Annotated in this window: 60 protein-coding genes (2 of these 60 cut by a window edge); 21 read left to right on the top strand and 39 right to left on the bottom strand. The window is 60.7% G+C overall.

Annotated features, from left to right (window positions below; all coding sequences use genetic code 11):
* Positions 1–46, top strand: the end of a protein-coding gene (locus ACN5AZ_RS11765) for an H-NS family nucleoid-associated regulatory protein (RefSeq protein WP_419429077.1). The gene continues 260 nt to the left of window position 1, outside the view; only the last 46 of its 306 coding nucleotides appear in the window; its start codon lies beyond the left edge, outside the window; the stop codon is at positions 44–46.
* A 10-nt stretch (positions 47–56) separates the two neighbouring features.
* Positions 57–761 (top strand): purine-nucleoside phosphorylase, encoded by a 705-nt coding sequence (gene deoD / locus ACN5AZ_RS11760; RefSeq protein ID WP_419429076.1) that lies wholly within the window; start codon positions 57–59, stop codon positions 759–761.
* 13 nt (positions 762–774) lie between these two features.
* Here deoD and ACN5AZ_RS11755 read toward each other — a convergent pair whose 3' ends face one another.
* The 12 genes from ACN5AZ_RS11755 to ACN5AZ_RS11700 form a co-directional block, all read right to left on the bottom strand.
* Complete coding sequence (locus tag ACN5AZ_RS11755) at positions 775–1617, bottom strand: urea carboxylase-associated family protein (RefSeq protein ID WP_419429075.1); 843 nt, start codon at positions 1615–1617, stop codon at positions 775–777.
* Positions 1618–1918: 301 nt separating this feature from the next.
* Positions 1919–2050, bottom strand: a complete 132-nt coding sequence (locus tag ACN5AZ_RS11750; protein ID WP_419429074.1) for a hypothetical protein — start codon at positions 2048–2050, stop codon at positions 1919–1921.
* A gap of 167 nt (positions 2051–2217) precedes the next feature.
* Positions 2218–2997, bottom strand: coding sequence for a succinate dehydrogenase iron-sulfur subunit (locus tag ACN5AZ_RS11745; protein WP_419429073.1), 780 nt, complete (start codon positions 2995–2997; stop codon positions 2218–2220).
* 10 nt (positions 2998–3007) lie between these two features.
* Positions 3008–3322, bottom strand: a complete 315-nt coding sequence (locus ACN5AZ_RS11740; protein WP_419429072.1) for a hypothetical protein — start codon at positions 3320–3322, stop codon at positions 3008–3010.
* Entirely contained in the window at positions 3310–3612 is a 303-nt protein-coding gene (locus ACN5AZ_RS11735) for a hypothetical protein (RefSeq protein WP_419429071.1), read from the bottom strand. Before ACN5AZ_RS11735 ends, ACN5AZ_RS11740 begins: the two co-directional genes overlap by 13 nt.
* Complete coding sequence (gene sdhA / locus ACN5AZ_RS11730; protein ID WP_419429070.1) at positions 3612–5414, bottom strand: succinate dehydrogenase flavoprotein subunit; 1803 nt, start codon at positions 5412–5414, stop codon at positions 3612–3614. The genes ACN5AZ_RS11735 and sdhA overlap by 1 nt, the downstream gene beginning before the upstream one ends.
* 56 nt (positions 5415–5470) lie before the next feature.
* Positions 5471–5842: a succinate dehydrogenase, hydrophobic membrane anchor protein gene (gene sdhD, locus ACN5AZ_RS11725; protein ID WP_419429069.1), complete on the bottom strand. Its 372-nt coding sequence runs from the start codon at positions 5840–5842 to the stop codon at positions 5471–5473.
* Between the two features lie 10 nt (positions 5843–5852).
* Entirely contained in the window at positions 5853–6242 is a 390-nt protein-coding gene (sdhC, locus tag ACN5AZ_RS11720) for a succinate dehydrogenase, cytochrome b556 subunit (RefSeq protein ID WP_419429068.1), read from the bottom strand.
* 226 nt (positions 6243–6468) lie between these two features.
* Entirely contained in the window at positions 6469–7497 is a 1029-nt protein-coding gene (locus ACN5AZ_RS11715; RefSeq protein WP_419429067.1) for a MaoC family dehydratase, read from the bottom strand.
* Positions 7497–7700 carry a DUF1737 domain-containing protein gene (locus ACN5AZ_RS11710; protein WP_419429066.1) on the bottom strand — a complete coding sequence of 68 codons (204 nt, stop codon included), beginning with the start codon at positions 7698–7700 and terminating at the stop codon, positions 7497–7499. The genes ACN5AZ_RS11715 and ACN5AZ_RS11710 overlap by 1 nt, the downstream gene beginning before the upstream one ends.
* Before the next feature lie 4 nt (positions 7701–7704).
* On the bottom strand, positions 7705–8250 hold the full coding sequence (locus tag ACN5AZ_RS11705) for an NnrU family protein (protein ID WP_419429065.1): 546 nt from the start codon (positions 8248–8250) through the stop codon (positions 7705–7707).
* Positions 8251–8311: 61 nt separating this feature from the next.
* On the bottom strand, positions 8312–9160 hold the full coding sequence (locus tag ACN5AZ_RS11700; protein WP_419429064.1) for an HpcH/HpaI aldolase/citrate lyase family protein: 849 nt from the start codon (positions 9158–9160) through the stop codon (positions 8312–8314).
* Between the two features lie 318 nt (positions 9161–9478).
* On the opposite strand from ACN5AZ_RS11700, the gene ACN5AZ_RS11695 reads away from it, so the two are divergent.
* On the top strand, positions 9479–9796 hold the full coding sequence (locus ACN5AZ_RS11695) for a hypothetical protein (protein ID WP_419429063.1): 318 nt from the start codon (positions 9479–9481) through the stop codon (positions 9794–9796).
* A 44-nt stretch (positions 9797–9840) separates the two neighbouring features.
* On the opposite strand, the gene ACN5AZ_RS11690 is transcribed toward ACN5AZ_RS11695, so the two are convergent.
* Entirely contained in the window at positions 9841–10593 is a 753-nt protein-coding gene (locus ACN5AZ_RS11690; RefSeq protein ID WP_419429062.1) for a sulfite exporter TauE/SafE family protein, read from the bottom strand.
* Positions 10594–10753: 160 nt separating this feature from the next.
* Between ACN5AZ_RS11690 and mdh the strand changes: the two genes are divergently transcribed.
* The 9 genes from mdh (at position 10754) to lpdA (ending at position 21909) form a co-directional block, all read left to right on the top strand.
* Entirely contained in the window at positions 10754–11716 is a 963-nt protein-coding gene (gene mdh, locus ACN5AZ_RS11685; RefSeq protein ID WP_419429061.1) for a malate dehydrogenase, read from the top strand.
* A gap of 296 nt (positions 11717–12012) precedes the next feature.
* Positions 12013–13206, top strand: coding sequence for an ADP-forming succinate--CoA ligase subunit beta (gene sucC, locus ACN5AZ_RS11680; RefSeq protein ID WP_419429060.1), 1194 nt, complete (start codon positions 12013–12015; stop codon positions 13204–13206).
* Positions 13207–13348: 142 nt separating this feature from the next.
* Positions 13349–13699, top strand: coding sequence for a hypothetical protein (locus ACN5AZ_RS11675; protein ID WP_419429059.1), 351 nt, complete (start codon positions 13349–13351; stop codon positions 13697–13699).
* Positions 13700–13840: 141 nt separating this feature from the next.
* On the top strand, positions 13841–14728 hold the full coding sequence (gene sucD / locus ACN5AZ_RS11670) for a succinate--CoA ligase subunit alpha (protein WP_419429058.1): 888 nt from the start codon (positions 13841–13843) through the stop codon (positions 14726–14728).
* A gap of 187 nt (positions 14729–14915) precedes the next feature.
* On the top strand, positions 14916–17888 hold the full coding sequence (locus ACN5AZ_RS11665; protein WP_419429057.1) for a 2-oxoglutarate dehydrogenase E1 component: 2973 nt from the start codon (positions 14916–14918) through the stop codon (positions 17886–17888).
* Between the two features lie 4 nt (positions 17889–17892).
* Entirely contained in the window at positions 17893–19413 is a 1521-nt protein-coding gene (gene odhB / locus ACN5AZ_RS11660; RefSeq protein ID WP_419429056.1) for a 2-oxoglutarate dehydrogenase complex dihydrolipoyllysine-residue succinyltransferase, read from the top strand.
* Positions 19414–19503: 90 nt separating this feature from the next.
* Complete coding sequence (locus tag ACN5AZ_RS11655; protein ID WP_419429055.1) at positions 19504–20049, top strand: hypothetical protein; 546 nt, start codon at positions 19504–19506, stop codon at positions 20047–20049.
* Positions 20046–20435, top strand: a complete 390-nt coding sequence (locus ACN5AZ_RS11650) for an MAPEG family protein (protein ID WP_419429054.1) — start codon at positions 20046–20048, stop codon at positions 20433–20435. Before ACN5AZ_RS11655 ends, ACN5AZ_RS11650 begins: the two co-directional genes overlap by 4 nt.
* Positions 20436–20508: 73 nt before the next feature.
* Complete coding sequence (lpdA, locus tag ACN5AZ_RS11645; protein ID WP_419429053.1) at positions 20509–21909, top strand: dihydrolipoyl dehydrogenase; 1401 nt, start codon at positions 20509–20511, stop codon at positions 21907–21909.
* Positions 21910–21978: 69 nt separating this feature from the next.
* Here the strand turns inward: lpdA and ACN5AZ_RS11640 are convergent, their stop codons facing one another.
* The 3 genes from ACN5AZ_RS11640 to ACN5AZ_RS11630 are packed head-to-tail and all read right to left on the bottom strand — an operon-like array spanning position 21979 to position 24313.
* Positions 21979–22737, bottom strand: a complete 759-nt coding sequence (locus ACN5AZ_RS11640; protein WP_419429052.1) for a lysophospholipid acyltransferase family protein — start codon at positions 22735–22737, stop codon at positions 21979–21981.
* Positions 22734–23639 carry a cell division protein FtsX gene (locus tag ACN5AZ_RS11635; RefSeq protein WP_419429051.1) on the bottom strand — a complete coding sequence of 302 codons (906 nt, stop codon included), beginning with the start codon at positions 23637–23639 and terminating at the stop codon, positions 22734–22736. The genes ACN5AZ_RS11640 and ACN5AZ_RS11635 overlap by 4 nt, the downstream gene beginning before the upstream one ends.
* Positions 23636–24313, bottom strand: a complete 678-nt coding sequence (locus ACN5AZ_RS11630; protein ID WP_419429050.1) for a cell division ATP-binding protein FtsE — start codon at positions 24311–24313, stop codon at positions 23636–23638. Before ACN5AZ_RS11630 ends, ACN5AZ_RS11635 begins: the two co-directional genes overlap by 4 nt.
* Positions 24314–24478: 165 nt before the next feature.
* Between ACN5AZ_RS11630 and ACN5AZ_RS11625 the strand changes: the two genes are divergently transcribed.
* The 3 genes from ACN5AZ_RS11625 (at position 24479) to ACN5AZ_RS11615 (ending at position 27793) form a co-directional block, all read left to right on the top strand.
* Positions 24479–25438, top strand: coding sequence for a zinc-ribbon domain-containing protein (locus tag ACN5AZ_RS11625; RefSeq protein ID WP_419429049.1), 960 nt, complete (start codon positions 24479–24481; stop codon positions 25436–25438).
* A 171-nt stretch (positions 25439–25609) separates the two neighbouring features.
* On the top strand, positions 25610–27001 hold the full coding sequence (locus ACN5AZ_RS11620; protein WP_419429048.1) for an aspartate aminotransferase family protein: 1392 nt from the start codon (positions 25610–25612) through the stop codon (positions 26999–27001).
* A gap of 201 nt (positions 27002–27202) precedes the next feature.
* Entirely contained in the window at positions 27203–27793 is a 591-nt protein-coding gene (locus ACN5AZ_RS11615; RefSeq protein WP_419429047.1) for an ImmA/IrrE family metallo-endopeptidase, read from the top strand.
* A 92-nt stretch (positions 27794–27885) separates the two neighbouring features.
* On the opposite strand, the gene ACN5AZ_RS11610 is transcribed toward ACN5AZ_RS11615, so the two are convergent.
* The gene (locus ACN5AZ_RS11610) at positions 27886–28173 is read right to left on the bottom strand and encodes an HU family DNA-binding protein (protein WP_419429046.1); all 288 of its coding nucleotides are present in this window, start codon (positions 28171–28173) and stop codon (positions 27886–27888) included.
* A gap of 163 nt (positions 28174–28336) precedes the next feature.
* On the bottom strand, positions 28337–29821 hold the full coding sequence (locus ACN5AZ_RS11605) for an AMP nucleosidase (RefSeq protein WP_419429160.1): 1485 nt from the start codon (positions 29819–29821) through the stop codon (positions 28337–28339).
* Between the two features lie 164 nt (positions 29822–29985).
* Here ACN5AZ_RS11605 and ACN5AZ_RS11600 point away from each other — a divergent pair, with 164 nt between their 5' ends.
* Positions 29986–30741, top strand: coding sequence for a class II aldolase and adducin N-terminal domain-containing protein (locus tag ACN5AZ_RS11600; protein ID WP_419429045.1), 756 nt, complete (start codon positions 29986–29988; stop codon positions 30739–30741).
* An 18-nt stretch (positions 30742–30759) separates the two neighbouring features.
* Here the strand turns inward: ACN5AZ_RS11600 and ACN5AZ_RS11595 are convergent, their stop codons facing one another.
* A complete protein-coding gene (locus ACN5AZ_RS11595) occupies positions 30760–31233 on the bottom strand; it encodes a transglycosylase SLT domain-containing protein (protein WP_419429044.1) in 474 nt (157 codons plus the stop codon).
* 172 nt (positions 31234–31405) lie between these two features.
* Between ACN5AZ_RS11595 and ACN5AZ_RS11590 the strand changes: the two genes are divergently transcribed.
* Both ACN5AZ_RS11590 and ACN5AZ_RS11585 read left to right on the top strand, forming a co-directional pair.
* Complete coding sequence (locus ACN5AZ_RS11590; RefSeq protein ID WP_419429043.1) at positions 31406–32272, top strand: SDR family oxidoreductase; 867 nt, start codon at positions 31406–31408, stop codon at positions 32270–32272.
* Positions 32269–32883, top strand: coding sequence for an exopolysaccharide biosynthesis protein (locus ACN5AZ_RS11585; protein WP_419429042.1), 615 nt, complete (start codon positions 32269–32271; stop codon positions 32881–32883). Before ACN5AZ_RS11590 ends, ACN5AZ_RS11585 begins: the two co-directional genes overlap by 4 nt.
* Before the next feature lie 33 nt (positions 32884–32916).
* Here the strand turns inward: ACN5AZ_RS11585 and dxs are convergent, their stop codons facing one another.
* The 6 genes from dxs to ACN5AZ_RS11555 all read right to left on the bottom strand — a co-directional run bounded on the left by dxs (position 32917) and on the right by ACN5AZ_RS11555 (position 38245).
* Entirely contained in the window at positions 32917–34842 is a 1926-nt protein-coding gene (gene dxs / locus ACN5AZ_RS11580; RefSeq protein ID WP_419429041.1) for a 1-deoxy-D-xylulose-5-phosphate synthase, read from the bottom strand.
* 80 nt (positions 34843–34922) lie between these two features.
* A complete protein-coding gene (locus ACN5AZ_RS11575; protein ID WP_419429040.1) occupies positions 34923–35804 on the bottom strand; it encodes a polyprenyl synthetase family protein in 882 nt (293 codons plus the stop codon).
* A 3-nt stretch (positions 35805–35807) separates the two neighbouring features.
* Positions 35808–36056: an exodeoxyribonuclease VII small subunit gene (locus ACN5AZ_RS11570; RefSeq protein WP_419429039.1), complete on the bottom strand. Its 249-nt coding sequence runs from the start codon at positions 36054–36056 to the stop codon at positions 35808–35810.
* A complete protein-coding gene (locus ACN5AZ_RS11565; RefSeq protein ID WP_419429038.1) occupies positions 36053–36979 on the bottom strand; it encodes a histone deacetylase family protein in 927 nt (308 codons plus the stop codon). The genes ACN5AZ_RS11570 and ACN5AZ_RS11565 overlap by 4 nt, the downstream gene beginning before the upstream one ends.
* 64 nt (positions 36980–37043) lie before the next feature.
* Positions 37044–37745 carry a response regulator gene (locus ACN5AZ_RS11560; protein ID WP_419429037.1) on the bottom strand — a complete coding sequence of 234 codons (702 nt, stop codon included), beginning with the start codon at positions 37743–37745 and terminating at the stop codon, positions 37044–37046.
* On the bottom strand, positions 37742–38245 hold the full coding sequence (locus ACN5AZ_RS11555; RefSeq protein ID WP_419429159.1) for a MarR family winged helix-turn-helix transcriptional regulator: 504 nt from the start codon (positions 38243–38245) through the stop codon (positions 37742–37744). Before ACN5AZ_RS11555 ends, ACN5AZ_RS11560 begins: the two co-directional genes overlap by 4 nt.
* Positions 38246–38406: 161 nt before the next feature.
* Here ACN5AZ_RS11555 and ACN5AZ_RS11550 point away from each other — a divergent pair, with 161 nt between their 5' ends.
* Entirely contained in the window at positions 38407–39279 is an 873-nt protein-coding gene (locus ACN5AZ_RS11550; RefSeq protein ID WP_419429036.1) for a branched-chain amino acid aminotransferase, read from the top strand.
* Between the two features lie 58 nt (positions 39280–39337).
* Here the strand turns inward: ACN5AZ_RS11550 and ACN5AZ_RS11545 are convergent, their stop codons facing one another.
* The 10 genes from ACN5AZ_RS11545 to ribA all read right to left on the bottom strand — a co-directional run bounded on the left by ACN5AZ_RS11545 (position 39338) and on the right by ribA (position 50075).
* A complete protein-coding gene (locus ACN5AZ_RS11545) occupies positions 39338–40582 on the bottom strand; it encodes a PAS domain S-box protein (RefSeq protein WP_419429035.1) in 1245 nt (414 codons plus the stop codon).
* A 114-nt stretch (positions 40583–40696) separates the two neighbouring features.
* Positions 40697–41878 (bottom strand): ABC transporter permease, encoded by a 1182-nt coding sequence (locus ACN5AZ_RS11540; protein ID WP_419429034.1) that lies wholly within the window; start codon positions 41876–41878, stop codon positions 40697–40699.
* Between the two features lie 3 nt (positions 41879–41881).
* Positions 41882–43573 carry an ABC transporter permease gene (locus ACN5AZ_RS11535; RefSeq protein WP_419429033.1) on the bottom strand — a complete coding sequence of 564 codons (1692 nt, stop codon included), beginning with the start codon at positions 43571–43573 and terminating at the stop codon, positions 41882–41884.
* Positions 43570–43860 carry a DUF1330 domain-containing protein gene (locus ACN5AZ_RS11530; RefSeq protein WP_419429032.1) on the bottom strand — a complete coding sequence of 97 codons (291 nt, stop codon included), beginning with the start codon at positions 43858–43860 and terminating at the stop codon, positions 43570–43572. The genes ACN5AZ_RS11535 and ACN5AZ_RS11530 overlap by 4 nt, the downstream gene beginning before the upstream one ends.
* A gap of 118 nt (positions 43861–43978) precedes the next feature.
* Complete coding sequence (locus tag ACN5AZ_RS11525) at positions 43979–45100, bottom strand: extracellular solute-binding protein (RefSeq protein WP_419429031.1); 1122 nt, start codon at positions 45098–45100, stop codon at positions 43979–43981.
* Between the two features lie 274 nt (positions 45101–45374).
* Entirely contained in the window at positions 45375–46478 is a 1104-nt protein-coding gene (locus ACN5AZ_RS11520; RefSeq protein ID WP_419429030.1) for an ABC transporter ATP-binding protein, read from the bottom strand.
* A 334-nt stretch (positions 46479–46812) separates the two neighbouring features.
* The gene (locus ACN5AZ_RS11515) at positions 46813–47319 is read right to left on the bottom strand and encodes a L,D-transpeptidase family protein (RefSeq protein WP_419429158.1); all 507 of its coding nucleotides are present in this window, start codon (positions 47317–47319) and stop codon (positions 46813–46815) included.
* Between the two features lie 5 nt (positions 47320–47324).
* Positions 47325–48326 (bottom strand): LLM class flavin-dependent oxidoreductase, encoded by a 1002-nt coding sequence (locus ACN5AZ_RS11510; protein ID WP_419429029.1) that lies wholly within the window; start codon positions 48324–48326, stop codon positions 47325–47327.
* A 45-nt stretch (positions 48327–48371) separates the two neighbouring features.
* Complete coding sequence (locus ACN5AZ_RS11505) at positions 48372–48980, bottom strand: hypothetical protein (RefSeq protein ID WP_419429028.1); 609 nt, start codon at positions 48978–48980, stop codon at positions 48372–48374.
* A gap of 18 nt (positions 48981–48998) precedes the next feature.
* A complete protein-coding gene (gene ribA, locus ACN5AZ_RS11500; protein WP_419429027.1) occupies positions 48999–50075 on the bottom strand; it encodes a GTP cyclohydrolase II in 1077 nt (358 codons plus the stop codon).
* 146 nt (positions 50076–50221) lie between these two features.
* Here ribA and ACN5AZ_RS11495 point away from each other — a divergent pair, with 146 nt between their 5' ends.
* Positions 50222–50908 (top strand): response regulator transcription factor, encoded by a 687-nt coding sequence (locus ACN5AZ_RS11495; protein WP_419429026.1) that lies wholly within the window; start codon positions 50222–50224, stop codon positions 50906–50908.
* A gap of 271 nt (positions 50909–51179) precedes the next feature.
* Here the strand turns inward: ACN5AZ_RS11495 and ACN5AZ_RS11490 are convergent, their stop codons facing one another.
* Both ACN5AZ_RS11490 and pnp read right to left on the bottom strand, forming a co-directional pair.
* Positions 51180–51527 carry a YigZ family protein gene (locus ACN5AZ_RS11490; RefSeq protein WP_419429025.1) on the bottom strand — a complete coding sequence of 116 codons (348 nt, stop codon included), beginning with the start codon at positions 51525–51527 and terminating at the stop codon, positions 51180–51182.
* Positions 51528–51753: 226 nt separating this feature from the next.
* The gene (pnp, locus tag ACN5AZ_RS11485) at positions 51754–53889 is read right to left on the bottom strand and encodes a polyribonucleotide nucleotidyltransferase (RefSeq protein WP_419429024.1); all 2136 of its coding nucleotides are present in this window, start codon (positions 53887–53889) and stop codon (positions 51754–51756) included.
* A gap of 217 nt (positions 53890–54106) precedes the next feature.
* Between pnp and ACN5AZ_RS11480 the strand changes: the two genes are divergently transcribed.
* Positions 54107–54991 (top strand): hypothetical protein, encoded by an 885-nt coding sequence (locus tag ACN5AZ_RS11480; protein WP_419429023.1) that lies wholly within the window; start codon positions 54107–54109, stop codon positions 54989–54991.
* A gap of 90 nt (positions 54992–55081) precedes the next feature.
* On the opposite strand, the gene rpsO is transcribed toward ACN5AZ_RS11480, so the two are convergent.
* Entirely contained in the window at positions 55082–55351 is a 270-nt protein-coding gene (gene rpsO, locus ACN5AZ_RS11475) for a 30S ribosomal protein S15 (protein WP_419429022.1), read from the bottom strand.
* A gap of 148 nt (positions 55352–55499) precedes the next feature.
* Positions 55500–55529, bottom strand: the end of a protein-coding gene (locus tag ACN5AZ_RS11470; RefSeq protein WP_419429021.1) for a calcium-binding protein. Its footprint extends 1026 nt past the window's final position; 30 of the gene's 1056 nt are visible here — the last part of the coding sequence; its start codon lies beyond the right edge, outside the window; it ends in the stop codon at positions 55500–55502.

Below are 55529 nucleotides of genomic sequence, written 5' to 3'. Positions count from 1 at the left end.
CGAGGCTTTGGATCAGGGCAAATCGCTCGACGATATGGCACTGTAAGAGAGCCTCAATGACTATTCACATCGGTGCTGCCGCAGGTGACATTGCGGAAACCGTCTTGATGCCGGGCGATCCACTGCGCGCGGAATGGGCGGCCAAAACATTTCTTGACGATGCGACCTGCGTAAACCGCGTACGTGGCATGTTGGGGTATACCGGAACCTGGAAAGGCCACCGCGTGACCTTTCAGGGCTCCGGTATGGGAATGCCCAGCCTGTCCATTTACGCCAATGAACTGATCCGTGATTATGGTGCGCGCACGCTGATCCGGATTGGATCCTGCGGCGCGATGCAAAAGCACATCAAAATCCGCGATGTTGTCATTGCAATGACGGCGACCACACTATCCACGCCATCGTCGGGAATATTCCGCGAGATCAATTATGCCCCCTGTGCAGATTACCCGCTTTTGGAGGCCGCTGTCGCAAGCGCGCGCCAAAAAGACACTGGGGTGCATGTTGGTGGCATTTATTCGTCGGACGTTTTCTACGACGAGCGTCCCGATCTGAATGAACAGATGGTGCGTCACGGTATTCTCGGCGTCGAAATGGAGGCCGCCGAGCTTTATACCGTGGCCGCGCGTCACGGCGTGCGCGCCTTGGCTGTCATGACGGTTTCGGACCACTTGCTCACGCATGAGGCGCTGCCGGCAGAAGACCGCGAACGTTCATTTGGCGATATGGTGGAGATCGCTTTGGACGCGGCCTTTGCCTGATTAAGGCTAAACACTAACGCCCGTGGCGACGGTTGTACCCGTTCGCCGCGGGTGACTGCCAATCCCCCAAGGCGCCATCCGGCGGCGACAGAACTTCGACCACCAGCGGACCGCATTGGGCCACGTCAGAACTATGCTCGGACCCGCAATCCCCGCCCGGACAAGCGCTCAACGCCCCCAGCAAATTGATCTCTGCGAAACAGGTTAACGTGTCCCCTGCCCGCACGGGGCTGGCCTTCATGAAATACTGACCAGTGTCCTGCGTGAACCCTGTGCACATAAAGACGTTCAACACGTCGTGCACATGCGGTTCGGCCTCGGTCAAGGACAGCCCTTTCGCATCCGCCAAGGCACGCGTCAGATTCGAATGACAACAATGATGGTAGTCCCCGCCCGCCAGCAAATTATGGGTGTAGGGGTCGCATCTGGTGCCGATCACGTCATGCACGGAGCCACCAAAGCTGTCCCTGCCGTACCAATCCAAGCTGTCCTCGACCAAGGTGGCCATCGGACGCAGCGACGGAAAGCTCGACCAAAGGCGATCACCCGTGGTCACGTGACTGCCATGCAAAGCCCGCGTTTTGCCGGAGTAAAATCGTTCGGACAAATCATCCCGGTTCCACAGGTTCAGGTCACCCACCTGCGGTGTTTCGGAACACAGAATACGGAAAAACTGACCGGCCTCGACCTCGAAACTGCAGGCGTCACGCGGCGCGGCAATGTGACGAGAGACAACAACAGCCTCGGCCAGTGCCGCCTGATACAGCGGCAGATCGACCTGTGGCAGTGTTTCATTCGGATAACAGATGACCGGAGGAATGGCGCGGCGCGCCTCTGCATCGGGGGGAATGGACATCGGGCGGCCTTTCTAAATATCGCCACCGGAGATCAACACATTTCGCAGGCCAGCCCAAGGCCAGTGTCCCTATTTACTTGCACGATAGCAGATTGTCGGCTTGGTCCCGTAGGGCAAACTCTGTTCCGCCCCGCAATGAATACACCGCCACCCGACATCCACATCTTGCCGGTGTTCGCGCCACCGACAATGACGCGTCTCGGGCCGATTGAAAATCAGCAACAGCACAAAGGCTGCGATCAGGAGGAAGGGGATCAACATAGGCTGAAGCTACCCCCTCCCACCGGTCGGGCAAGCCCGATCACGCCGCTTCGGGCAGATCTTCGTAAACGGGGGCTGTGCTTTCGGGGCGCGGTTCCGGGGTGTAATAGGCAAACGCCTGATCCAAATCTTCCAGAGCGCGTTCGGCAGCTGTTTTGGTAGTGTCCTGCATCGGATTGACCTTTCTCGCGTCGATCCTCCCCGCGCAGGGATGTACGCCTGACGCAGCCCGATCACATCCGAAGAAATTGCAAACGCGTTATGTGGTAGGCACATAGCATGCAAAACCCCGCCGAGCCCAAAGGCTGACGGGGTTCAGAATGCCTAAGTGATGCGCGTTTACGCAGCGCGTTCCAGCATCATCTTCTTGATTTCTGCGATGGCTTTTGCCGGGTTCAGACCCTTCGGGCAGGTCTTTGTGCAGTTCATGATGGTGTGGCAGCGGTACAGTTTGAACGGGTCTTCCAGTTGGTCGAGACGTTCGCCCGTCGCCTCATCGCGCGAGTCGATGATCCAGCGATAGGCATGAAGCAGCGCTGCCGGGCCGAGGTATTTGTCGCCGTTCCACCAGTACGACGGGCAGGAGGTCGAACAGGATGCGCACATGACACATTCGTACAAGCCATCAAGCTTTTTGCGGTCCTCAATGGACTGCTTCCATTCCTTGGCGGGGCGGTTCGTTTTGGTTTCCAACCACGGCATGATCGACGCGTGCTGGGCGTAGAAATGCGTCAGGTCGGGGATCAGGTCCTTGACCACCGGCATGTGCGGCAGCGGGTAGATTTTGACATCGCCCTCAACCTCGTCGAGGCCGTAGATGCAGGCCAGCGTGTTGATGCCGTCGATGTTCATCGCACAGGACCCACAGATCCCCTCGCGGCAGGAGCGGCGGAAGGTCAGGGTCGGATCAATCTCGTTCTTGATCTTGATCAGCGCGTCCAGAACCATCGGGCCGCAGTCATCCATGTCCAGATGATAGGTATCCACGCGCGGGTTTTCCCCATCGTCCGGGTTCCAGCGGTAGATCTTGAACGCGCGTACGTTGGTTGCGCCGTCCGGCTTTGGCCAGGTCTTGCCCGTGCGGATCTTGGAATTCTTGGGGAGGGTAAACTGTACCATTTCTCTCTCCTTATCGAAACAGGGCTGGCAGGCCGGAGGTCGCCAGACATTGGATGGTCTCGGGCTGCGAGACGATATTGGTGACGATTTCCGCGGTGGAAGCGGTCGGCCCCCCGACGCTGTCCAGTGCCAAGGCACGGATCTGGACGGCAGACGCGTTGTTGATCACGCAGTCCAGCGTCGGCTCCAACGGCACACCGGGGAAACGTTCGGTGATGACCGGCGTAATCGCAGAGCGTGCCGCGCTGCGGGCCAGTTGGTCCTGCTGGTCAACAGAACAGCCCGCGACAGCGATCAACGCGAGGCAAGCAATCAGTCGAGACAATAGAGCGTCCCCCGATAGAACGGGCCGATCCCCGGCGGGCAGTGCCCGACAACGGATGGCGTATTTCGTGGCTGGCGGAAATCGATCTGCGCATGCCGTGCGGGACGCGATTGTCCGTAAAGGCATGCCTCGACCGCTGCGTTGTATTCCGCAGCATATCCGGTTTTTGCACCGCCCGTGTAGGCGATCCCGTTTGCTTGTGCCTGACAATATGCCAGCGCGCCTTTGTCTGCAAAGGCCGCACCGGCAGATGCCGTCAAAAGTGCCAGAGAGATCGCCAACACCCGCATCAGAACGTCCGCGCCTTCGGTGCGATCCGCTTGAGCTCGATGCCGCCTTGATCCTCGGTTGTGAGCGGGTCCACGATCACCGGACGATAGGACAGCTCCACCTTATCGGCGTCGACACGTGCGACCGTGTGCACGCGCCAGTTCTCGTCGTCACGCTCGGTGAAATCCTCATGCGCATGGGCGCCACGGGATTCCTTGCGCGCTTCGGCACCGACGATGGTGGCCAGAGCGTTCGGCATCAAGTTCGTCAGTTCGAGCGTTTCCATCAGGTCCGAGTTCCACACCAGCGAGGTATCGGTGACCTTCAGATCGCCCATCTTGCCCGCGATGGCTGTCATCTTCTCGACACCCTCGGCCATGGTTTCGGCGGTGCGGAAAACAGCGGCATCCGCCTGCATAGTTTTCTGCATCTCAAGGCGCAGTTCCGCAGTGGGCGTTGCGCCCTTCGCGTAGCGCAGACCGTCGAACCGGTCGAAGGCTTTGTCGATCTCGGCTTTGGGTGCCGTCGGGATTGCCGCCTCGCGGTCGACAACCTTGCCGGCACGAATGGCGGCTGCGCGGCCAAACACCACGAGGTCGATCAGCGAGTTGGACCCGAGGCGGTTCGCACCGTGCACCGATGCACAGCCCGCTTCGCCCACGGCCATCAGACCCGGCACCACGGCGGTGGGATCTTCGGCGGTCGGGTTCAGCACTTCGCCCCAGTAGTTCGTCGGAATGCCGCCCATGTTATAATGCACGGTCGGCAGAACGGGGATCGGCTCCTTCGTGACATCAACACCGGCAAAGATCTTGGCCGATTCCGAAATGCCCGGCAGACGTTCCGCCAAGGCTTCCGCGGGAAGGTGGCTGAGGTTCAGGTGAATGTGATCCCCATCTTTGCCGACACCGCGACCTTCGCGAATTTCCATGGTCATGGAGCGCGAGACATAATCGCGCGGGGCGAGGTCCTTGTAGGTCGGCGCGTAGCGTTCCATGAAACGCTCACCTTCGGAGTTGGTCAGATAACCACCCTCGCCACGCGCGCCTTCGGTGATCAGACAGCCGGACCCGTAGATCCCGGTCGGGTGGAATTGCACAAACTCCATGTCCTGCAGCGCAAGCCCCGCACGGGCCACCATACCGCCACCGTCGCCGGTGCAAGTGTGCGCCGACGTCGCAGAGAAGTAAGCACGGCCGTAACCGCCGGTCGCCAGCACAACCATCTTTGCGTTGAAGACGTGGAAGGTGCCGTCATCGAGCTTCCAGCACAGCACGCCCTTGCAAACGCCGTCTTCCATCAGAAGGTCGATGGCGAAATATTCGATGTAGAACTCGGCCTTTTCCTTCACCGACTGGCCGTACAGCGTGTGCAGAATGGCGTGGCCGGTGCGGTCGGCTGCGGCACAGGTCCGCTGGACCGGCGGGCCTTCGCCGAATTCGGTGGTATGGCCGCCAAAGGGGCGCTGGTAGATCTTGCCCTCTTCGGTGCGGGAGAACGGAACGCCGTAATGTTCCAGCTCATAAACAGCTTTGGGGGCTTCACGGGCGAGGTATTCCATCGCGTCGGTATCGCCCAGCCAGTCCGAGCCTTTGACCGTGTCATACATGTGCCACTGCCAGCTATCCGGGCCCATGTTGGACAGGGACGCGGCGATCCCGCCCTGCGCCGCAACAGTGTGCGAACGGGTCGGGAAAACCTTGGTCACGCAGGCTGTGCGCAGCCCCTGCTCTGCCATGCCCAGCGTCGCGCGCAAGCCCGCACCACCGGCACCCACCACCACGACGTCATAGTCATGCGTCTCGTATGTGTATTCAGCCATATCTCAGCCTCGTATCTGGGGGCGATCCAGCGCTTGGCGGACCTGCCCGAAAAATTTTACAGCGCCAGCTTCACCAAGGCGAACAGGCCAGCGGCGATCAGCACATAGGACAGCGCGTTGACAGCCATGGACAGCAGTTTGCCCTTGGTGCCGTGAACGTAATCCTCGATCGCCTCCTGGGTTTCGCCGTTGAAGTGGATCACACCCACCACCAGCATCAGCGCGGTGATAATCGCAGGCCAAGGGCGCGAGAAATAGGCCAGCACCTCTTCGTACGATCCACCCAGACCAGCCCCGAAGGTAAAGACAAACAGCGGCACCAGTACCACCAGTGCCATCGAGGTGCCCAGCATACGCTTGTGAAACTGCGTGCCGGTGCGGCCGGAGCCAAGACCCTGTGCGCGCTTACGATCCGTCAGAAATTGCATATCTGTCTCCTCAGACCACGATGGCGGTAAAGATCGCCATAACCGTCGCGCCGATAAACATCACGGCCCCCATCATCTCGGACGCTTCGATTTCAACGAAGTACCCAAGATCCCAGATCACGTGCCGCAGACGACCCAGCATGTGATACCAAATGGCCCAGCTGGCCAGCAGCATAAGGATGTCACCTACAAAGCTGGTCAGGAAACCGTCGATCACCGCAAAGGCATCCGGCGACGTCGCCGCGCAGAGCAGCCAGATCACCAGCAGAGCTGCGGTCCCCAGCGATGCGATGCCGGTGATGCGCACCATGATCGAGGAAATCGAGGTCATTTGCGGGCGGTAATACTGCCCGATCATGAAGGGTGAGAGCGGGCGATTGCCCCGGTTCACGTCGGCCATGGCACAGTCCTTCGGTCTATATCCGTTATCGGTGGTTTTAGAGGGTTTTCACGCGCTGTCACCCATTCGTCGATGCCGCAGGCGCGGTTTTTTGGCGCATTTGCTGCAAATAAGCGGCTTTGTGATCACGCGATGGCGACGTGTGATCACACTTTAGGCGCTAACCAAGCGACACCTCGCGCATAGGCCTCCCGCCCGTGAAAACCTGATAGATTCTCTTGGATGTTCAAAGCGGCATCAGCGCCCAGTAGTCCAGATCCAGCAGAACATCCGGGTTGTACTTGCCGGTCTCACCTTTCAATTCGAACGGCGCGCCGCCCTTTGTCGCAACAAGACGCAAACGGATCGCGCCCACTCCAGGCGCTTTGGTCTCCGCCTTGTCCAGCACTTCGGACCATGCGCGCACGGTCTGTCCCGCCAGACAGGGATTGGCATGGGCACCGGCATTCAGCCCCACGATCATCTGCGCGTTGGCCAAGCCGTTGAACGACAACGCCCGCGCCATTGAAATAACGTGTCCGCCATAGATCAGCCGCCCCTCGGGCCGCGCTGTAACGTCAAAATGCACCTTAGAGGTATTCTGCCACAGCCGGGTTGCCATCATATGTTCGGCTTCTTCGATGGTGACACCGTCCACATGGTCAATGGTCTCGCCAATTTCGTAGTCCGACATGCGGTGCGGCTCACCTGACAGGGTAAAATCGTAGGTCGAGAAATCCAGCCCCTCGGGAACCACCAGATCCTGCGGGTTCAGCGCGGATTTCAGGTCAGGAATGACGGTGTCGGGCGCGGGTGCATCAAGGTCCGCTTTGCGCAGCATGACCCACCGCTTGTAATCCAGCACACATTCGTCGTGCTGGTTGTACCCGCGCGAGCGCACGTAAACCACGCCGGTCTTGCCGTTGGAATTCTGCTTCAGCCCGATCACCTCAGAGCTCGCCCGCAGCGTGTCGCCCGCATACACCGGCTTTAGCCAGCGGCCCTCGGCATAGCCTAGATTGGCCACCGCATTCAGCGACACATCCGGGACCGTCTTGCCAAAAACAATGTGAAACGCGGCCAGATCGTCCAGCGGACTGGAGGGCAAACCGCTGGCACGCGCGAATTCGTCCGAAGAATACAGCGCATGCCGCATGGGGTAGAGCGCGTGATACATCGCGCGCTCCCCACCCGAGACCGTCCGGGGCACCGCATGGTCGATCACCATGCCCAATTCGTAATCTTCGAAAAAGCGTCCCGGATTGGTCTTTTGCATTACTGCGCTCCTAGCTTCATGTCGGGGGTGTAGGTGCCTTCGGCCTCTTTGGTGACGGCTTGCCCGCAGCGCATGACGCCGTTTGCAGCGTCAAAAGCGTATGTGGGCGATCCATGCAGCTCCCAGCCCTTGTTCAGGGCGTCGGTGACCTTGTGGCAGAATTCCGACGTGTCGTCGGCAGAAAGAAAACGATAGAGTTTCATAAGCTTATCCGAATGGCATAGGGCCGATCAGCCCGTGGATCAGTCCGATCACCACAAGCAGCACAACAGAGGCTGCAAGGAAGATCGCGTCTTTCTTGATCGCCCCCTTTTCAGGCGGCGTCCAGTCGGGTTCGGCGCGATTGATCACGGCCATCTCGACAATGGCCCACACCCCCAAACCGCCAAACAGGACAAAGGATTCCACATCGCCGTTCACCAGCAAATGCGCCAACGCCCAGATCAGAAAACCGGTCAGCATCGGATGGCGCATCTTATAGAAGAGCGCGCCCTTCTTTGGTCCGGGGGAGGTAAAGTACAACGCCCCGATCATCATCAGGTTATTGATCCCGACCGTTGCGGGATGCCGCCCCCAAAAGAATGCGCCATCGGCCATGCGGTAGCCAAAAATCATCATGAGGATCGACACACCCAAGGTTACGGCCACCGCGCGGCGCCCCGTGTCGCCCATGTCCGCACGCTTTTGCGGCGCAATACGTTTGAATAGATGTGCCGCCCACCAAAGTGCGACACCGAGAATCAGCAAAAGCATGGCTTTCTCCTGTGGCTATGCAGGGGCGACTGTCGTTTGTTCGGCGGCTCGGGGCAACGGCTTAGCCCGCAAGGGCGGCAATCGCCTCTGCTTTGGCGAGCGTTTTGCGCGCCGTGTCCACATGCAGGTTCTCGACGATCTTGCCATCGACGACCGCGACCCCTTGGCCCTGCGCCTGCGCCTGCTCGAAAGCCTCGATTTGACGGCGGGCCAGATCGATCTCCGCCGCATCGGGGGCAAAGGCCGCGTTTGCGATCTCGACCTGCGCGGGGTGGATCAGGGTTTTCCCGTCCATGCCCATGTCACGGCCTTGCGCACATTCCGCACGCAACCCGTCGTCGTCCTTAAACGCGTTATAAACGCCATCCACGATCACCTTGCCACAGGCGCGCGCCGCAAGAACGCATAGCCCCAAGCCGGTTTGCATTGGCAAACGGTCGGCGCGGAACCGGCTGCCAAGGTCCTTGGCCAGATCGTTGGTTCCCATAACCATGCCCTGCAGTCGCGGATGGGACGCAATTTGATGGGCATTCAGCATCGCCAGCGGCGTCTCCATCATAGCCCACAAGGGTTTGTCGGTCATCTGCGCAAGCGAATCCAGTTGCGCGACGGTTTCGACCTTTGGCAAAAGGATCGCGTCGCACGCCATCTGCGCCGCTGCGCGGGCATCCTCCTCCCCCCATGTGGTGTCCAGACCATTGATGCGCACGATCCGCGCGCGACCGCCATAAGACGTCTTCAAGGCCTCGGCCAAGGTTGCGCGGGCGGCAGGCTTTTCTTCCGGCGCGACCGCATCCTCAAGATCAAAGATCACCGCATCAATGGGCAGGCTGCGCGCCTTCTCAAGCGCACGTTCTTTGGATGCCGGTATATAAAGAACCGAACGATAGGGTCGGATGTCCAAAGTCATGCGCGCCTCCGCAAAGCAATAAAGTTGCGCATTGATGCGCATAATTGTTTGTATCGTTCAAGTCCAAATTTCCGCACTGCAGAAAACGGCGATAGTTGACGCTTTATTGAGCAATCGGATCAGCTTTGAACAAATGCGTTACGACGACGCGCGTCGCGTTAACGATATCGTAGGAGCCATGACCCGAGGATGGGCACACACCGTCCAATGCGACGGGGATGCCATGACAGGGCCCTTGGCGGGGCGGCATCCGGGAACCGAGGGGACCCAATCCGCGCGTGGCCCAGTGGCGCGCGCACCAGTCGAAAGGTAACGCCTATGACGACGAAGGTGAACGTAGCACTGCTGTCTGCCGGATTTCTCCTGGCCGCCGCAACTTTGGTCGACGCACAACAGCTTGAACACTGTGCGCCAAGGGACGCGGTGGTGGAACGCCTTGCTGCGAAATACGGGGAAACCCGTCAAAGCATGGGGCTAGGCTCAAACAACGCCGTGATGGAGGTTTTCGCCTCGGTCGAGAGCGGATCCTGGACCATCACGGTGACCATGACAAACGGGATGACCTGCCTTGTCGCCTCGGGGCAAGCGTTCGAAGAACTCGCCGAGGTTCTGCCGCCAAAGGGCGACGATGCATAACACCTTGCGCGGGCACCGCGACCGTGCCCGTGCCATGACGGGGCTCAAACGATCCCGTCCCAAATGAGCTTTGCCCCCGTCACGGTCAAAGCCACATAGGTCACGCCGAAAAACCACGCATCCGGCAGCCACTTGTGCAGCTTGACCCCCATCCACGTTCCCAGCAACGCGGCTGGGATCATCACCACATCCAAGGCCAGCGATTGCTGCGAGAATATCCCCATCGCGGCGTAGAACCCGACCTTGAACAAGTTCACCGCAAAGAACACGATCACGGTCGTCGCCTGAAAGGCGGTTTTGCCCAGCCCCTGCCCCAGCATATAAACTGCGGCGGCAGGCCCGCCCGCATGGCTGACAAAACTGGTAAACCCCAACACGATCCCCGACAGCACGCCTGCACGGGGCCCCAGCTTGGCGCCCAGACGGATCAACCCCGCTGATCGCGCGCCCTGCCAGCCCACAAAGGTAAGGGCGACCGCCCCGATCAAGACGCGGATTACGTCGGGATCAGCGACGGACCAAAACGCCGCGCCGGCCAAGGTTCCGGGCACTGCGCCCAGCAGCAAAACCTTTGCAACGCTCCAGTCCCATCGCCGCCAAAACGCCCACAGGCTGGCAACATCCATTAAAATCAACAAGGGCAGCATCACCCCGACAGCTACGGCTGGCGGCAGGACGATTGCCAGAATCGAACTGGACGCAAATGCGACGCTGGACCCGAACCCACCCTTTGAAATACCGGCGAAAATCACCGCAGGCGCGACAAATGCCACCATCGTCCAGCTCAGCAGATCCATTATGTGCGTCCAATTTTTTCTTTTCTCGCAGGGTGGTTTAATCCCAAATTCACCCGTTTGACAGAAACGTCACATCTTGCGCGGCGGCCCGCGCTCTTGCGTTGTTGCGCCAAGCGGCGTAGCAACTTGCCAAATTCAAGCAGGACCGGAGATTGAATCCATGGCACGACCCAAGATCGCCCTCATCGGCGCAGGTCAGATCGGTGGCACCCTAGCCCACCTTGCGGCAATGAAGGAACTGGGCGACGTCGTATTGTTCGACATCGCCGAGGGCGTCCCCGAGGGCAAAGCGCTCGATATCGCGGAATCCGGCCCCTCCGAAGGCTTCGATGCCAAGCTGAAGGGCACTCAGGATTACGCTGACATCGCAGGTGCGGACGTCTGCATCGTGACCGCCGGCGTCCCCCGCAAGCCGGGCATGTCCCGCGACGATCTGCTGGGTATCAACCTGAAGGTGATGAAGTCCGTGGGCGAAGGCATTGCTGCAAACGCCCCGAACGCCTTTGTGATCTGCATCACCAACCCGCTCGACGCCATGGTTTGGGCGCTGCAGAAGTTCTCGGGCCTGCCCGCGAACAAGGTCTGCGGCATGGCCGGCGTTCTCGACAGCGCGCGCTTCCGCCACTTCCTTGCCGAGGAATTCAACGTTTCCATGAAAGACGTCACCGCCTTCGTACTGGGCGGCCACGGCGACACCATGGTGCCTTCGGTCCGTTACTCGACCGTTGCAGGCGTTCCCCTGCCCGACCTGATCGACATGGGTTGGACCACGCAGGACAAGATGGACGCGATCGTTCAGCGCACACGTGACGGTGGCGCCGAGATCGTCGGCCTGCTGAAAACCGGCTCCGCCTTTTATGCGCCTGCGACCTCCGCCATTGAAATGGCCGAAGCTTACCTCAAAGACCAGAAGCGCGTGCTGCCGTGTGCAGCTTACTGCGACGGCGACCTTGGCGTAAGCGGCATGTACGTGGGCGTGCCCACGGTCATCGGTGCCAATGGCGTCGAGCGGATCATGAACATCAAACTCAACAAAGAAGAGCAAGAAATGTTCGACACGTCCGTCAACGCCGTGAAGGGCCTGGTCGAAGCCTGTAAAGGCATCGACAGCTCGCTGGCGTAAGGCCTGCAAAAATCAGAACCTATGCAGCAGGCCCCCATCGCGGGGCCTGTTTTGCTTCCGGCATTCGTCGTTTCGCGGCAACATGCCCCAAGATGCGGCCATCAACCGCACCGAGTCGACCTCCTAGCTTGTTCCATCCAAGTGCGGGCATTTGTGATCACACGATAAAAAGCTGTGATCACAAAGGGCGGAAAGTACCGCGATTTTGAGTGATCTCGTGTTTTTTCGTTTAACCCGTGGCAAGCCTCCGGCCTATACCCTTGGCAAATCGCAGCAACCACGGGGATCATGGACACATGAACATCCACGAATATCAGGCCAAGGCACTTCTGCGCAGCTACGGTGCGCCCGTTTCCGACGGTCGTGCCGTGCTCAAGGCGGAAGACGCCAAAACAGCGGCAGGTGAACTCGACGGACCGCTTTGGGTCGTCAAAGCCCAGATCCACGCAGGTGGTCGCGGCAAGGGTTCCTTCAAGGAAGCAGAAGCCGGTGAAAAGGGCGGTGTCCGTCTGGCGAAGTCGGTGGAAGAAGCCGCCGAAGAAGCCAAAAAGATGCTGGGCAAGACCCTCGTGACGCATCAGACCGGCCCGGCGGGCAAACAGGTCAACCGGATCTACATCGAAGACGGCTCTGATATCGAGCGTGAACTTTACCTCGCGCTTTTGGTGGATCGTCAGACCTCGCGCATTTCCTTTGTCTGCTCCACCGAGGGCGGCATGGACATCGAAGAAGTTGCAGAATCGACCCCGGAAAAGATCCTGTCGTTCTCCGTTGATCCCGCGACAGGCTACCAGCCCTACCACGGCCGCCGCATCGCCTTCTCGCTCGGCCTCGAAGGCGCAGCCGTCAAGCAATGCGTGAAGCTGATGGGCATTCTCTACAAAGCCTTCGTCGAGAAGGACATGGAAATGCTGGAAATCAACCCGCTGATCGTCATGCCCGGCAACGAGCTGAAGGTTCTCGACGCCAAGCTCGGCTTTGATGGCAACGCCATCTACCGCCAGCCCGAGGTTGCGGAACTGCGCGACACCACCGAGGAAGATTCCAAGGAACTGGAAGCTTCGAAATACGACCTGAACTACATCGCGCTCGATGGTGAGATCGGCTGTATGGTGAACGGTGCCGGTCTGGCGATGGCCACCATGGACATCATCAAGCTGTACGGCGCAGAGCCTGCCAACTTCCTCGACGTGGGCGGCGGCGCCACCAAAGAGAAGGTGACCGAAGCGTTCAAGATCATCACCTCTGACCCTAACGTCAAAGGCATCCTCGTGAACATCTTCGGCGGCATCATGCGCTGCGACGTCATCGCCGAAGGCGTGATTGCCGCGGTCAAAGAAGTCGGCCTGCAGGTTCCGCTGGTCGTCCGTCTCGAAGGCACCAACGTCGAAAAAGGCAAGGAGATCATCTCGAACTCCGGTCTGGACGTGATCGCCGCCGACGACCTGAAGGATGGCGCAGAAAAGATCGTGAAAGCGGTCAAGGGCTAAGGCCCGGCGCTGAGGAGAGGTCAGATGTTGCACGGTGTGGTTCAAAACGATGCGTTGGACGGGGTTTCCCCGCTCCGTAGGCGTGCCGTTGCGGAACCCGCCGTGGGCATCGCGGGTTTCCTTCCTGACGGAGGTGAACGCGATGCTGAAACGACTGCACAACCGGCCCTCGCCGGACAATCTGGCCGAGGCTGCCCTTCCCGGGCCCAGCAAGCACGAGCGGCTGCAGCCGTTGCTCTACGGGGCCGGATTGCTGGCGGTCGGGACCTTACTGATCAAGCTCAAGCCGCGCTTTGGCGTGGCGCCCAACCCGATCGTGCACAGCGCGCGAACACAGTCCAAACGTCGCAAGGCGGCCGCCTTTGCGCGGGATCGCGCAGCGGGGCTGGCCCCCGGAAACGTGACGGACAAACTGGGCAAATCGCTTGTATTGGGGGGCGTGGCCATGATGACCGCGCGCCTGCTGGACGAGGCGCTCGCCCGCAAATCCTGATCTCTTCTACAGTGGAAAAAACATCGGCCAACGGCCCCGCAACCTTGCGTGGGTCGTTGTCTTGCGTGCCTGCACGCCACCGCATTGCTGCCGGATACGCTCCGGCCGCCTCCCTATAACCTTACGAAGAAAGCGACAGACATGGCCGTTCTCATCGACGAAAACACCAAGGTCATCTGCCAGGGTCTTACCGGCTCGCAGGGGACCTTCCACACCGAACAAGCCATCGCATACGGCACCAAAATGGTCGGCGGCGTGACGCCCGGCAAGGGCGGTCAAACCCACCTCGACCTGCCCGTGTTCAACTCCGTCCACGAAGCAAAGCACGTCACCGAAGCAAATGCTTCTGTGATCTACGTGCCCCCGCCGTTCGCAGCAGATTCCATCATGGAAGCCATCGACGCGGAAATGGAGCTGATCGTCTGCATCACCGAAGGCATCCCGGTGCTGGACATGATGAAGGTCAAGCGCGCGCTGGAAGGGTCCAAATCGACCCTGATCGGCCCGAACTGCCCCGGTGTGATCACGCCCGACGCCTGCAAGATCGGCATCATGCCCGGCCACATCCACAAGCGTGGCTCGGTCGGTGTTGTGTCGCGCTCCGGCACCCTGACCTATGAGGCGGTCAAGCAGACCTCCGATAGCGGTCTGGGTCAGTCGACTGCCGTTGGCATCGGTGGCGACCCCATCAAGGGCACCGAACACATCGACGTGCTGGAAATGTTCCTCGCCGACCCCGAAACGCAGTCGATCATCATGATCGGCGAGATCGGTGGCTCTGCCGAAGAAGAAGCCGCGCAGTTCCTTGCGGACGAAAAGAAAAAGGGCCGTTGGAAGCCGACCGCTGGCTTCATCGCGGGCCGCACCGCGCCTCCGGGACGCCGCATGGGCCACGCCGGTGCGATCGTCGCAGGCGGCAAAGGTGGCGCTGAGGACAAGATCGAAGCGATGAAATCCGCAGGCATCGTTGTTGCTGACAGCCCCGCCACGCTGGGCGAAGCTGTGCTGAAAGCCATCGAACTGGGCTGATGCCTTTGGGGACAGCGCGGGCTTGCCCTGCGCCCGTCCCGCCCCATGCTTAGGACCGTGGCCGGACAATATGTTCCGGCCATGGTCGCACCAAATGACCTCCACCGGAGTGACTGGACGGACGCCCGAAACCGCTTCGGGTTTCTCTTTTGCCACTTCGCTGGTCGAACACAAAAGGACGCCACCCATGACCGACCAAAGCCCCAACGACCAATTCCGCGCCTCGTCCTTTATGCAGGGCCACAACGCGGAATATCTCGAACAGATGTATGCGCGTTATGCCAACGACCCCAACGCGGTCGACGACACGTGGAAAGCGTTCTTCGAGCAGATGGGCGACGATCAGACAGCCGTCACCGAAGAGGCGGCCGGCCCGTCCTGGGCGCGCTCCGATTGGCCGCCCCTGCCCGACGATGACATCACCGGTGCGCTGACCGGCGAATATCCCATGCCGATGGTCCCTGCCGAGGCAAAGGGCGCGGCCAAAAAGATCAAGGACAAAGCTGACGCTTCCGGTGTTGCGGTGACCGATGCCGCCATCCAGCGCGCCGTGCTTGACAGCATCCGCGCGCTGATGCTGATCCGCGCGTACCGGATTCGTGGTCACCTTGCAGCGGATCTGGATCCCTTGGGCCTGCGCGACACGTCCAACCATCCCGAGCTGGACCCGAAATCCTACGGCTTCACCGATGCCGATATGGATCGCCCGATCTTTATCGATAACGTTCTGGGGCTGCAGATCGCATCGCTGCGCGAGATCGTGGCCATCGTCAAACGCACCTATTGTGGCACATTCGCGCTGCAATACATGCACATCTCGGACCCCGAACAGGCGTCGTGGCTGAAGGAGCGCATCGAAGGCTACGGCAAGGAAATCGCCTTTACCCGTGAGGGGCGCAAGGCCATCCTGAACAAGATGGTCGAAGCCGAAGGTTTCGAGAAATTCCTGCATGTCAAATACATGGGCACCAAACGCTTTGGTCTCGACGGTGGTGAAAGCCTCATCCCCGCGATGGAGCAGATCATCAAGCGTGGTGGCAATCTCGGCGTCAAGGACATCGTGATCGGCATGCCCCACCGCGGGCGTTTGTCCGTGCTCGCCAATGTCATGCAAAAGCCCTACAAGGCGATCTTCAACGAATTCCAGGGCGGGTCGTTCAAACCCGATGATGTGGATGGCTCTGGCGATGTGAAATATCACCTTGGCGCCTCCTCTGACCGTGAATTCGACGGCAACACCGTGCACCTGTCGTTGACGGCGAACCCCTCGCACCTTGAGGCGGTGAACCCGGTGGTGCTGGGCAAGGTCCGCGCCAAGCAGGACCAGTTGAACGACACCAACCGCACGCAGGTCATGCCGGTCCTGCTGCACGGTGATGCGGCCTTTGCCGGTCAGGGTGTGGTTGCGGAATGTTTCGCACTGTCCGGTCTGCGCGGTCACCGCACCGGCGGCACCATGCATATCATCGTCAACAACCAGATCGGCTTTACCACGGCACCGCATTTCTCGCGCTCTTCGCCCTACCCCACCGACAACGCGCTGGTGGTCGAGGCGCCGATTTTCCACGTCAACGGCGACGATCCGGAAGCGGTTGTGCATGCCGCCAAGGTCGCAACCGAATTCCGTCAGAAATTCGGTAAGGACGTGGTGATCGATATTTTCTGCTACCGCCGCTTTGGTCACAACGAGGGCGACGAGCCCATGTTCACCAACCCGGTGATGTACAACAAGATCAAGAAGCAGAAGACCACGCTGACCCTGTACACCGAGCGTCTGGTGAAGGACGGCCTGATCCCCGAGGGCGAAATCGAGGATATGAAAGCCGCGTTTCAGGCGCATCTGAACGAAGAGTTCGAAGCCGGTAAGGTCTACAAACCGAACAAAGCCGATTGGCTGGATGGCCGCTGGAGCCACCTGGACAAGCAGAAAGAGGGCAAATACCAGCGCGGCAAGACCGCCATCAACGGCGAAACCATGGAAACCGTGGGCAAGGCGCTGACCACCGTGCCGGATGGCTTCCCCATCCATAAAACCGTGGGCCGTCTGGTCGACGCCCGCGCCAAGATGTTCGAAACCGGCGAGGGCTTTGATTGGGCCACTGCCGAGGCGCTTGCCTTTGGCTCGCTCCAGCTTGAAGGCTACCCGATCCGTCTTGCGGGTCAGGACAGCACGCGCGGCACCTTCTCGCAGCGCCACTCCGCCTTCATCAACCAGGAGAACGAAGAGCGTTACTATCCGCTCAACAACATCCGCGAAGGGCAGGCCCGTTACGAGGTCATCGACTCCGCCCTGTCCGAATATGCTGTTCTCGGATTTGAATACGGCTACTCGATGGCGGAACCCAACGCGCTGACCCTGTGGGAAGCGCAGTTCGGCGACTTCGCCAACGGTGCGCAGATCATGTTCGACCAGTTCATCTCCAGCGGTGAATCGAAATGGCTGCGCATGTCCGGTCTGGTTTGCCTGATGCCGCATGGCTTCGAAGGTCAGGGGCCGGAACACTCCTCCGCGCGTTTGGAACGCTTCTTGCAGATGTGTGGGCAGGACAACTGGATCGTGGCCAACTGTTCGACCCCGGCGAACTACTTCCACATCCTGCGTCGCCAGCTGCACCGCAGCTACCGCAAGCCGCTGATGTTGATGACGCCGAAATCGCTGCTGCGTCACAAGCTGTGCACCTCGACCGCGGATATGTTCACCGAAGGCTCGTCCTTCCACCGTGTTCTTTGGGACGATGCGGAACAGGGCCATTCCGACCTGAAGCTGAAGGACGACAAGGACATCCGCCGCGTGGTCATGTGTTCGGGCAAGGTCTACTACGACCTGCTCGAAGAACGCGACGCGCGAGGTCTGGATGATGTCTACCTGCTGCGGATCGAACAGTTCTATCCGTTCCCGGCGATCAGCCTTGTCAAGGAACTGGAACGGTTCCCGCAGGCCGAGATGATCTGGTGTCAGGAAGAGCCCAAGAACCAAGGCGCATGGCATTTCATCGAGCCGAATATCGAATGGGTGCTTAGCCGTATCAATGCCACCCATGCCCGCCCGCGTTACGTGGGCCGCGCCACATCCGCTTCGCCCGCCACGGGCTTGGCATCCACCCACAAGGCACAACAGCAGGCGCTTGTCGACGAAGCGCTGACGATTGAAGGAAACTGAGACAATGACCGAAGTACGCGTCCCCACCTTGGGTGAATCCGTGACCGAGGCGACCGTGGCAACATGGTTCAAAAAGCCCGGTGATTCCGTTGCCGTGGACGAAATGCTCTGCGAGCTGGAAACCGACAAAGTGACGGTCGAGGTGCCCTCGCCCGTCGCAGGCACCCTGTCCGACATCGTGGCCGCCGAAGGCGACACCGTCGGCGTAGATGCCTTGCTCGCCAATATCTCCGAAGGTGACAGCGGCGCGGACAATGCGCCCAAAGCCAAGGAAGCCGCAGCCGAAGCCCCTGCGCAATCGGGTGGCGAAGCCTCTGCCGCCGTGGATGTGATGGTGCCGACGCTTGGCGAATCCGTGACCGAGGCGACAGTATCCACTTGGTTCAAAAAGGTCGGTGATACCGTCGCGCAGGACGAGATGCTGTGCGAATTGGAAACCGACAAGGTGTCCGTCGAGGTGCCCGCCCCCGCTGCCGGTACGCTGACAGAAATCGTGGCCGCCGAAGGCACCACTGTCGAAGCGAACGCCAAGCTGGCCGTGATCGGTGGCGCCTCGGGCGCGACTGCCGCTGCAGCCCCCGCTGACACGCAGTATTCGACACCGGCCGCAGGCAACGCGGGCCCCGGCAAAGACATCAAGGACGGCCCCGCCGCCGAGAAAGCCATGGCCGAGGCCGGGATCTCCCGCGATCAGGTTCAGGGCTCCGGCAAGGACGGTCGCGCAACCAAAGCGGACGTTGCAGCGGCTGTTGCCGCTGCAAATTCTGCGCCCAAGGCTTCGGCCCCTGCGGCTGCGCCGCGCGCTGCCTCCCCCGCAGAGGACGCCGACCGCGAAGAGCGCGTGAAGATGACGCGCCTGCGCCAGACCATCGCCCGCCGCCTGAAGGACGCGCAAAACACCGCCGCGATCCTGACCACCTACAACGAGGTGGACATGACCGAGGTCATGGCGCTGCGCTCGCAGTACAAGGAACAGTTCGAGAAAAAGCACGGCGCACGTCTGGGCTTTATGTCGTTCTTCACCAAAGCGTGCTGCCACGCGCTGAAAGAAGTGCCTGAGGTCAACGCAGAGATCGACGGCAACGAGATCGTCTACAAGAACTTCGTCCACATGGGTGTGGCCGCTGGCACGCCGCAGGGTCTGGTGGTTCCGGTCATCCGTGACGCGGATTCCATGTCCTTCGCGGAAATCGAGAAGGCCATCGCAGAAAAGGGCAAGCGCGCCCGTGACGGCAAGCTGTCCATGGCAGAGATGCAGGGCGGCACCTTCACCATCTCGAACGGCGGTGTGTATGGCTCGCTGATGTCCTCGCCGATCCTGAACCCCCCGCAGTCGGGCATCCTCGGCATGCACAAGATCCAGGACCGTCCCATGGTCATCAACGGCGAGATCAAGATCCGCCCGATGATGTACCTTGCGCTGTCCTACGATCACCGCATCGTCGACGGCAAAGGCGCGGTGACCTTCCTCGTGCGCGTCAAAGAGGCGCTGGAAGACCCCCGTCGCCTGCTGATGGACCTGTAATCAGGCCTGAAACCTCTGGGCGAGCGCTTGTGCGGCGCTCGCCACCCTGCGGGAGGCGGTTCTCGCCATAGGAACAGTCAGATCAAGTCGATGCAGAATTCCCCCGCATATCTCGACGCCATCCGCCGCCGCCGCGCCTTTTCGCGGTCGGGCTATAAAACGCTCGCGGATGAAGGGTTTGATGGCGATTATGTCTCGCCCATCCAGATGACGTCAGGCAACCTCACCGGCCCGATGCTGATCTCGAAAGACTGGCTGGATGCCCCGTCCGTCCGCGCCAATCGCGAGACGTTGACCAAAACCGGCTATTTGCCCAACACGCCATACAATCGGGTGATCGATAAGGTTCTGGCGCTTGTCGGCCTGAGCCGCGCGGAGATCTACATCACCCCGGTCTTCGCCTTGCTAAGTCACACGCGGTCCTCCGTGATCCCGCTTAGCGACCGCAAAGCATCGTTTGACGCCGTCGGCCAATACGAACTGATGGGGCGACGACCTGTTGCTTGTGGTCGGGACGCCGCCGAGGTTCTGCGCGCCTCTGGTGTTGACCATATCGAGACCATACATCCTTCGGCACGGGGGTTGTCATTTGACGCCCGCGCCGCCCGTATCGCCAAGGCTTTGGAGGCCGCATGACACCGGAACTGACCGCGCTCGTCCTCGCAGCGCTGCTGCAAGTGGCCACCTTTGTCGCCTATTCGATCACCGCGCAGCGACAGGTCGGGCGGGGCTATGCCATGTCACCGCGTGATACGCCGCGCACGCTGACCGGTGTGGCGGGCCGCCTGCAACGCACCATGGCCAACAGCTTTGAAGGGCTGATCCTGTTTGGCATCGCGGTCATGGCAGTCACCTATTCCGACACCGCAAACGGTCTGACCGGCGCGGCGGCGATGCTCTATCTTCTGGCGCGGGTTCTGTATGTCCCCGCCTATGTTTTCGGCTGGACCCCGTGGCGGTCGCTGATCTGGGTGATTGGCCTGTGTGCCACTGTTTTTTTGCTGGTCTGGAGCCTGCTGTAACTGCGCGCATACACGCGCATCTGAACATCCCGCGGGGGCGACGAAGCGTCCCCAGAATTGAAAGGAAACGACAATGTCCCAATACGATGTCATCGTCATCGGTGGTGGCCCCGGCGGCTATGTCGCCGCGATCCGCGCAGCGCAGCTTGGTCTGAAAACGGCCTGCGTCGAAGGCCGCGAAACCCTCGGCGGCACCTGCCTGAACGTGGGCTGTATCCCGTCCAAGGCGCTGCTGCACGCCAGCCACCAGCTGCATGAGGCAGAGCATAACTTTGCCAAGATGGGCCTGAAAGGCAAATCCCCCTCCGTCGACTGGAAACAGATGCTTGCCTACAAGGACGACGTGATCGGCCAGAACACCAAGGGCGTCGAATTCCTGTTCAAAAAGAACAAGGTTGACTGGCTCAAAGGCTGGGGATCGATCCCCGAGGCCGGCAAGGTCAAAGTAGGCGACGACGTCTACGACGCCAAAAACATCATCATCGCCTCCGGCTCTGAGGTGGCGTCGGTCCCCGGTGCGGACGTGACAGTCGACAACGACAAGAGCGTTGTCGTGGACAGCACCGGCGCGCTGGTGTTGAACAAGATCCCCAAGAAGATGATCGTCATCGGCGCCGGTGTGATCGGTTTGGAAATGGGCTCGGTCTACAAACGTCTGGGCGCCGAGGTGCAGGTGATCGAATTCCTCGACCACATCACCCCCGGCATGGACACGGACGTGCAAAAACAGTTCCAGAAGCTGCTGACCAAGCAGGGGCTGGAATTCACCATGAACGCCGCTGTGTCCAAGGTCGAGGCCAAGGGCAACAAGGCCACGGTCACCTACAAGTCGCGCAAGGATGACAGCGAACACACCGCCGAGGCGGATGTCGTTCTGGTGGCCACAGGCCGCAAGCCCTATGTCGCCGGTCTGGGTCTGGACGCCCTCGGGGTTGAAATGACGCAGCGTGGCCAGATCGCCGTGAATGGCCAATGGCAGACCAACGTGCCCGGCGTCTACGCCATCGGCGACGTCATCGAAGGGCCGATGCTGGCCCATAAGGCCGAGGACGAAGGCATGGCCTGCGCCGAGGTCATCGCCGGAAAACATGGCCACGTGAACTATGACGTGATCCCGTCGGTCATCTACACCCACCCCGAGGTCGCAGCCGTTGGCAAGACCGAAGCCGAGCTCAAGGCCGCAGGCCATGCCTATAAGGCAGCAAAGTTTTCGTTCATGGGCAACGGTCGCGCCAAGGCAGTGCACGCGGCAGATGGCTTTGTGAAGATGATCGTCGACGCGGAAACCGACCGCATTCTGGGCTGTCACATCATCGGCCCGGCTGCGGGTGATCTGATCCACGAAATTTGCGTGGGCATGGAATTCGGTGCCTCGGCAGAGGACATCGCCCTGACCTGCCACGCGCACCCGACCTTCTCCGAGGCGGTCCGCGAGGCAGCGCTGGCCTGCGGCGACGGTGCGATCCACGCCTGATCCGCGACACCACGGCATAAAAAACCCCCGTCAGGAAACTGGCGGGGGTTTGTCGTTTCGGTGATGCTCTCAGGCCTTGGGGTCGAACCCTGCCTCACGCATCAGGGCGTCGGATGCTGTTTCAACCTGTTCCTGTAGGCTTTGAGTAAAGGCCTCGCGATCCATGCCCGGCGCGATTGCGGGCAGGAATTCGACAACAGCGGTGCCTTGCTTGCGCCAGATGCCGGTGCGCGGCCAGAACAGTCCCACATTCGTTGCTGCAGGCACACAGGGCTGTTGGGTTTGCTCTGATAGCAGCGCCGCCCCGATCTTGTAGGGGGCGTCAACACCGGGGGCGACACGGGTGCCTTGGGGGTAGATGATCAACTGGCCCGCCTCGGCCTGCCCTGCTTCGACATCCGCCAGCATCTTGGCGATGGCCTGCCCACGTTTGCCGCGCTGCACCGGTACGCAGCCGATGCGCAATCCGTATTGACCGATCACCGGCGCCCACATCAGCTCTCGTTTCATGATGAACTTTCCGGCGGGCACTTCGGAAAAGATCATGATGATGTCGAGGAAGGACTGGTGTTTGGAGGCGATCAGAACCTCGCCCGTGGGCACGGGTCCGCGCACTTCGGTTTTCAGGCCGATCATCCAGCGCGCCGTCCACCGCACCCAATAGCAATAATGTTTGCACGCCGTCCGCGCCCCATGCGCCGACACCAGCGCCCATGGGAAATACAAGATGCCCATAATCAGCATCATCAGATAGATCTGAAAGACAAAGACCGCCGAACGGACCCATTGCAGGGCGCTGATCTGTGGCTGATAGGCGGATTGTGTCATGCGAGACCTCCCAAAACCCGCCGCGCGGCGGAAGACGTGGCGATATAGGCGACCACAGCCGCCAGTGGCGGCACCAGCAACGGCCAAAGCCATTGCCAGCCCTCGAACCGCAGACCGGTCAGCAGGCCTTCGACATCACCGGCGGACGGCATAAAGATCAGACCGATCATCCCTGCCACGGTTCCGGCCGCAGCCCCCAGCAGCGTGCGCAGGGTGAAACGCCGCACAAAGGCCTGTGCGATATAGCCATCGGTCGCGCCCACCAGCCGCAGCACGGCAATCACCTGCGCATTGGCGGCCAGCGCCGCATGGGCCGCAAGGGTGACCATCGCGCCGGTTGCCGCCCCGATCAGCAGGATCGACGACCAGCCCAGCAGCCTCAGACGCGATGCAGCCGCCACCAAAGGCCTGCGCCAGCGGGCATGTTCATCCAGCACCGCGCCGGGGGCTTCGGCCTGTAAACGCAGGCGCAACCCGTCGGCGTCATAGCCCTCGGCGGTCTCGGTCACCTCGATCAGCTGGGGCACGGGCAACTGTTCCACCGGCAACGCAGGACCAAACCACGGCTCAAGCAAAGCGCGCTGTTCATCCGCTGTCAGCGCGCGCGACGTGGCGACGCCGGGTGTCTGTTCCAGCACCCGCAGCACCGTTTGCACCTGTTCCTGCATCTGGTCCGCAGGGGCGGAAATCCGAATGGTCGAGGCGCGCGCCAGCTCCTCTCCCCAACTGGTGCCCAATCGTCCCGCCGCCAACGACAAGGCCAGCGCAAAGATTGTCAAAAAGGCCATCGCCGCCGAGGTAAACAGCGTCAGCCGCACCGTAAAGCCAGAGGGCGGCACAACCCGGTCTGCGGCCTGATCCCCGCGGATCACCGATGTCAGCGTCTCCAGATGGTGCCTCATAGGTCTGCCCCCGCCGCCTGCAGACGCCGGTTCGCGATGCGCAGGACCCGTGCCTGAACATGCGCTTTGGCTGCGCGGATCAGGCCCAGATCATGGGTCGCGATCATCACCGTCTTGCCCATGCGGTTCAGCTCGATCAGAAGGCGCAGCAGGCGCTGCGACATATCCCAATCGACGTTGCCTGTGGGCTCGTCGGCAAGGATCACATCCGGCGACAGGATCAGCGCACGGGCCAATGCCGCACGCTGGCGTTCCCCGCCCGACAGCTCTGGCGGCAGGGCGTCGAATTTGCCTTGCAATCCGACCCAGCCCATCAGCTCGTTAAGGTTGGCGGCCTGATCCGGCGTCGCCTGCCCCGACACCGTCAACGGCAGGGCCACGTTTTCCGCAACCGGAAGATGGTCGAGAAACTGGCAGTCCTGATGGACCACACCGACCCGCCGCCGCATATAGGCCACGGAGTCGCGATCCATCTGCGTGACATCATCGCCAAAGATCCGCACCTGTCCTTCGGTGGCGCGCAGGGCACCGTAGCACAGCTTGAGAAACGTGGTTTTACCGGCCCCCGATGGTCCGGTGAGGAAATGGAACGTCCCCGGCGCCAATTGCAGGGAAATATCCGTCAGCAGGGCGTCACCGCTGTAGGAATACGCAACATTGTCCAACTCGATCACGGGAAGCCTGTCCTCGCCCTTGTATGATGGCCCTGTTGTGCCAGTGCACAGGCTTTAGTGCAACGCGACGCAAGTGTGAACATTGCACTTTTCCCCAAGCGGCAAGGCACCTATTGTGGCTTTAACGTCCCCCAAGGGATGAACCAGAGACAGGACCAGAGCAGAATGCGGCTGATTTGCCCAAATTGTGGCGCGCAATATGACGTCCCGACCGAGGTCATCCCGGCGGAGGGACGCGATGTGCAGTGTTCCAACTGCGGACACACTTGGTATCAAAACCACCCCGATCAAGATGCGGAGCTGGCCGAAGATCTGGGCCAGCCCTTGCCCGATCCCGAGTGGACGCCCGAACCCGAAGACATGCCGCAGCCCCCAGCCGATCCCGCGCTGGAGGACGACATTTACGACGAACCGGCAGAAACCTATGCCGAGGAAGACATCCCGCCCGCGCCCAAGCCGCGTGGTCTTGATCCCGAAGTCGCCAATATCCTGGCCGAGGAACGCGAGTTCGAGGCGCGGCAGCGCGCAGCAGAGACACTGGAATCCCAACCGGATCTTGGCCTTGACGATCCCGACGAGGACGAGCAGGCCCGCAGGTCACGTCAAGCCCGCGAACGCATGGCCCGCCTGCGTGGTGCAGAAGCCCCGGCACCGGTCGCAACCTCGGAACGCCCGGCGATCCCGACCGAACCTGCCGTGGCCTATGACGACTACGAGGATGACGACGATTATGTCGCGCCCTCTGCCGCCGCTGCCGCCGCTGCGGCCAGTTCGCGCCGCGATCTGTTGCCTGATGTCGAAGAGATCAATCAGACCCTGCGGGCCTCGAATGATCCGCGCGGGTCCGAGCGTCCCGAAAATGTCGAGACCGATCTGCCCCATCGTTCCGGCGGTTTTGGCAAAGGCTTTGCGCTGATTGTCGTGCTCGCCCTGATCGCGCTGTGCGCCTATGTGATGGCGCCGGCGATTATCGACGCCTTGCCGCAACTCTCGCCTGCGCTGACCGCCTATGTAGACATCATCGATCAAGGGCGCGACTGGCTGGACGGTCAGATGACAACGCTGATGCAAATGCTCGATTCGATGACCTCCGAGGCGGCGCAGGACCCGGCCCCCAGCGAGTAGACCGCCCAAAGTTTCATCACAGATTATCTGGCCTGCCCTTCGGGGCGGGCCATTTTCGTATAAGCACAGGGCCCCGCCAAACTGGCCTGATACGCGGGGGTAAACTGGCCCTATGTTTGCGTGTTCATTCGCGTCTACTGGGGCCAATTCCCCTGCTTTGGAGTCACGGCCATGGACGGCACCCTTTCCCAGAACGATCTCTCCCACGTCGTGGACGCCGACAAGGCACACGTCTGGCACCATCTGATGCAGCACAAGGCCTTCGACGCCAAAGACCCCAACATCATCATCGAAGGCAAAGGCATGCGCGTCTGGAATCAGGCGGGCAAGGAACATCTTGATGCGGTTTCTGGCGGTGTCTGGACCGTCAACGTCGGCTATGGCCGCGAACGCATCGCCAAAGCGGTCTACGACCAACTGACCAAGATGAACTACTTTGCCGGGGCATCCGGGTCCGTGCCGGGCGCGCTGTTTGCGGAAAAGCTGATCTCCAAGATGCCGGGCATGAGCCGGGTCTACTATTGCAACAGCGGGTCAGAGGCGAATGAAAAGGCGTTCAAGATGATCCGCCAGATCGCCCACAAACGCTATGGTGGCAAGAAGACCAAGATCCTATACCGCGACCGCGATTACCACGGCACCACCATCGCCTGTCTGTCTGCGGGCGGCCAGGATGAGCGCAACGCGCAATATGGCCCCTTCACTCCGGATTTCATTCGCGTCCCGCACTGCCTTGAATATCGCAAGCACGAACAAGAGGGCGCACCGGACCAGAACTACGGTGAATGGGCGGCCGAGCAGATCGAACAGATCATCCTGCGCGAAGGCCCCGACACCATCGGCGGTCTGTGCCTTGAACCTGTGACGGCTGGCGGCGGCGTGATCACCCCGCCCGAAGGCTACTGGCAGAAAATCCAGGAAATTTGCGACAAATACGATATCTTGCTGCACATCGACGAGGTCGTCTGCGGCGTTGGCCGCACGGGCACATGGTTCGGCTATCAGCACTACGGCGTACGACCCGACTTTGTCACAATGGCAAAGGGCGTTGCCTCTGGCTATGCGGCCATCGCCTGCTGCGTCACATCCGAGCGTGTGTTCGACATGTTCAAGGACGACGCCAGCGATCCGCTGAACTATTTCCGCGACATCTCGACCTTTGGCGGCTGCACCGCTGGGCCTGCAGCAGCCATCGAAAACATGGCCATTATCGAAGACGAGGACCTGCTGGGGAACACTGTGGCCATGGGCGACTATATGTTCGATCAGCTCAGCGCCCTTGCGGACCGTCACAGTGTGATCGGCAATGTGCGCGGCAAGGGTCTGTTCCTCGGCGCTGAACTGGTCAGTGACCGCACCACCAAGGAGGTTGTCCCCGAGGCACAGGTGCAGGCGGTGGTCGGCGACTGCATGGCCCAAGGTGTCATCATCGGCGCCACCAACAGGTCAGTGCCGGGGCGCAACAACACCTTGTGTTTCTCCCCCTCCCTGATCGCCACCAAAGACGACATCAACGAAATCATCGCCGCAGTGGATGGCGCGCTGACACGCGTATTCGCCTGACGCTGTTTGAAGAAACCTATGCGGGCGGGCCATTTGGTCCGCCTGCTTGCATTCTATCGACTGCCTATCTCAGGCATTTGCCGCGAATTCTTTGCAGATGAACCGCCGCGTCGCCCCGGTTTACCGGCTTTGTTCAGCCTTGATAAACTTTCTCGCGCCAGCATCCGGCGATGATATGTCCAAGCCAGACGGAGCCCCGGGATGCCGCCACGTTACCCTGACTACCCCTATGTCGAACCAATGGCGGTCAACGCGACCGAGGACGAGATCGAAAACGTCTTGGCGGATCTTCTGGCGAATAACCCCGGCGTCCAACTGCGCGACGGCCCATTGGATCGTGTCTGCCAATCGTTGAACGTCGATCTGGAATATTCGCTCCCCCCGCATGAGATCCTGCTGGATGTGCCGCTGAACCGGCGCGCCGTGATTTGGCTGCCCAAGAACGGGCGACCCAAACATGACCGCGTGGCGGCCGCCATCGGCATTGGGCACTGGATTCTGCACGTGCCTTACACCCGTGAAAAGCACCCCGGCTGCGGCATTCAGGCACTGCAGCACCCCTCCTCGAAGGAGGCCTTGCAAGAAGCGAAACGCTTTGCCTTAGCCCTGCTGATGCCAGAGAATGATTTCAAGGCGCTTTGGTACGAAGGCCGCGCACGCGCTGTGGCCGATGAGCTGAATGTTCCAACGCAGACCGTCTATGAACGGGCCGCCATGCTGGATCTGACGGATATGGACACCGGCGGTGACAAATATGAATGGAAAGACCGGGCATCCTCTGCCGGCTTCTGACCGACAGATACGAAAAAGGGCCGCGATGTGCGACCCTTTTCTTAATGCCTAATGCATCACCGCCGACTGTGGCCAACGGCTGCATAACTGAATTATGCGTTCACGCTGTCCTTCAGAGCCTTCGCAACGGTCACTTTGACCTGCTTGTCGGCTTCTTTCTTGAACTGCTCGCCCGTGGCAGGGTTGCGCACCATACGCTCGGGGCGCTCGCGGCAGTAGAATTTACCAACGCCCGGCAGAGTCACGGCACCGCCGCCTGCAACTTCGCTGGTGATGATGTCGACCAGAGAATCCAGAGCCGCGCCCGCGGTCTTCTTGTCTGCTTCCATCTTTTCCGCCAGTGCAGCCACCAGCTGGGTTTTGGTCATCGGCTTCGCCATTTCATGGTCTCCTTTAGCAGCACCGGTACACCTTCCGATGCCTTCACTGCCCTTAAATCATTGGGCCTCTGGCAGGCATTAAAACCGGATATAGGCGGGAAACACAACTATTCGTGTCCACCCCGCCCTAGATAAAATGCATTTTGCATGGGTTTCCCCTACGTCAAAGGAAGGCAGTTTCCTCGAACGAGCGCAGTTTGCGGCTGTGGATGCGTTCCAAAGGCATATCGCGCAGGGTTTCCATGGCGCGAATCCCAATTCTCAGATGCCGTGCGACCTGTGTTTTATAGAAATCCGACGCCATGCCGGGCAGCTTCAGCTCACCATGCAAGGGTTTGTCGGACACGCACAGAAGCGTCCCGTACGGCACACGGAACCGGAACCCGTTCGCCGCGATCGTCGCGCTCTCCATGTCCAGCGCGATAGCACGGCTTTGCGACAACCGTTGCACTGGACCGGATGTGTCGCGCAACTCCCAGTTGCGGTTGTCCACGGTGGCCACGGTGCCCGTCCGCATGATGCGTTTCAGGTCATAGCCGTCCAGCGCGGTCTCCTCGGCCACAGCCTTTTCCAACGCCACCTGAATCTCCGCCAGCGCGGGGATCGGCACCCAGACCGGCAGATCGTCGTCCAGAACCTTGTCTTCGCGCAGATAGGCGTGGGCCAGAACAAAGTCGCCAAGGCTTTGAGAATTGCGCAGTCCGGCACAGTGGCCAACCATCATCCACGCATGCGGGCGCAGCACGGCGATATGATCCGTGGCGGTCTTTGCGTTGGACGGGCCGACCCCGATATTGACCAAAGTGATCCCCGAACCATCCGCACGTTTCAGGTGATACGTCGGCATCTGCGGCAGGCGCGCCGGCACGTCCAGCACGGCATCCGGTGTGGTGATCTCAACGTTGCCGGTGGACACAAAGCTGGTGTAGCCGCTGTCGGCGTCGCCCAGCATAGCGCGGGCGTAGGCCTCGAACTCCGACACGTAGAACTGGTAGTTGGTAAACAGAACGTGGTTCTGGAAATGCTCGGGGTCCGTCGCGGTGTAATGCGCAAGACGCGCCAAGGAATAGTCCACGCGCTGCGCGGTAAACGGGGCCAGCGGCATTGCCTGACCCGGTAGAATGTCCGCCACGCCATTGACGATATCGTCGTTGGTTGTGTTCAGATCGGGCACATCGAACACATCGCGCAGGATGAAATCTGCGGCGCCTTCCTGCGGAACGGTCACCTCTGGAAAATTCGCCACGGCAAAATGCACCGGCATCGGCGTATCGGACAGACCGATCTGCACCTTCACCCCGTGGTTCGACAAAAGCAGGCCAATCTGTTGCCGCAGATAATGGCGGAACATGCGCGGACGGGTCACCGTGGTGGCATAGGTTCCCGGCGCGGGAACGTGACCAAAGGACAAGCGGCTATCGACCTTGGCAAAGCTTGCCGTGGTAAAACGGATCTCGGGGTAGAAGGCGCGCATCCGTTTGCCCGGATGCCCGTCGGTGATCGCCGACATAAACCGATCACGCAGGAACACCGCTGCCTGATCATATAGTTCGCAAAGCCGGTCCACGGCGGCGCGCGGATCGTCGAACATTTCAGGCTCTGCCACCACGGGAGATTCGATCAAAAGCGTTTCGATATTGTCCTGCATTACGGGGTCTTTCATCTGTTTATTTGAAAGGTGACAGCTTGTGCGCAGGGGCGCAAGCCGCGCGCGGTCAGGTCGTCACGGCAAACCGTGTTTTCAAAGGGCGACGCGCCTGTTTGACTTCCCCCGCGCAGGTCGGTCCAATACCCTCAAAGAGGAGAGTTAATATGAACGCCCCCCACGCCCACGCAAATCTCGATTTCTGGCAGGAACGCGTCGATCTGGCCGCCGCCTTTCGTTGGACCGAACGGCTGAACCTGCACGAGGCGGTGGCCAACCACTTCTCGCTTGCGATCAACGACGATGGCACGAAATTCCTGATGAATCCAAACCAGATGCATTTCTCGCGGATCAAGGCCAGCGACCTGATCGTGGTGGATGCCAATGACCCCGAAACACTCAACCGCCCCGGCGCGCCGGACCCCACAGCCTGGGGGCTTCATGGGGGTCTGCACCGCAACTGCCCCCATGCGCGCTGCGCCATGCATGTGCATTCGCCCTATGCGACGGTGTTGGCCTGTCTGAAAGACAAGCGCCTGCCCCCGATCGACCAGACCTGCGCGACGTTCTTTAACCGCATGGCAATCGATGAGGCCTACGGTGGACTTGCTTTTGAGGAAGAAGGGGAACGCTGCGCCCAGCTGTTGGCCGATCCGAAAGTGAAAACCCTGGTCATGGGCAACCATGGGGTCATGGTCATCGGCACATCGGTGGCCGATACATTCAATCGTTTGTATTACTTTGAACGCGCGGCCCGGACCTACATCATAGCGCTACAGACCGGACGCCCCTTGGATGTGCTGTCCGACGAGGTGGCCGAGAAAACCGCGCAAGAGATCGAGGCCTATCCAGAACAGGACCTTCGCCATCTGGCCGAGCTTAAGGCGATCCTCGACGAAGAAAACAGCACCTACGCAAGCTGATCGCCTTGGGCGACGGGTTTAGCCCGGTCGCAGGCCGGTTTCCTCCAAAAGCCCCTTGCGCTTTGCCTCATAGTAGTAGCCACGCGCATACCATTGGATGGCGTCGTCCCAGTCGCCATCCGCGACGATATAGGCCCCTTTGAGGTATTTCAGCGCGTATTCCAGATTGACCTCTGCTTTCAGCAAATCCTGATTTTGCCCCTGAAACCCCATGCTGCGGGCCGTCGCGGGCAGGATCTGGAACAGCCCCCAATAGGGGCCATTGCGCGCCTTGGGGTTATGTGTGCTTTCGCGGATGGCAAGGCGGTGGACCAGCGGGCGCGGCAGATCGTAATGATCGGACCATTTGTTGATCTTGGCGCGCAGCTCCGGTGTTTCATTGGGAAACAGTGGCAGGGCTTTGGGCACGGCGGCAGGCGCGGGGTCGGGTTCCTGCGGCGTGGCACATCCGGCCAGCCCGATAAGGCAGATCAACAAAGCAGCGCGCAGCATGCACTCTCTCCAAGGCTGTTTCGCGCCACCGTGATACGCAGGCGACAGGCCCGTGGGGAGTCCGCAATTTTCCGCTCGGCGAGGCTACGCCCATGGATCGGCAGAGTCTTGCGCCCACTGCGACCTTACGTGCGCCCTTGCCAAACCCGATGGCACGCGCCACCTATGCCCCATGACACGCACGCTGCTTTCACTGGGCCACGGATTTTCGGCCAGATTTCTTGCCGCTGATTTGCTGGCCGAAGGCGGCTGGCGCGTGATCGGCACCACCCGCTCCGAGGCAAAGCGCGACGCCCTGCGCGCCACCGGGATCGAGCCGATTTTGTGGGAGGACGACGCATTGCGCGGGGCGCTGTCACAGGCCACCCATGTGCTGATGAGCGCGGCGCCCGACGCAGGCGGCGACCCTGCCCTGGCCATTCTGGCTGATGATCTGGCACAAGCGGCAAAACGGCTGGAGTGGGTCGGCTACCTGTCCACAACCGGGGTCTACGGCAACGCCGATGGCGCTTGGGTTGATGAGACCGCACCGCTCAACGGACATTCCAGACGCGCCCTTGCCCGCATCAAGGCGGAGGCTGACTGGCGCGCCATCCCTAACCTGCCGGTACACAGTTTTCGACTGGCGGGCATTTATGGCCCCGGTCGCGGCCCGTTTGAAAAGGTGCGCAACGGCACGGCCCGCCGTATCATCAAGCCCGATCAGGTGTTTTCGCGCATCCATGGCGCGGACATCGCACAGGTTCTGCGCGCCTCCATCGCGCGGCCCAATCCCGGCGCGGCCTACAATGTCTGCGACAATGATCCCGCCCCGCCGCAGGATGTTCTGGCCTACGCGGCCGAACTTCTGGGCGTGCCTCTGCCGCCCGAAGTGCCCTTTGACGAGGCCGAGATGTCGCCCATGGCGCGCAGCTTTTATGCGGACAACAAACGGGTGTCGAACCGGCGCATCCGCGAGGAGCTGGGCGTGACATTGAAATACCCCGACTACAAAACCGGCCTGCAGGCGGTCCTCGTCGCAGAAAGCGAAGCCAAGTGACCGAGCTGCCCTCAGACCGTCAGGCCAACGGCCCCGAAAGCCTTGGCGATCTGCTGGCCGCGATGACCCCTGACGAGGGGCAAGAGCGTGTGTCGGTCGAAAACGTCCTTGGCAAGGTCGGCGGGCGGTCGTTTCCGGCGGTGATCCTCGTCCCTTGTGTGGTGCTGGTGTCGCCCCTGTCCGGCATACCGCTGACGCCGACGCTGGGCGGTCTGGTCGTTTTGCTGATCACGCTGCAGGTCCTGATCGGGCGCAAGCACCTTTGGCTGCCGGACTTTCTCAGCCGCCGCTCGGTCCCCGCGCACCGGATGCAAAAGGCCATCGACTGGCTAAGCAAACCCGCAGCATTCATGGACCGCCACAGCCACAACCGCCTGCGGATTCTGACCAGCGGGCCGGCGCGCTACTTTGCCTATCTGACGACGTCCGTTCTGGCGCTCAGCTGGCCCCCGCTGGAGCTTTTGCCCTTTGTCACCAGCTTCAGCGCCGGTGCCGTGGCCATGATCATGTACGGGCTGATGGTGCGCGACGGGGCCTATACGCTTGCAGGCTATGTGCAGGCGGTCGTGCTGTATCTGGCCCTGCTGTCACTATGGATCGGGGTGTTCTGATCGGGGCCGTTCGCCGCCCCGATCCGCCTGACGTCAGGCGCGCTTGTCCAGCACTTCGACACCCAGAGCCTGCAGCACCTTTGCCTCGATGTCCTCGGCGTTGAGCTTGGCCACCGCGTACATATCGCGCGGCGAGGCCTGATCGATGAAGGTATCCGGCAACACCATGCTGCGATAGGTCAGCCCCCCGTCAAAGGCCCCCTCCTCGGCCAGCAACTGCGCCACATGAGAGCCAAATCCGCCGACAGCGCCCTCTTCGATGGTGATCAGCGCATCGTGGCTGCGGGCAAGATCCAGGATCATCTCCGCATCCAAGGGTTTGGCAAAGCGGGCATCAGCGACGGTGACCGAAATGCCGCGTGCCTCCAGCGTCTCTGCCGCTGCCAGACATTCCGACAGACGCGTGCCCAGCGACAAAAGCGCCACGCGCGAGCCTTCGCGCACGATCCGTCCCTTGCCGATCTCGAGGATCTGGCCGCGCTCCGGCATCTCCACGCCTTCGCCCTCCCCACGGGGATAGCGGAAGGCGATGGGCCCGTCGTCATAGGCCGCAGCGGTGGCCACCATATGCTTCAGCTCGGCCTCATCTGCCGCGGCCATGACCACAAATCCCGGCAGGTTTGCCAGAAATGCCACATCGAAGGCACCTGCATGGGTTGCGCCATCCGCGCCGACCAGCCCCGCACGGTCAATCGCGAAACGCACGGGCAAACGCTGGATCGCCACGTCATGCACCACCTGATCGTAGCCACGCTGCAAAAAGGTCGAATACATCGCGCAGAACGGCCGCATCCCGCCCGCAGCCAATCCGGCACAAAAGGTCACCCCGTGCTGTTCGGCAATGCCCACATCAAAGGTGCGCGAGGGGTAGCGTTCCGCGAACAGATCCAGCCCCGTGCCATCGGGCATGGCCGCCGTGATGGCGCAGATCCGGCTGTCCTCTGCCGCCTCTTGCAGCAAGGCATCGGCAAACACTTTGGTGTAGGACGGCGCATTGGACGGCGCTTTCTTCTGCTTGCCCGTGATCACATCGAATTTGGCGCGGGCGTGGCCTTTGTCTGCGGCGTGTTCTGCGTGGCTGTAGCCCTTGCCCTTTTTAGTCAGCGCGTGGATCAGGATCGGGCCGGTGGCACGCGATTTGACCGTGCGCAGCACAGGCAGCAACTGGTCCAGATCATGCCCGTCGATGGGACCGAGGTAGCTGAACCCCAGCTCCTCGAACAAGGTACCGCCAACGGCCATACCTTTGAGCATTTCCTTGGCGCGTTTCGCCCCCTCCTGGAAGGGCGGCGGCAACAGGGAAATCGCCCCCTTGGCCGCTGCCTTGAGGTCTTGGAACGGTGCCTCGGCATATAGCCGCGTCAAATAGGATGACAGCGCGCCGGTGGGCGGCGCAATCGACATTTCGTTATCGTTGAGAATCACGATCAGACGCTTGCCCAGATGGCCCGCGTTGTTCAGCGCCTCAAAGGCCATGCCGGCGCTCATCGCGCCGTCGCCGATCACCGCAATGGCGTCACCGTGACCCGTGTCGGATGCCCCGCCCAGATCGCGCGCCACAGCAAAGCCCAAAGCCGCGCTGATCGACGTGGACGAATGCGCCGCACCAAAGGGATCGTAAGGCGATTCAGACCGCTTGGTGAAACCTGACAGCCCGTCCTTCATCCGCAATGTGCGGATACGGTCGCGCCGCCCGGTCAGGATCTTGTGGGGGTAACACTGGTGGGACACATCCCAGATGATCTTGTCGCGCGGCGCGTCAAACACCGCATGCAAAGCCACCGTCAGCTCGACCACGCCAAGCCCTGCCCCCAGATGCCCGCCGGTTTCCGAAACCGCAGAAATCGTCTCCGCGCGCAGTTCCTGGGCCAGTTGTTCCAGTTCCGCATCCGACAGACCTTTTAGATCGGACGGCGTCTGAACGCGGTCAAGCAATGGTGTCTCGGGTCGCTGGGACATGGGTCCTCCGGCTAAACAGGTCTGTGGTCCAAGTAATGCAAACCGGCATCAAAACCACGGGGAACAGCGCAGTTACGCCATCAGTTGCGTCGCGAGATAACGAAGCATGCCGCCTGCCGCAAGCATTCGGCCTCGGCCCCATAGGGGGCCATTGCGTCACAAGCCTCATCGATCAACTGGGCGGCGCGGGCCTTTGCCGCATCAAGGCCCAGCAGGCTGACAAACGTGGCCTTGCCGCGCTGTTCGTCCTTGCCAACGGCCTTGCCCACGGTGTCCGCGCAGCCTTCGACATCCAGAACGTCATCCCAGATCTGAAAGGCCAGCCCCAGATTGTCGCCGAACAGCTTGAGCCGGTCGGGTTTCTCAGCGGCCATGACAGCGCCTGCGGTGGCCGACCACGTGATCAGCGCGCCGGTCTTGCCCGCCTGCAGTTGCGTGATTTCGTCCAGCGTCAGCGGCGTGTCGGCGCTTTCGGCGGCAATGTCCAACGCTTGGCCCCCGACCATCCCGCGCAGACCTGCGGCCACCGACAGCCCCTGAACCAGTTCCAACCGCGCCTCGGCCGAGCATCCCGCATTGGCGCACAGATCAAAGGCCAAAGCCTGCAGCGCATCCCCCGCCAACACGGCAGTGGTTTCATCCCATTTGCGATGAACCGTGGGTTTGCCCCGCCGCATGTCGTCATCATCCATGCACGGCAGATCGTCATGGACCAGCGAATAGGCATGCAGCGCCTCGATGGCGCCCGCCGCAGGGGCAGAGCGCGCCGGATCAATGCCGTACAGCCGCGCGGTCTCGATCACCAGAAACCCGCGCAGGGCCTTCCCGCCCTCCACAGCATAGCGCATGGCCTCGGCCACAGCGCCCGTCTGCCCCCGCAGACGATCCAGCACCTGACCGATCGCCAGATCAGCCGCCTGCGCACGCGCTGCGTCAAACCCGAGGACTGCCACCTGCTCCATGGTTTACAGGCCTTCGACCGGGGTCGTCCCTGTGGGATTGCCATCCCCATCCAGCGTGATGGCGGCAACCTTTTCCTCGGCCTCCTTGAGCTTGCGATCACAATGCGCTTTCAGCTTTGCGCCGCGTTCGTACAGGGTGATCGACTGATCCAAGGCCACATCGCCCCGTTCAAGCGCCCCTACAACCTGTTCCAGCTCGGCCATGGCCTGTTCAAAACTAAGGGTCTCGATCGGTGTTTGCGCATCGCTCATGTGCTGGCCTCCATCAAAGCTTCGACATGCGCCTTCGCCGAGGCGCCCAGTGCTGCCAGATCATACCCGCCTTCCAAAGTCGAGACCACGCGCCCCTGCGCATTTTCCCGCGCCACAGCGCAAATCTGCTGCGTGAGCCACGTGTAGTCATCGACCGTCCAGTTCAGCGCGGCCAAGGGATCATCTGCATGGGCATCAAAGCCCGCAGAAATGATAATCAGCTCTGGCGCAAATGCCCGCAGCCGCGGGAACACCTGCTGCTGGTAGGCCTCACGCATGACCGACCCATCGCTGTCCGGTGGCAGCGGCACGTTGAGCACATTGTCGTGGCCGCCGCGTTCCTCCGCCGCACCGGTGCCCGGCCATAAAGGGGACTGCTGCGATGTGATCAGCAGCGCGCGCGCCTCGTCCCACAGCAAATCCTGCGTGCCATTCCCGTGGTGCACGTCGAAATCCACGACCGCCACACGGGTCAAACCGTGATTGTCCAGCGCGTGTTTGGCGGCAATCGCTGCGGTCCCGAACAGGCAAAACCCCATTGGCGTTTCGCGTTCCGCGTGGTGGCCGGGGGGGCGTGTGGCGCAAAAGGCATTGCCCACCTCGCCAGCCAATACCATGTCCACCGCGCGGCAAACACCGCCTACGGCCCGCGATGCCGCCAGAAACGACTCCGGCGACATCCATGTATCCTCGTCAAGCTGCGCCAGCCCCGTTGTAGGCTCCGCCGCGCTGATACGATGTACGTAGGACTCGGGATGACAAAGCGTCAGCAGCTCTATGTCTGCCTTCGGAGCTGAGCGCCATTGCAGATCCAAACCGTGCATCGCGTGCAAAACATGCTCCAACCGCGCCACCTGTTCCGGATGACCCTCCGGTGTCTCATGCAGCATCCCATCCGCGTGAGTGACCAATGCCGTCGCCATAGCGCGCCCCCTCCCCGTTCATCACCCTGCTTTTACTTTGCCCGAATACTCAAAATCTTACCGGTCAATCCGGCGCCAGCATATAGCCCGAGCCGCGCACAGTCTGAAGATAGCGCGGCTGTTTCGGGTCGCTTTCCAGTTTGCGCCGCAAGCGGGTGATCTGAACGTCCACCGCGCGTTCCTGCGCCTGCCCCTTATCGCGTCCCAGTTCTTCGACCAGATTGGCGCGGCTGAGTGTCTCACCCGCTTTGGCCGAAAAGATGCGCATCAATTGCGATTCGGTCGCTGTCAGCCGAACCGGTTCTTCGCCGCGCCACATTTCCCCGCGTTCAATATCGTAGCGGATATCGCCCAACGACAACAGTTTGGGGGCAACATCGTCAGCAGGCGCGTCTGGCATGCGGCGCAAAATCGCGTTGATTCGCAGCAGCAACTCCTTGGGCTCAAAAGGTTTGGCCAGATAGTCATCGGCACCGGCCTCCAGCCCTGCGATACGGTCCTCGGTCTCGGAGCGGGCGGTCAAAAGCAGCACAGGCACCGTCGATGTCTCGCGGATTGCCCGTGTCAGGCTGATCCCGTCTTCGCCCGGCATCATCACGTCCAGCACGATTAGATCGAAATCAAGACCGGACAAAATCCGGCGCGCATGGGCGGCATCGCGCGCCGCGCTGACCAGAAACCCGTTTCGGATCAGGAACTTCTGCAACAGTCCCCGAATGCGCTCGTCGTCATCGACAATCAGCAGATGCGCGTCATTTTCACTCATCCACGGCCCTCCTTCAACCTTTGATACTGGACACGCATCTCGGGGTCCATCATCGCTTCGAGAACGCGCCGAAACCCCGCAACCGCCTCCGGTCCGGCATCGCGGAAGGCCGCGCGCATGCGCAGGCGCTGCGCGTCGGACAATTCACGTTCCAGCTGTTGACCAGCGTCGGTCAGATGCAGGTGACGTTCACGCTTGTCGATGCGGCCGACACGGCTTTCGACCAGACCGTCGTCAATTAACGTCCGTAAAACGCGATTCAGCGACTGCTTGGTCACGCCTAAAATTGTCAGCAGGTTGTTCACGGTTGTGCCCGGCGCCCCGTGAATGAAATGCAGCGCACGGTGATGCGCGCGGCCATAGCTCATCCCGGCCAAAATGCGGTCCGGGTCAGCGGTAAATCCGCGATAGGCAAAAAACATTGCCTCGGCCCCTTGGCGCAACTGTTCATCGGTCAGGTACAGCAGGGTTTCCCCCTGCGCTGCTCGCCCCTCGGCCATTTGTGCCTCCGTCTTTTGGTGCATTTTATGTCAGCGTTATTGACATTCCAAGAGCGCATTGGTAGCGAATGAGCACTTTGGCGCAATTTTATATCCGCTTCGGATCGAATTTGCGCAACATTCTATAAAAATGCCTGTGACGCTAGCTTAGGAGAACCGCGATGGCAGATGCTGCATATGACGACCGCGATGGCAAAATCTGGTTGGATGGCCAGCTGGTAGACTGGCGTAGCGCACAGGTCCACGTTCTGACCCACGGGCTGCATTATGCGTCCTCGGTGTTCGAAGGCGAACGTGCCTATAACGGCAAGATCTTCTTGTCCCGCAAGCATTCGGAGCGGCTGCACTACTCTGCCAGCTGTCTTGATTTCGAAATCCCGTTCAGCGTGGATCAGATCGAAGAGGCAAAGGCGCAGGTCTTGCAGGCCAACGGGCTGACCGACGCTTATGTGCGTGCTGTGGCTTGGCGCGGTGCCGGCCCTGACATGGGTGTGGCCTCTGCCAAAAATCCAGTGCGTCTGGCAATCGCGGCGTGGTCTTGGGGCAATTACTACGGCGATGCCAAGTTCAAAGGTGCGAAACTGGACATCTCAAAATGGAAGCGCCCCTCCCCTGAAACGATTCCCGTTCATGCCAAAGCGGCCGGGCTTTACATGATCTGCACCACATCCAAGCACGCGGCCGAGGCAAAAGGATGCTCTGACGCTTTGTTTATGGACTACCGCGGCTACGTGGCCGAAGCCACCGGCGCGAATATCTTCTTTGTCAAAGACGGCGAGGTTCACACCCCGCTGCCCGATTGCTTCCTGAATGGCCTGACCCGGCAGACCGTGATCGAGATGCTCAAAACCAAAGGCCTCACCGTGCATGAACGCCACATCATGCCTGAAGAGCTGGAAGGCTTTGAACAGTGCTGGCTGACCGGCACCGCTGCCGAAGTCACGCCTGTGGGCCAGATTGGCGATTACACATTTGAGGTCGGTGCAATCACCAAAGAGATCGCTCAGGACTACGAGGCTTTGGTGCGCGCCTGAGCCAGAGTAGCCTGACAGTACGTAGCCCGGCCATTTTGGCCGGGCTTTTTTGCGAGCGTTATTCCATGGATCGCAGCATTGCGCTGTCCCCTTGGATGCCGGCATTTAGCTCTATGATCTGGGCCAGTCGGCGCTCGATCTCGTTCTGACGATCGTCAAGCTGTTCGACGATACCGTTCAGCGCCGTATCAGAGTTTCCCAAGCTCGCCGCTTCGATTTTACACATCATGCGCGTGCTCGACAGCCCGGTCACATATCGCTTCATATCCAACACACTGCGGCTCAGGCGCCGAACCTCGGTTTCTATGGATTTCAGGGCATCATTCGCGTAATCGCGCGACGCGGCGGCCTGCGCCTCCAGAATTTCCTGCTCTTTGAGTTTCCGCGGATCTCCGCCCTTTACCTCCTCGGCATATTGGGCAGCCATCCGCGTAAGCAAATCATTGGCGCAGACTTGGAATTGTCCCTTGGCGATTTCTCCTTTGATACGGGAAAATGTACTTTTGGGGCCGTCGGAAAACTCTTTGATCCAAGACGACATATCCTCAAGCATCTGACTGTAATTGACCGAAATCGCACTGATCGGCCCACCCACATTTTCGAGGCGTGAGGCGAGGATACGCATGTTCATCGGCATCGTACGAATAGCCTGAATCACATCGACCAGTCCCGTCACCTCGCGGCCGAGCTTCACCACGGTGTCATACATCGAGAAATACCGCTGCTGTGCCGCGCTCAATTGCGTGTGGTGGTTTTCGGCAATCGCTTCAACCTCCGCGCGCAGGGTACGGCTCATGAAATCCTCATAATCCATGAAGCCGTAAGACTGGACCGCCGTAATGACATTGGCCACACTTTGCGCGGACGACAGCTTTTGCTCCTCCTCGTCGGCATGCAACGTCTTATAAGCCGCCTCGACCTTGTCGCGCACCTCGGACATCGGTTTGATCCGGATGGACAGGTACCCTTCTTCCAGTGGCCAGCTGACCGACAACACCCAGAAATATCGACCATCCTTGGACTTGTTCTTGACGTAGGCCAGCATCTGCAGCCCGGCGCCCAGCCGTTCTGTGGAAAGCTGCCCGATCCCTTTGGGCATGTCCGGATGCGGCATGTTCTTATGGGCGGCCCCGACAAGTTCCGAATAGTCATACCCGGAAACGTTGCAGAAATCCGTGCTGACATCGACCAGCAGGCCGCGCTTGTCTGTGCGCGAGTAAAGCAAAGTGTCGGCTTCGAACGGCACCTCCCCCGTCGCGGTGGATCGCGTTGCAGGGCTCAGGCTACGGTCATGCTGGGTCATCGTAGAATCCTCGGATCGTTTGGCCCGACTTGCCACGATTTCCCTTTTCAGAACGTAAAGAAACGGACGCATCGCTGCATCCGTTTCCAGTTTTTTAGTTCATTTTAGATTGACCTAGCTGGGGGACATGCCCCGCAACCGCTCCGAGCGACGGCGCAACAGCTCCACCGTGCTCAACAATGCGATCGAGATCGCGACCAGAATGGTGGCCGCCGCCAGAATCGTCGGGCTGATCTGTTCACGAAGGCCCGTGAACATCTGCCACGGCAGGGTCTGCAGCTCTGCGGAGCCCACGAACAACACCACCACCACCTCGTCAAACGACGTGATAAAGGCGAACAGCGCGCCGGAAATCACACCCGGCAGGATCAATGGCATCTGCACACGGAAAAACGTCGTCACCGGGTTCGCCCCCATGTTCGCCGCGGCCCGCGTCAACGAGCTGTCAAAACCAACCAGCGTCGCGGTTACAGTGATGATCACAAAGGGAATTCCCAACACCGCGTGGGCCAGAACCACGCCCCAATAGGTCCCGACAATGCCGATTTTCGAGTAGAAGAAATACATCCCCGTCGCCGAAATGATCAGGGGGACGATCATCGGCGAAATCAGCACCACCATGATCGCACGCTTGCCAGGAACATGGCTTTGCGACAGGCCAATCGCGGCCAGCGTCCCAAGCGTGACCGAAATAAACGTGGCCACCGGCGCAATCCGGACCGAATTCCAAACGGCACTGGTCCATTCGGAATTCGTCAGAAAATCCCGATAATGTTTCAGCGAATACCCTGCCGGGTCCAGCCGCAGCATTTCCGGTGTAAAGGTAAAGAAGTTCTGCGCATTGAACGACAGCGGCATCACCACCAGAATTGGCGTGATCAGGAACACCAGAATGGCACCGCAAAGCGTCCGAAAGCTATAATGCCACAGCACTTGCCCGCTGGTCAGATAGGGCGGCAGCGGCACCCGGTAGCGCCCCATGCCGATCCAGTAGATCAGAACGCCGAACACAAAGCCGAAGATCAGCCCGACCAGAAATCCCGGGGCACCGCCCAGGAAGTATCCGGCCACAGCCATCAATGTGACCAGCCCGAACTTAACCGGTCGTTCATGTTCCGCGCCTACTATCATTGCACCGAATGCAATGACAGCGAGGATCACAAACCCCAACGCGATGCCCAACAGAACAGACCCGTTTGACGCCCCGACAAAGACGCCGGCGAAGGCGCCAAATCCGCCCATTACGGCCGCTGTAAACGGCAGGGGCTTTTGCACGGCTTGAGTTTCTACGGCCATTGATCAGCCCCCCAGCTTGACGTTGTCGATGCCGACGATCTTGTCGTAGGCCCAGTACAGCAGCAGCACCACCACCAGAAGGATCGTGCCCAAGGCCGCCGCAAGCCCCCAGTTCAACGAGGACGAGATGTGGTAGGCAATCCGGTTCGAGATGAACGTGCCCGTCGTCCCGCCCACAATTTCCGGCGTGATGTAATAGCCGATTGCCAGAATGAACACGAGGATCGAGCCCGCGCCAATACCCGGCACGCTTTGCGGGAAATAGACCCGCCAGAAGGCGGTCCAGTTCGTCGCCCCCAGCGATTTGGCCGCGCGCACATAGTAAGGCGGGATGGTCGACATCACCGAATACATCGGCAGGATCATGAACGGCAGCAAGATATGCGTCATCGCAATGATCGTGCCCAACTGATTGTTGATCATGACCAAGCGGCTGGCATCATCCACCAGCCCGATCCAGACCAGAACATCGTTGATCACCCCCTGCTGCTGCAACATGACCTTCCACGCACTGGTCCGCACAAGAAGCGAGGTCCAGAACGGCAGCAAAACAAGGATCATCAACAGGTTCGCCGTGCGCGCCGGCAGGTTCGACAGCAAGAACGCCACCGGATAGGCCAAGGCGATACAGCTGAACGTGATGACCAGCGACATGAACATGGTCCGCTTGAACAGCAGCCCGTAGATCCGCTCGTTCTCGTCGCGCAGCGCCGGGCCATCGGGGGTCTTCTGCATATCGACCGAGTTCAGGAAATATCCGGTCGTCAGCGTCGGCGAATACATCTTGATGGTCTGCCAGACCTCGGGGTCCAGCCAATCCTCATCGATGTCTTCGAACCCTGCTTTCAGATCAATGGTCTCGAAATCGGGACTGTCGACCAATTCATCAGCCGCGCGCAGCATCTCCGCCTGCGGACCATCGTAGCCAGACATATCACCGGCGGCCAGATCGCGGTACAACATGCTGTGCACCAGGGTCCACGGCTCTTCCTTCAGCAGGGACTTTTCCTCTTCGACCCGCTGGAATTCCGCAAATGTGCTATAGGCTTCGGCGGTGGCGGGCAGGATCTCGGCGATGCCCTCACGCAGCTCGAATTCGGGCAGCGGCGCGTCCTTTTCCCAAGCCGCGATGGCCTCGCCATAGGCGTCAGAGCCCATGAGCGCGACCCAGGCCTCGCCCTCGTCCCAATTCTCGTCGAGATCTTCAAACTGGTCGAGATAGACCTCGCCGATGTCATCCAGACCGCGCCCGGACTTGCGGAACAGCGACGACACACCCGTCAGCTCATAGTTCAGGCGCGTGCCCAGACGCGTGTGCAGCTTGCGCTCTGCGGCGTAGAAAATATCGACATAAGCGGCCTCGAACACTTCGTCAGAGGGCAGCGAGCCCTCGGCCGCATCCCAGTCCTCCAAAGCGACGACCGTGCGCGGCAGCGTTTCAGATACGATCTGGTTCTCGACCGAGCGGAACAGCATGTCGAAAATCGGCGCGATGAAGGTCAGGAGAACAAAAATCAGCAAGGGCGCGATCAAGGCCAGCGCCCGCAATTTTTGCGCCCGCAACGCCCGCGCCAGCGAGCGTTTCAGCGGCGTGCCGTCGGCGGACAGAACGGGACCGCCCTGCGCCTCGGCGGCGCGCAAGGCATTGTCTGGCGTCGGGCCGGACAGTTTATCGGGATCGGTTGCGGTGTTCATTCTGCCCCCTCCACCACGAGGATCACGCTGTCGGCCGACCCGTGTCGGATCGCGGCAACCTCTTGGTATTCTGGATCATTGTAAGCGGCGAGCGCCGCTGCATAGCTGGGAAATTCGATGACGACATGGCGGTCATGGGCGGTGCCTTCGACCACTTGCGACTGGCCGCCACGCACCACGAAACGTCCGCCCAGCTTTTTCAGGATCGGGGTGTCGCGGTCGACATATGTGCGATACGCCTCCGGGTCTTTCACGGTGATATGTCCGATGATGTAGCCCTTGGGCATATGTCCCACCCTGTCCGTTTTCGGTCTGTTATGGCGGTCTTTGGCACAAGGGTCTTCCCCCCGCGCCAAAGACCGTGTCATAGCGTAGGGCGGGGCTTTGCCCCGCCGCTTGCCCGGATTATTGCGCCAACCACGCCTGGAACTTCGCGTCGATGTCGTCGCGGTAGTCAGCCCAGAACTCGTAGTTGTACAGGAAGGTGTTCTCGGCGTTTGCCGGATCGGTCGGCATGTGCGGCGCCATCTCGACACCCAGCTCGGCATGGGTGCTGACCAGCGGCGCGGACGACAGGCGTGCCGGACCGTAGGAGATGTACTTGGACTGATCCGCCAGACGCTGGGTGTCGGTGGCGAACTTCACAAAGTCCATCACGCGCGCCAGACGATCCTCGGGCAGGTCTGCGGGGATGATCCAACCGTCAAGGTCAAACACCTGTGCGTCCCACATCATGCCGATGGGCTGGTCCTGCTCGACGATGGCCGAGAACAGACGACCGTTGTAGGTCGAACCCATGAAGACTTCGCCATCGGCCAGCAGCTGTGGCGTGTCCGCACCGGCATTCCACCACACGACCTGATCCTTGATCGTGTCGAGCTTTGCCAGCGCCTGGTCCTGACCTTCTTCGGTCTCGAGAACGTCGTAGACGTCTTCCTTGGCCACGCCGTCACACAGCAGCGCCCATTCCATGTTGTTGATCGGACGCTTTTCCAGCGCGCGCTTGCCCGGATAGGTTTCCAGATCAAAGACCGAGCAGATCTCGGACGGCGCTTCTACACCCTCGGGCACCATGTCGGTGCGATAGCCGAAGGTGGTCGAATACACGATCTGCGGGATAAAGCAGTCGGACACGATCAGGTCGCCAAAGTCGTCGGACGCGTCAGAGCCGTCATCGCCTGCCGCCAGCATCTCGTCGTGGTCGATTTCCATCGCCAGACCCTCGTCGCACAGGCGGATGGCGTCAGAGGCCACAACGTCAACCAGATCCCATGTGACATTGCCGGCTTCGTTCATGGCGCGCAGCTTGGCCACGGCCTCGGCCGAGGATTCGTCCCAAGTGGCCGAAACACCTTCGTTTGCGGCGACATAGGGTTCGACATAGGCCTTTTGCTGCGACGACTGATAGGCACCGCCCCAGCTGACGAGGGTCATGGAATCCGCCATGTTGCCATGTGCTTCGGCGAAGGCGCCGGTTGCAGCAACCGTCAGCGCCGTGGTGGCCATCAAGGTTTTGGTGATCTTCATCTTCGTTCTCCCGTTGCGCGACACACGGTTTGGCGGTGCCGCTGTTCACACGACGCGGATGTTGGCTCCGGTCCGTGTTTGCGGGGTTCGGGTCTCATACCCGTTCCCCCGTTTCACAGGCAGGGCAGCGGTGCGCCGCCCCGCCAGATGATGTCAAAGCACAGCCACCCCGCAGGGGGCGGTCGGGCTTTGGCACCGCAGCGCGGATGCGATGCGGGTGTTCGGAACGGCCGCGATCTGCGGCAGGTATGGCGCTGCGCGCGTCATCATCTGCTCAGGAAGCATCCAATGCGCGGCAATCACTGGGCAGCCAGCCGATCTCGATCATCGATCCCGGCGTCATGCGCACCTGATCGGGGGCGTTGCGTGTTTTGATGACAAAATCATCGCGTCCAGCCACCCGCAGGCGCGTGCGAAAGATGTCACCCATGTAAATGAATTCCAGCACTTCCGCCTTGAGCGTATGCGCCCCGTCTTGCAGGCGGCTTTTGTCGACCTCGACACGTTCGGGACGGATCGACACCTGCGTGCGTTCGCCCACGGCAGAGACGTTCACCGGCGTGGCATCGATTTCCTCACCGTTGTCGAGCTTCACCACACAAGTATTGCCCTGGATCTGCACCACGGTGCCTTCGAGCGTGTTGTTCTCGCCAATGAACTGCGCAACAAAACTGTTTTGCGGCTGTTCATACAGCTCATCGGGCGGCGCAAGCTGCTGGATGCGGCCATCGTTGAACACGGCCACGCGGTCGGACATGGTCAGGGCCTCTGTCTGATCGTGCGTCACGTAAACCGTTGTAATCCCAAGGCTGTGCGCCAGATTGGTGATCTCGAACTGCATATGTTCGCGCAGCTGCTTGTCCAGAGCGCCCAGCGGCTCGTCCATCAAGACAAGCTCGGGCTCGAACACCAGCGCACGCGCCAGCGCGATCCGTTGCTGCTGACCGCCAGACAGCTGCGCGGGACGACGCCCGCCGAACTCGCCCATCTGCACCATATCCAGAGCCCGCTTGACCTTGGCCTCGCGGTCGGACTTGCCCATCTTGCGCACTTCGAGAGGGAAGGACAGGTTTTCCGCCACCGTCATATGCGGGAACAGCGCGTAGTTCTGGAACACCATGCCGATGCCACGTTTGTGCGGCGGGATGTTGTTGATGCTGACACCGTCAAGCTTGATCTCGCCGTGGGTGGCGGTTTCAAACCCTGCCAGCATCATCAGGCAGGTGGTTTTGCCAGAGCCCGACGGCCCGAGCATTGTAAGGAATTCGCCTTTCGGCAGCGAAAGATTGAGGTCTTTTACAACAAGCGTTTCGCCGTCGTAGCTCTTTTGCACGCGCTCAAAGGCGACGAACGCATCGCCGTTCGATCCATCAGCCAAAGGGTGGCTCCCTGTGTTGTGTCCCGCGGGTTTTCCCGCTGTGCTTTGGCCTAGACTAAACCGCACCAAGGCCCTGACTGCAAGCGTGTCGCCCAAACTCGTCAAAGCAAAGCGTGAATGCGGCACAATCGGCAAGAAAAACGCCATTCCGCCACCCGAATGGCCTGCGCAGGGACCGCAGACAGGAGAATAGCCGGAAAGCGACGCTTTGAGGCGCAAAGGCGACGCACCTCAAACACCGATTTGACGTGCAAAGCTTTGGCAGAGCGATGAAAATTCAACCAGCCTGCGAACAGGTCCGCGTTCAAACCCACGCCGATTCGGCGCCGAAGCCTCAGGCCAGATCAGCGGGAACGATCAACCGCGTCTCGTAGCGGATCGCCGAGGCGATGCGCAGCAGATGATCGGGGCGAAAGGCGATGCAGCCTTCCGTCGGAAAGCCCGGCCTGCGCCAGCGATGTATAAAAATTGCCGAACCCCGCCCCTTTTCCGCGTAGGGCCAGTTCCAGTCGGTCAGCAGAACCAGATCATAAAGCGGGTCGGCACGGCACAAGCGTTCGTGGCTATGCCCGTAAGGCGCGCGCACCATCAGGTTGTAATCCTCATGCGCGGGATCGTCCGACCACAGATCACCGGGACGGATCGGCACCGCCCAATCGGTCGGGCGGGCCATGCGATCGGGCCGATACAGCAGGCCAACGATACGGTGAACTCCAACGGGTGTGGCCCCATCGCCTTCACGCTTGTCAGGGCGTATGCCGCCCCGACCGTGGGTGCAGGGCCAGTACTGCCCCTGAAAACGCAGACCGCGCCGGGTCAGCACCATATCCTGCGCGGTCATGGGCCTCATGCGGCGACAGCCTGAGTGATGTTTCGCATGGCGGCGGCTCCGATTTCGAACGACCGCAAGCGCGCGGCGTGATCATAGACGTGTCCCGTCAGGATAACCTCATCGGGCTGGTGCTGGTCAATCAGATCGCGCAATTGCTGTTCCACCTGCTGCGGATTGCCCACTGCGGTGATCTTCAGCGCCTCATTCACCTGAGGAATGGCGCCTGCAGGGACCACACTGCCCAGATCATCCACCGGCGCGGGCAGCTTGCCCGGTGTGCCCGTGCGCAAGCGATAGAACGCTTGCTGCATCGAGGTGCGCAGCTTGACGGCCTCTGTCTCTGTATCTGCGGCAAAAAGGTTCACCGCCAGCATGGCATGGGGTTTGGCCAATGTCTCGGACGGCTGGAAATACCGCCGGTAGACGTCAAACGCCTGCTCCAGGGCCGCTGGCGCGAAATGCGAGGCAAAGGCATAGGGCAGACCCAAAGCCGCCGCCACCTGCGCGCCGTACAAGGACGAGCCCAGCACCCAAAGCGGAACCTCTGTGCCCTCGCCCGGATGGGCGCCAACGGCGCGGCCCGGCACATGCGGCCCAAGCAGGCTGCGCAGTTCGGCCACCTCGTTGGGGAAGTTCTCGGCCCGCTGGTGATTGACGCCAAGCGCCTGCATCACCGCATGATCGCCACCAGGCGCGCGGCCCAGACCAAGATCGATCCGGTCGGGGTACAGTGTGGCCAAGGTGCCAAAAGCCTCCGCCACCGCCAGCGGTGCATGGTTGGGCAGCATAATGCCCCCTGCCCCGACCCGCATGGTCCGCGTCAGCCCCGCCACATGGCCGATCAGAACCGCCGTCGCTGCCGAGGCGATGCCCGGCATGTTGTGGTGTTCCGCCAGCCAATAGCGATGATAGCCCCAACGTTCCGCGTGTTGCGCAAGATCGCCGGTGTTTTTCAACGCGTCTGCGGCTGTGGACCCTTCGGGCACAGGGGCCAGATCGAGAAGCGAATAGTGCATGAAAGTCTCCTTTGATCAGGAGAATGGGGATCTGAACCGATCAGTTCAAGGCTCAATAGATGCTGATGGCACATATCCCGCCCGCAGCACATCCACCATTGGCTTTGGGGTCAGCACCTGCACTTGATTGCCGATGCCTCCTGCGGGCCTGTACCCCGTGAACGACCAACGCCAGACCGCACCTTGGTGGCGCAGATAAGGCCGGCCCTCCACCGCGACCATCACCCCATCGGGCAGGTCGGACAAGCTGGCGTCAAAGGTCACCTTGGCGCCATTGCGGATCCGCGCCGCGTGCAGGCTGCGGTCGATCCATTGCGGGACAGGCCGGTCATCGGGTGGTGGCCCATGCACATCGCACCAAAGCTGTCTGAAGGCGCGGTAGCGGGCGCGCTGACATTCGCCACAGGGACGATGCCCCGCCGCCAGCGCCGTCGCCTCGTCATGAAAGAACAGTTCGGTATAGCTGCCTTGGGACATCACCGCGCGCCGCCGCCCCTTGAACGACAGCACACAGGCGACCCAGTTCTGATGGGCGTGGCTGCGCAGAATGCGCCCCTGCGCATCGTGCAAAATACCACGGTTGCCCATCATCGTGCCACGGGCCGGGTTGCCCTGTATCACCCCGAATGGGTCAACACGATTTTGGCGGCCCATGGTGCCCCTCGCCTGTCGTTACAGCAGATGGCCGGATTTCGCGGCCTTCACCGCCAGATAGCGCTCGTTATGCTCTGACAGCCCAACCTTGAGCGGCACCCGCTCTGTCACCTCGATCCCGCAGGCCGACATCATGGCGATCTTGGCGGGGTTGTTGGTCAGCAGACGCACGCTTTTGAAACCGAGGTTTCCCAGCATCTGCGCCCCAAGGCGGAAATCTCGCTCGTCATCCTCGAACCCCAGCCGGTGGTTCGCCTCGACGGTGTCAAACCCCTGATCCTGCAGCGCATAGGCGCGCATCTTATTGGCCAGACCAATCCCGCGCCCTTCTTGTTGCAGATACAACAGCACGCCTTCGCCTTGGTCGCCCATTTGCGCCAGCGCCGCGTCAAGCTGTGGACCGCAGTCGCATTTCAGCGATCCGATCACATCGCCGGTGAAACAGGCCGAATGCAGACGCGCCAGAACAGGTTTGCTACGATCAGGGCGGCCGATTTCTATGGCGTAATGTTCCTCGGTCCCGTCGCCGGGGCGGAAGATATGCAGCCTTGCGTTTTCAGCAGCCCGCAGCGGGACCCGCGCAGACACCACATGCCCCAAGGCATGCAGGCCGGACATCAGCGGACCGGCGGCCACCGCGTCCAGCTCTGTCAGTAACTCGGAAGCAGCGTAATCTGCGGGGACCGGCACCAGAAGGGCCGCAGGTAACAGACGCGCCGCCTTGCACAGCGCAATACCGACGCGGTGGAGCACCGCGTTCCCCTCGCGCCGCGTGACCAAGGGTCCTTTCATCGGGCGGGCAAGATCCTCGGACGGGTCGGCCACCCCTTCGATCCAGCGGCGGTCCGCATCCCGAGGCACAACGATCCGCGCAAGATCCCCGTCATAGGGCCGCGCCTTGAGCGTCTCGGCCCGCCGGTCGGTCACCGCCATGTCCAGCGCGCCCATCTGCTGCATCTCGCGCAGGCGATCCGATGACAGCGTTTCCGCGGCCGCGACCAGAACAGCGCCCGTGGCCCCGCGCAGCACAACCGGCACGCCCAGCCGCAAATCCCCACGGGCGCGTGCCAGCAATTCGTTCAGATCCGGCCCCATGGCTTGACACTCCACGTTACAAAAGTCGCTTTTTTCTGTAACAAAGGCCGTTCCCGGACACGAGACCGTGAACGCTTTGCCACATTCCTTGTCAGCTCCACTGCTTGCCGCCATCTGCCCTGAAAGGCAACAACGGGAACCGAGAAATGGCGCAACTGCGAAACATCCTGCTGGTCGATGACGACGAAGATCTGCGCGAGGCGCTAGCCGAGCAATTGATCATGACCGAAGACTTCGAGGTGTTCGAAGCAGACAGCGCTGCCACCGCTATGGCACGGGTCAAGGAACAGATCTACGACCTGATCATCCTCGACGTGGGCCTGCCTGACACAGATGGCCGCGAGCTGTGCCGCCTGATGCGCAAACAGGGTATCAAGGCACCGATCCTGATGCTGACCGGGCATGACAGCGACGCTGACACCATTCTGGGTCTCGACGCGGGGGCCAATGATTACGTGACGAAGCCGTTTAAGTTTCCGGTCCTGCTGGCACGCATCCGCGCCCAGCTGCGCCAGCATGAACAATCCGAAGACGCCGTGTTCACCGTCGGCCCCTATACGTTCAAGCCGTCAATGAAAACGCTTGAGACAGAAGACAATCGCAAGATCCGTCTGACCGAGAAAGAGACCAACATCTTGAAGTTTCTGTATCGGTCCACCGACGGTGTGGTGCCGCGTGACACACTGCTGCACGAGGTCTGGGGCTACAACGCGGGCGTGACAACCCATACGCTGGAAACCCACATCTATCGCCTGCGCCAGAAGATCGAACCCGATCCGTCGAACGCCCGTTTGCTGGTGACAGAAAGCGGCGGATACCGCTTGGTGTCGTAACGCGCGCTCCCGCGTATCGCGGTGTTTCGTAAAAATTCCTGACGATTGCAATTTTCAAAGGAACCCTTTTGCGGAAACCGCGTTTGACAGATGACACGCTGACAGATTAGCAGCGTCGAGAGTTCCCGTCGCATATGCGGGTGATCATATGCACCCTCCCTGTTGGACCTGGCCCGGGCGTTTGCCCGGGTCTTTTTTTGCTCTGCGGGCAGCGCGGCCTGCGCCCGCGCGTTCAGGTATTTTGACCAAGAAAAAGCATAAGGTTGGGAGATTATCGGGCGTCGAGGTAAAAACGCACGGCATCTTGGACATGGCGGAAACGGTCACCGCCCAGATGTTTGCCGCCATACCACCTCGTGACGACAACGATTTCGTTTTCCAGCCCTTCGCGTTCCAGCATGCGCAAGATGACCATGCCCGCGCCGCTTTCGCCATCGTCGTTCTTGATTGGCGTTCCAGACGCGATACAGGCCCATGTATTGTGGGTGGCTTTGGCGAATTTTTTGCGGCGGGTCAGTTCCTTGAGGAATGCGGCTGCATCTTCTGAATTGGCACAGGGCCCGCCTGAGACGGCGTAGCGCGATCCGCGATCAGAGATGATATTTTCCAGAACGATCATATGGCGGTCTTAGCGCAGAGGCGCGCCATGGGAAAGCAAGGCTCTGACGCATGCGCCAGAGCCCGCAGCTGCCGCGTGCCGTGAGTAGGTACGAGGTTTGCGACCGCTTGTGTGAAAATGGCCGATGATGGCGCGGGGCACATGGTTAATTTTTATAATTACTTCCCCGAACCAAAACGGGCGACCCGAAGGGCCGCCCGTTGTAAGTTTGCAGATGAACAGCGGCTTATTCGGCCTGCTCTTCTTCTTTGGTGATTTCGGTGCCGGTTTCCTGATCGACCATTTTCATGGCGAGGCGGACCTTGCCGCGATCGTCGAAGCCCAGCAGTTTCACGAACACTTCCTGACCTTCTTTGAGAACGTCGGAGGGGTGGTTCAGGCGGCGGTTTTCGATCTGGCTGACGTGAACGAGACCGTCACGCTTGCCGAAGAAGTTCACGAAAGCGCCGAAATCGACGATTTTCACGACTTTGCCTTTGTAGATGGCACCCTCTTCCGGCTCTGCGACGATCGAGTAGATCATGTCGTAGGCCTTCTGGATGGACGCACCATCGGGGGAGGCGATCTTGATCACGCCGTCGTCGTTGATGTCGACCTTTGCGCCCGAGGTTTCCACGATCTCGCGGATGACCTTGCCACCGGAGCCGATCACTTCGCGGATCTTGTCGGTGGGGATGTTCATCGTCTCGATGCGCGGTGCGTGCTCGGAGAAGGAGCCCGCCTCGGAGATGGCTTTGGACATCTCGCCAAGGATGTGCAGACGGCCCGCTTTGGCCTGTGCCAGTGCGGTCTGCATGATCTCGGGCGTGATGCCTGCGACCTTGATGTCCATCTGCAGCGAGGTGATGCCGTTCTCGGTGCCTGCTACTTTGAAGTCCATGTCGCCGAGGTGATCCTCGTCGCCGAGGATGTCGGTCAGGATGCCGTAGGCGCCGTCATCTTCGAGAACGAGACCCATGGCCACACCGGCCACCGGGGATTTCAGCGGAACGCCTGCATCCATCATCGACAGCGAGCCACCACAGACGGACGCCATCGAGGACGAGCCGTTGGATTCGGTGATCTCGGACACCAGACGGATGGTGTAGGGGAAATCGGTCGCGGACGGCAGAACCGCCTGCAGCGCGCGCCATGCCAGCTTGCCGTGGCCGATTTCGCGGCGGCCCGGAGAGCCCACACGACCCACTTCACCAACCGAATAGGGAGGGAAGTTGTAGTGCAGCAGGAAGTTGGATTTGAAATTGCCGTGCAGCGCGTCGATGAACTGTTCGTCGTCGCCGGTGCCCAGAGTGGTCACAACCAGCGCCTGCGTTTCACCACGGGTGAACAGGGCGGAGCCGTGGGTGCGCGGCAGGACGCCGGTCTCGGACACGATGGCGCGGACCTGATCAAGATCACGACCGTCGATGCGGCGCTTGTTCTTGACCACATCCGAACGCAGCACGTTGGATTCCAGCTTTTTCAGCGCGGAGCCGAGGTTGGCATCGGCGAGCTGCTCTTCGCTGAGCGCGGCCTTGATGTCTTCTTTGGCAGCGGCAACAGCGGCGACGCGCTCTTGCTTGTCAGAGATGGCATAGGCGGTTTTCATCTTTTCCTCGCCCGCGGCCTGAACAGCTGCGAAGAGGTCAGAGTAGTCGGGCGCCACGAAGTCGAACGGCTCTTTGGCGCATTCTTCGGCCAGTTCGATGATCAGGTCGTTGACCGGCTGGATCTGCTCGTGTGCGAACATCACCGCGCCCAGCATTTCCTCTTCGGTCAGCTCGTAGGCTTCGGATTCGACCATCATCACGGCGTCTTTGGTGCCGGCGACGACAAGGTCCAGACGCTGCTCGGGGTTGTTGCGCAGATCCTGCATGTCATCGACAGTCGGGTTCAACACGTAAGAGCCGTCTTCAAAGCCCACGCGGCACCCGGCGATCGGGCCACGGAAGGGCGCGCCGGAGATGGTCAGCGCGGCGGAGGCTGCGATCATCGCAACGATATCGGGGTCGTTGACCAGATCGTGGCTCAGCACGGTGCACATGACCAGAACTTCGTTTTTGAAGCCGGGCACAAACAGCGGGCGGATCGGACGGTCGATCAGACGCGCGGTCAGCGTCTCTTTTTCGGTCGGGCGCGCCTCGCGCTTGAAGAAACCGCCGGGGATCTTGCCGGCAGCGTAGTATTTTTCCTGATAGTGAACGGTGAGCGGAAAGAAGTCCTGGCCCTCTTTCTGGCTCTTGGCAAAGGTCACGTTTGCCATGACGCTCGTTTCGCCCAGAGTGGCGATCACGGTACCGTCAGCCTGGCGCGCAACCTTGCCGGTTTCCAGCGTCAGCGTCTCTTCGCCCCACTGGAGTGTCTTTTTCACTTCGTTAAACATCTAGCGTATCCTGTCTGGAGGCACTCCCGAGCCCTCTCGGGTCCTCCGTTTGAATGGCGGCCCCATTGCCGCCGACCCCTCTTATCGTTTCATGCGCCGGGGTCCGTGCGTCACGTCTCAGATGACACGCGCCATAACCTGTTTTCGGGTGAAACGCAAAGCGATCTTGTCGTCTGAACCGGTTTGCGCAACAAAAGATCCACAGCAGGAGCATCACATGACGCCGCAGGTCTATCTTCACATGGGGGCCCATCGCACCGGGTCCAGCAGTTTCCAGATGTGTTTGGGGCAAAACGCCGCCGCGCTGCGCGATGCGGGTTTTGACGTGCTCTACCCCGGTCGTGACGGTGCGGACGGGGGCAACCTGCGGCTGCGGCTGCCTGCCCCAAGAGACAGTGTTGAAAACGAAGGCGCCATTGTCGAGCGGGCGCAGGCCCGTATGACGGCGCAGCTGACAGGAAAACCCAAGGTCATCTTGTCCGAGGAAAACCTGCCCGGCCTGATGATGGGGCTGTTCAAGGGCCAGTTCTACGCGGATGCGGAAAAGCGGCTGACCCAGTTGCACGGCATCCTTCCCGGGCCGGTCAAACACCTGCTGTTCCTCGTCCGCCCCTACGACAGTTTCTACGCCTCGGCCTGGCGGCTGCGCGCGCAAGACAGGCGGATGGATCCCTTCGACACGGTGCGCCACAGGTTCCTTGCCATCGACCAGGGGTGGCATGATCTGGTGGCCACGATCAAAGACACGCTCAAACCCGAGCAGATGACCGTGCTTGATTTCAGGCACCGCCCGTCCAGCCCTGACCTCCTCCGCCTGCTGGTACCGGAGCTCGACATCCCGCTGCAAGAGATCGAAGCGCGGGTCAACACCAGCCCCAGCGACGCCGCCATTCTGGAATGTCAGGAACGCATGAAGGCAGGCGAAACCATAACCCCGAAAAAACTGGCACGTATTGCTGGCAAACACGCGGGCAAGAAACGGCAATTCGGTTTCTCGACCGTCGAAGCCGCGCATTTGACGGGGCTGTATGACCAGCATCTGGCCAAGATCGAACAGATGGCGGGCGTAACATTGGTCAAGGACAGGCTTGTGTCCGCCTGATCCGCCTAGGATCGCGACAAAAGAAAACGCCCGCTTCCAGACAGAAGCGGGCGTTTCTTGTCCCTCGAACGCGTAACGCGCCCGATAGTCTTAGCGACGGATGCCGAGACGCTTGATCAGGTCTTGGTAACGCGCTTCTTCCTTACCCTTCAGGTAGTCCAGCAGCTTACGACGCTGAGCAACCAGCTTGAGCAGACCACGACGGGAGTGGTTGTCCTTCTTGTGGGTCTTGAAGTGCTCGGTCAGGGTGGTGATGCGAGACGTCAGGATCGCGATCTGAACCTCGGGGGAGCCAGTGTCACCCTCCTTGGTTGCGAATTCCTTCATCAGGCGGTTTTTTTCTTCTACTGTGATCGACATCGGGGTCTCCTTTAATCAAAGGGTTATGGCGCAAGCCGGGATGTCGTCCAGCAAGGCCCGTGGAGAAGCAGGCCAAGCGGCCCGCGCGGATGCGGTCGCTTACGCGATTCTACGTCGAAAGCAAAGATAAAAACGCTTCTCCGGCCGCTCAACTGCGGAACAGCGCGTCGGCGAGGCT

This window comes from Sagittula sp. SSi028, assembly GCF_048553715.1.
Taxonomy (GTDB): Bacteria; Pseudomonadota; Alphaproteobacteria; order Rhodobacterales; family Rhodobacteraceae; genus Sagittula.
Note: the sequence above shows the minus strand (reverse complement) of the source record. Positions and strands in the feature narration are given on the sequence as shown.

Coding starts and splice junctions, on each gene's coding strand:
- ACN5AZ_RS11535 (WP_419429033.1), bottom strand. CDS start 43,573: ATGAACACCGCAACCGATCCCGATAAACTGTCCGGCCCGACGCCAGAC.
- ACN5AZ_RS11555 (WP_419429159.1), bottom strand. CDS start 38,245: ATGGCCGAGGGGCGAGCAGCGCAGGGGGAAACCCTGCTGTACCTGACC.
- dxs (WP_419429041.1), bottom strand. CDS start 34,842: ATGTCCCAGCGACCCGAGACACCATTGCTTGACCGCGTTCAGACGCCG.
- ACN5AZ_RS11575 (WP_419429040.1), bottom strand. CDS start 35,804: ATGGAGCAGGTGGCAGTCCTCGGGTTTGACGCAGCGCGTGCGCAGGCG.
- mdh (WP_419429061.1), top strand. CDS start 10,754: ATGGCACGACCCAAGATCGCCCTCATCGGCGCAGGTCAGATCGGTGGC.
- sdhD (WP_419429069.1), bottom strand. CDS start 5,842: ATGCAATTTCTGACGGATCGTAAGCGCGCACAGGGTCTTGGCTCCGGC.
- ACN5AZ_RS11665 (WP_419429057.1), top strand. CDS start 14,916: ATGACCGACCAAAGCCCCAACGACCAATTCCGCGCCTCGTCCTTTATG.
- ACN5AZ_RS11600 (WP_419429045.1), top strand. CDS start 29,986: ATGAACGCCCCCCACGCCCACGCAAATCTCGATTTCTGGCAGGAACGC.
- ACN5AZ_RS11750 (WP_419429074.1), bottom strand. CDS start 2,050: ATGCAGGACACTACCAAAACAGCTGCCGAACGCGCTCTGGAAGATTTG.
- ACN5AZ_RS11525 (WP_419429031.1), bottom strand. CDS start 45,100: ATGAAGATCACCAAAACCTTGATGGCCACCACGGCGCTGACGGTTGCT.
- ACN5AZ_RS11745 (WP_419429073.1), bottom strand. CDS start 2,997: ATGGTACAGTTTACCCTCCCCAAGAATTCCAAGATCCGCACGGGCAAG.
- ACN5AZ_RS11605 (WP_419429160.1), bottom strand. CDS start 29,821: ATGCAGGACAATATCGAAACGCTTTTGATCGAATCTCCCGTGGTGGCA.
- rpsO (WP_419429022.1), bottom strand. CDS start 55,351: ATGTCGATCACAGTAGAAGAAAAAAACCGCCTGATGAAGGAATTCGCA.
- ACN5AZ_RS11590 (WP_419429043.1), top strand. CDS start 31,406: ATGACACGCACGCTGCTTTCACTGGGCCACGGATTTTCGGCCAGATTT.
- lpdA (WP_419429053.1), top strand. CDS start 20,509: ATGTCCCAATACGATGTCATCGTCATCGGTGGTGGCCCCGGCGGCTAT.
- ACN5AZ_RS11560 (WP_419429037.1), bottom strand. CDS start 37,745: ATGAGTGAAAATGACGCGCATCTGCTGATTGTCGATGACGACGAGCGC.
- ACN5AZ_RS11690 (WP_419429062.1), bottom strand. CDS start 10,593: ATGGATCTGCTGAGCTGGACGATGGTGGCATTTGTCGCGCCTGCGGTG.
- ACN5AZ_RS11715 (WP_419429067.1), bottom strand. CDS start 7,497: ATGCAAAAGACCAATCCGGGACGCTTTTTCGAAGATTACGAATTGGGC.
- ACN5AZ_RS11510 (WP_419429029.1), bottom strand. CDS start 48,326: ATGCACTATTCGCTTCTCGATCTGGCCCCTGTGCCCGAAGGGTCCACA.
- sdhC (WP_419429068.1), bottom strand. CDS start 6,242: ATGGCCGACGTGAACCGGGGCAATCGCCCGCTCTCACCCTTCATGATC.
- ACN5AZ_RS11695 (WP_419429063.1), top strand. CDS start 9,479: ATGACGACGAAGGTGAACGTAGCACTGCTGTCTGCCGGATTTCTCCTG.
- ACN5AZ_RS11625 (WP_419429049.1), top strand. CDS start 24,479: ATGCGGCTGATTTGCCCAAATTGTGGCGCGCAATATGACGTCCCGACC.
- ACN5AZ_RS11705 (WP_419429065.1), bottom strand. CDS start 8,250: ATGCTTTTGCTGATTCTCGGTGTCGCACTTTGGTGGGCGGCACATCTA.
- ACN5AZ_RS11480 (WP_419429023.1), top strand. CDS start 54,107: ATGACGCCGCAGGTCTATCTTCACATGGGGGCCCATCGCACCGGGTCC.
- ACN5AZ_RS11495 (WP_419429026.1), top strand. CDS start 50,222: ATGGCGCAACTGCGAAACATCCTGCTGGTCGATGACGACGAAGATCTG.
- ACN5AZ_RS11615 (WP_419429047.1), top strand. CDS start 27,203: ATGCCGCCACGTTACCCTGACTACCCCTATGTCGAACCAATGGCGGTC.
- ACN5AZ_RS11675 (WP_419429059.1), top strand. CDS start 13,349: ATGCTGAAACGACTGCACAACCGGCCCTCGCCGGACAATCTGGCCGAG.
- sucC (WP_419429060.1), top strand. CDS start 12,013: ATGAACATCCACGAATATCAGGCCAAGGCACTTCTGCGCAGCTACGGT.
- ACN5AZ_RS11530 (WP_419429032.1), bottom strand. CDS start 43,860: ATGCCCAAGGGCTACATCATCGGACATATCACCGTGAAAGACCCGGAG.
- ACN5AZ_RS11515 (WP_419429158.1), bottom strand. CDS start 47,319: ATGACCGCGCAGGATATGGTGCTGACCCGGCGCGGTCTGCGTTTTCAG.
- ACN5AZ_RS11710 (WP_419429066.1), bottom strand. CDS start 7,700: ATGAAACTCTATCGTTTTCTTTCTGCCGACGACACGTCGGAATTCTGC.
- ACN5AZ_RS11635 (WP_419429051.1), bottom strand. CDS start 23,639: ATGAGGCACCATCTGGAGACGCTGACATCGGTGATCCGCGGGGATCAG.
- ACN5AZ_RS11595 (WP_419429044.1), bottom strand. CDS start 31,233: ATGCTGCGCGCTGCTTTGTTGATCTGCCTTATCGGGCTGGCCGGATGT.
- ACN5AZ_RS11755 (WP_419429075.1), bottom strand. CDS start 1,617: ATGTCCATTCCCCCCGATGCAGAGGCGCGCCGCGCCATTCCTCCGGTC.
- odhB (WP_419429056.1), top strand. CDS start 17,893: ATGACCGAAGTACGCGTCCCCACCTTGGGTGAATCCGTGACCGAGGCG.
- ACN5AZ_RS11545 (WP_419429035.1), bottom strand. CDS start 40,582: ATGACCCAGCATGACCGTAGCCTGAGCCCTGCAACGCGATCCACCGCG.
- ACN5AZ_RS11540 (WP_419429034.1), bottom strand. CDS start 41,878: ATGGCCGTAGAAACTCAAGCCGTGCAAAAGCCCCTGCCGTTTACAGCG.
- ACN5AZ_RS11565 (WP_419429038.1), bottom strand. CDS start 36,979: ATGGCGACGGCATTGGTCACTCACGCGGATGGGATGCTGCATGAGACA.
- ACN5AZ_RS11570 (WP_419429039.1), bottom strand. CDS start 36,056: ATGAGCGATGCGCAAACACCGATCGAGACCCTTAGTTTTGAACAGGCC.
- ACN5AZ_RS11735 (WP_419429071.1), bottom strand. CDS start 3,612: ATGCGGGTGTTGGCGATCTCTCTGGCACTTTTGACGGCATCTGCCGGT.
- deoD (WP_419429076.1), top strand. CDS start 57: ATGACTATTCACATCGGTGCTGCCGCAGGTGACATTGCGGAAACCGTC.
- ribA (WP_419429027.1), bottom strand. CDS start 50,075: ATGGGGCCGGATCTGAACGAATTGCTGGCACGCGCCCGTGGGGATTTG.
- ACN5AZ_RS11700 (WP_419429064.1), bottom strand. CDS start 9,160: ATGACTTTGGACATCCGACCCTATCGTTCGGTTCTTTATATACCGGCA.
- ACN5AZ_RS11505 (WP_419429028.1), bottom strand. CDS start 48,980: ATGGGCCGCCAAAATCGTGTTGACCCATTCGGGGTGATACAGGGCAAC.
- pnp (WP_419429024.1), bottom strand. CDS start 53,889: ATGTTTAACGAAGTGAAAAAGACACTCCAGTGGGGCGAAGAGACGCTG.
- ACN5AZ_RS11550 (WP_419429036.1), top strand. CDS start 38,407: ATGGCAGATGCTGCATATGACGACCGCGATGGCAAAATCTGGTTGGAT.
- ACN5AZ_RS11610 (WP_419429046.1), bottom strand. CDS start 28,173: ATGGCGAAGCCGATGACCAAAACCCAGCTGGTGGCTGCACTGGCGGAA.
- sucD (WP_419429058.1), top strand. CDS start 13,841: ATGGCCGTTCTCATCGACGAAAACACCAAGGTCATCTGCCAGGGTCTT.
- ACN5AZ_RS11620 (WP_419429048.1), top strand. CDS start 25,610: ATGGACGGCACCCTTTCCCAGAACGATCTCTCCCACGTCGTGGACGCC.
- ACN5AZ_RS11640 (WP_419429052.1), bottom strand. CDS start 22,737: ATGACACAATCCGCCTATCAGCCACAGATCAGCGCCCTGCAATGGGTC.
- sdhA (WP_419429070.1), bottom strand. CDS start 5,414: ATGGCTGAATACACATACGAGACGCATGACTATGACGTCGTGGTGGTG.
- ACN5AZ_RS11490 (WP_419429025.1), bottom strand. CDS start 51,527: ATGATCGTTCTGGAAAATATCATCTCTGATCGCGGATCGCGCTACGCC.
- ACN5AZ_RS11655 (WP_419429055.1), top strand. CDS start 19,504: ATGCAGAATTCCCCCGCATATCTCGACGCCATCCGCCGCCGCCGCGCC.
- ACN5AZ_RS11650 (WP_419429054.1), top strand. CDS start 20,046: ATGACACCGGAACTGACCGCGCTCGTCCTCGCAGCGCTGCTGCAAGTG.